The 57671-nt window shown below is 53.7% G+C and carries 42 protein-coding genes (1 of these 42 only partly in view); 16 read left to right on the forward strand and 26 right to left on the reverse strand.

What is annotated here, in order from left to right:
* Positions 1-86: 86 nt before the first annotated feature.
* The 5 genes from MHI24_RS07145 to rfbH form a co-directional block, all read right to left on the reverse strand.
* Positions 87-491, reverse strand: a complete 405-nt coding sequence (locus MHI24_RS07145) for a MerR family transcriptional regulator (protein WP_340024907.1) — start codon at positions 489-491, stop codon at positions 87-89.
* A 173-nt stretch (positions 492-664) separates the two neighbouring features.
* Positions 665-1762: a glycosyltransferase gene (locus MHI24_RS07150; protein WP_340024908.1), complete on the reverse strand. Its 1098-nt coding sequence runs from the start codon at positions 1760-1762 to the stop codon at positions 665-667.
* A complete protein-coding gene (gene rfbG, locus MHI24_RS07155; protein WP_340024910.1) occupies positions 1725-2873 on the reverse strand; it encodes a CDP-glucose 4,6-dehydratase in 1149 nt (382 codons plus the stop codon). Before rfbG ends, MHI24_RS07150 begins: the two co-directional genes overlap by 38 nt.
* Positions 2855-3631 (reverse strand): glucose-1-phosphate cytidylyltransferase, encoded by a 777-nt coding sequence (rfbF, locus tag MHI24_RS07160; protein ID WP_340024911.1) that lies wholly within the window; start codon positions 3629-3631, stop codon positions 2855-2857. Before rfbF ends, rfbG begins: the two co-directional genes overlap by 19 nt.
* Positions 3628-4956, reverse strand: a complete 1329-nt coding sequence (gene rfbH / locus MHI24_RS07165; protein WP_340024912.1) for a lipopolysaccharide biosynthesis protein RfbH — start codon at positions 4954-4956, stop codon at positions 3628-3630. Before rfbH ends, rfbF begins: the two co-directional genes overlap by 4 nt.
* Positions 4957-5156: 200 nt before the next feature.
* On the opposite strand from rfbH, the gene MHI24_RS07170 reads away from it, so the two are divergent.
* From MHI24_RS07170 to MHI24_RS07180, 3 genes are all read left to right on the forward strand, one after another.
* Positions 5157-5336, forward strand: a complete 180-nt coding sequence (locus tag MHI24_RS07170; RefSeq protein ID WP_340024913.1) for a hypothetical protein — start codon at positions 5157-5159, stop codon at positions 5334-5336.
* A 258-nt stretch (positions 5337-5594) separates the two neighbouring features.
* A complete protein-coding gene (locus MHI24_RS07175; RefSeq protein ID WP_340024914.1) occupies positions 5595-8573 on the forward strand; it encodes an ATP-binding protein in 2979 nt (992 codons plus the stop codon).
* Between the two features lie 43 nt (positions 8574-8616).
* On the forward strand, positions 8617-9756 hold the full coding sequence (locus MHI24_RS07180) for a response regulator (RefSeq protein WP_340024916.1): 1140 nt from the start codon (positions 8617-8619) through the stop codon (positions 9754-9756).
* A gap of 74 nt (positions 9757-9830) precedes the next feature.
* Here MHI24_RS07180 and MHI24_RS07185 read toward each other — a convergent pair whose 3' ends face one another.
* On the reverse strand, positions 9831-11018 hold the full coding sequence (locus MHI24_RS07185) for a hypothetical protein (RefSeq protein ID WP_340024917.1): 1188 nt from the start codon (positions 11016-11018) through the stop codon (positions 9831-9833).
* A 450-nt stretch (positions 11019-11468) separates the two neighbouring features.
* Here MHI24_RS07185 and MHI24_RS07190 point away from each other — a divergent pair, with 450 nt between their 5' ends.
* The 6 genes from MHI24_RS07190 to MHI24_RS07215 all read left to right on the forward strand — a co-directional run bounded on the left by MHI24_RS07190 (position 11469) and on the right by MHI24_RS07215 (position 18079).
* Positions 11469-12014 (forward strand): cupin domain-containing protein, encoded by a 546-nt coding sequence (locus tag MHI24_RS07190; protein ID WP_340024919.1) that lies wholly within the window; start codon positions 11469-11471, stop codon positions 12012-12014.
* A gap of 169 nt (positions 12015-12183) precedes the next feature.
* The gene (locus MHI24_RS07195; RefSeq protein WP_340024921.1) at positions 12184-12930 is read left to right on the forward strand and encodes a LytTR family DNA-binding domain-containing protein; all 747 of its coding nucleotides are present in this window, start codon (positions 12184-12186) and stop codon (positions 12928-12930) included.
* Positions 12927-14216 carry an ATP-binding protein gene (locus tag MHI24_RS07200; protein ID WP_340024922.1) on the forward strand — a complete coding sequence of 430 codons (1290 nt, stop codon included), beginning with the start codon at positions 12927-12929 and terminating at the stop codon, positions 14214-14216. Before MHI24_RS07195 ends, MHI24_RS07200 begins: the two co-directional genes overlap by 4 nt.
* Before the next feature lie 105 nt (positions 14217-14321).
* Positions 14322-16364 (forward strand): serine hydrolase domain-containing protein, encoded by a 2043-nt coding sequence (locus MHI24_RS07205; protein ID WP_340024923.1) that lies wholly within the window; start codon positions 14322-14324, stop codon positions 16362-16364.
* Positions 16365-16641: 277 nt separating this feature from the next.
* Entirely contained in the window at positions 16642-17235 is a 594-nt protein-coding gene (locus MHI24_RS07210; protein ID WP_340024925.1) for a DedA family protein, read from the forward strand.
* Positions 17236-17266: 31 nt separating this feature from the next.
* Positions 17267-18079, forward strand: coding sequence for an undecaprenyl-diphosphate phosphatase (locus tag MHI24_RS07215; RefSeq protein ID WP_340024926.1), 813 nt, complete (start codon positions 17267-17269; stop codon positions 18077-18079).
* Positions 18080-18383: 304 nt separating this feature from the next.
* Here the strand turns inward: MHI24_RS07215 and MHI24_RS07220 are convergent, their stop codons facing one another.
* Both MHI24_RS07220 and hflK read right to left on the reverse strand, forming a co-directional pair.
* Positions 18384-19253, reverse strand: coding sequence for a protease modulator HflC (locus MHI24_RS07220; protein ID WP_340024928.1), 870 nt, complete (start codon positions 19251-19253; stop codon positions 18384-18386).
* Positions 19250-20293: an FtsH protease activity modulator HflK gene (gene hflK, locus MHI24_RS07225; protein WP_340026626.1), complete on the reverse strand. Its 1044-nt coding sequence runs from the start codon at positions 20291-20293 to the stop codon at positions 19250-19252. The genes MHI24_RS07220 and hflK overlap by 4 nt, the downstream gene beginning before the upstream one ends.
* A 399-nt stretch (positions 20294-20692) precedes the next feature.
* Between hflK and MHI24_RS07230 the strand changes: the two genes are divergently transcribed.
* The gene (locus tag MHI24_RS07230; RefSeq protein ID WP_340024930.1) at positions 20693-22048 is read left to right on the forward strand and encodes a helix-turn-helix transcriptional regulator; all 1356 of its coding nucleotides are present in this window, start codon (positions 20693-20695) and stop codon (positions 22046-22048) included.
* A gap of 73 nt (positions 22049-22121) precedes the next feature.
* On the opposite strand, the gene MHI24_RS07235 is transcribed toward MHI24_RS07230, so the two are convergent.
* From MHI24_RS07235 to MHI24_RS07260, 6 genes are all read right to left on the reverse strand, one after another.
* Positions 22122-22871 carry an amino acid ABC transporter ATP-binding protein gene (locus MHI24_RS07235; protein WP_340024931.1) on the reverse strand — a complete coding sequence of 250 codons (750 nt, stop codon included), beginning with the start codon at positions 22869-22871 and terminating at the stop codon, positions 22122-22124.
* On the reverse strand, positions 22871-23626 hold the full coding sequence (locus MHI24_RS07240; RefSeq protein WP_274528400.1) for an amino acid ABC transporter permease: 756 nt from the start codon (positions 23624-23626) through the stop codon (positions 22871-22873). The genes MHI24_RS07235 and MHI24_RS07240 overlap by 1 nt, the downstream gene beginning before the upstream one ends.
* Positions 23627-23666: 40 nt before the next feature.
* Positions 23667-24998 carry a CapA family protein gene (locus MHI24_RS07245; RefSeq protein ID WP_340024932.1) on the reverse strand — a complete coding sequence of 444 codons (1332 nt, stop codon included), beginning with the start codon at positions 24996-24998 and terminating at the stop codon, positions 23667-23669.
* Positions 24999-25016: 18 nt separating this feature from the next.
* Entirely contained in the window at positions 25017-25859 is an 843-nt protein-coding gene (locus MHI24_RS07250) for a transporter substrate-binding domain-containing protein (protein ID WP_340024933.1), read from the reverse strand.
* 172 nt (positions 25860-26031) lie between these two features.
* Entirely contained in the window at positions 26032-26451 is a 420-nt protein-coding gene (locus MHI24_RS07255) for an HIT family protein (protein WP_340024935.1), read from the reverse strand.
* A 48-nt stretch (positions 26452-26499) separates the two neighbouring features.
* Positions 26500-26955: a MerR family transcriptional regulator gene (locus MHI24_RS07260; RefSeq protein ID WP_340024936.1), complete on the reverse strand. Its 456-nt coding sequence runs from the start codon at positions 26953-26955 to the stop codon at positions 26500-26502.
* Between the two features lie 177 nt (positions 26956-27132).
* On the opposite strand from MHI24_RS07260, the gene MHI24_RS07265 reads away from it, so the two are divergent.
* From MHI24_RS07265 to MHI24_RS07280, 4 genes are all read left to right on the forward strand, one after another.
* Positions 27133-28542, forward strand: coding sequence for a glycosyltransferase (locus tag MHI24_RS07265; RefSeq protein ID WP_340024938.1), 1410 nt, complete (start codon positions 27133-27135; stop codon positions 28540-28542).
* A gap of 23 nt (positions 28543-28565) precedes the next feature.
* On the forward strand, positions 28566-30035 hold the full coding sequence (locus MHI24_RS07270; protein ID WP_340024939.1) for a glycosyltransferase: 1470 nt from the start codon (positions 28566-28568) through the stop codon (positions 30033-30035).
* Positions 30036-30048: 13 nt separating this feature from the next.
* Complete coding sequence (locus MHI24_RS07275; RefSeq protein ID WP_340024940.1) at positions 30049-31422, forward strand: class I SAM-dependent methyltransferase; 1374 nt, start codon at positions 30049-30051, stop codon at positions 31420-31422.
* 173 nt (positions 31423-31595) lie between these two features.
* Positions 31596-32447, forward strand: coding sequence for an aldo/keto reductase (locus tag MHI24_RS07280; RefSeq protein ID WP_340024941.1), 852 nt, complete (start codon positions 31596-31598; stop codon positions 32445-32447).
* Positions 32448-32510: 63 nt separating this feature from the next.
* Here the strand turns inward: MHI24_RS07280 and MHI24_RS07285 are convergent, their stop codons facing one another.
* The 10 genes from MHI24_RS07285 to MHI24_RS07330 all read right to left on the reverse strand — a co-directional run bounded on the left by MHI24_RS07285 (position 32511) and on the right by MHI24_RS07330 (position 49361).
* On the reverse strand, positions 32511-35294 hold the full coding sequence (locus tag MHI24_RS07285; RefSeq protein ID WP_340024942.1) for a polysaccharide lyase family 8 super-sandwich domain-containing protein: 2784 nt from the start codon (positions 35292-35294) through the stop codon (positions 32511-32513).
* Positions 35295-35375: 81 nt separating this feature from the next.
* Positions 35376-36416 carry a leucine-rich repeat domain-containing protein gene (locus tag MHI24_RS07290; protein ID WP_340024943.1) on the reverse strand — a complete coding sequence of 347 codons (1041 nt, stop codon included), beginning with the start codon at positions 36414-36416 and terminating at the stop codon, positions 35376-35378.
* A gap of 84 nt (positions 36417-36500) precedes the next feature.
* A complete protein-coding gene (locus MHI24_RS07295) occupies positions 36501-38789 on the reverse strand; it encodes a polysaccharide lyase 8 family protein (RefSeq protein ID WP_340024945.1) in 2289 nt (762 codons plus the stop codon).
* A gap of 448 nt (positions 38790-39237) precedes the next feature.
* The gene (locus MHI24_RS07300) at positions 39238-41385 is read right to left on the reverse strand and encodes a GH92 family glycosyl hydrolase (protein ID WP_340024946.1); all 2148 of its coding nucleotides are present in this window, start codon (positions 41383-41385) and stop codon (positions 39238-39240) included.
* A gap of 39 nt (positions 41386-41424) precedes the next feature.
* Positions 41425-42528, reverse strand: a complete 1104-nt coding sequence (locus tag MHI24_RS07305; protein WP_340024947.1) for a glycoside hydrolase family 88 protein — start codon at positions 42526-42528, stop codon at positions 41425-41427.
* 85 nt (positions 42529-42613) lie between these two features.
* Positions 42614-44194, reverse strand: a complete 1581-nt coding sequence (locus MHI24_RS07310; protein ID WP_340024948.1) for an ABC transporter substrate-binding protein — start codon at positions 44192-44194, stop codon at positions 42614-42616.
* 77 nt (positions 44195-44271) lie between these two features.
* Complete coding sequence (locus tag MHI24_RS07315; RefSeq protein WP_340024949.1) at positions 44272-45183, reverse strand: carbohydrate ABC transporter permease; 912 nt, start codon at positions 45181-45183, stop codon at positions 44272-44274.
* Between the two features lie 19 nt (positions 45184-45202).
* Positions 45203-46138, reverse strand: a complete 936-nt coding sequence (locus MHI24_RS07320; RefSeq protein ID WP_340024950.1) for an ABC transporter permease subunit — start codon at positions 46136-46138, stop codon at positions 45203-45205.
* An 81-nt stretch (positions 46139-46219) separates the two neighbouring features.
* Complete coding sequence (locus tag MHI24_RS07325) at positions 46220-48010, reverse strand: sensor histidine kinase (protein ID WP_340024952.1); 1791 nt, start codon at positions 48008-48010, stop codon at positions 46220-46222.
* The gene (locus MHI24_RS07330; RefSeq protein WP_340024953.1) at positions 47994-49361 is read right to left on the reverse strand and encodes a response regulator; all 1368 of its coding nucleotides are present in this window, start codon (positions 49359-49361) and stop codon (positions 47994-47996) included. The genes MHI24_RS07325 and MHI24_RS07330 overlap by 17 nt, the downstream gene beginning before the upstream one ends.
* A gap of 315 nt (positions 49362-49676) precedes the next feature.
* On the opposite strand from MHI24_RS07330, the gene MHI24_RS07335 reads away from it, so the two are divergent.
* Positions 49677-53399: a glycoside hydrolase family 9 protein gene (locus MHI24_RS07335; protein WP_340024954.1), complete on the forward strand. Its 3723-nt coding sequence runs from the start codon at positions 49677-49679 to the stop codon at positions 53397-53399.
* Positions 53400-53572: 173 nt separating this feature from the next.
* On the forward strand, positions 53573-54484 hold the full coding sequence (locus MHI24_RS07340) for an ankyrin repeat domain-containing protein (protein ID WP_340024955.1): 912 nt from the start codon (positions 53573-53575) through the stop codon (positions 54482-54484).
* Between the two features lie 287 nt (positions 54485-54771).
* Here the strand turns inward: MHI24_RS07340 and MHI24_RS07345 are convergent, their stop codons facing one another.
* Positions 54772-56886, reverse strand: a complete 2115-nt coding sequence (locus tag MHI24_RS07345) for a serine hydrolase (protein WP_340024956.1) — start codon at positions 56884-56886, stop codon at positions 54772-54774.
* Between the two features lie 70 nt (positions 56887-56956).
* Positions 56957-57671, reverse strand: the 3' portion of a protein-coding gene (locus MHI24_RS07350) for a sigma 54-interacting transcriptional regulator (RefSeq protein ID WP_340024957.1). The gene runs 674 nt beyond the window's last position; the window shows 715 of its 1389 coding nt (coding positions 675-1389); the start codon falls outside the window, past its right edge; its stop codon occupies positions 56957-56959.

The raw sequence follows: 57671 nt of genomic DNA on the forward strand, positions 1-57671 counted from the left end.
TGGACAACACCTGAAGCTGTCAGGCGCCAAAATGGACAAGCCTTACTCAGATCCTTAACCGCCCGCACCGTTGCCGGATTGTTCCTCTATTGCACCTTCCATTGGTTCAGGTGGCCGGCAAGCCGGATCAGCTCATTGGCCAGTGCCGACAGGGAGGCCACCAATTGCTGCTGTTGATCGGTCTCGGCAGCAGCGGCAATTGGGCTGCTCTCCTTTTCAGACTCTGGGGCTGGAGCTTCCTGTTCCCCTTTGCTGTACATCGGGAAGCCTTCCTCGATCAGCAGGCGTACAATCGTACTTAGATGGTAGCGCTCCATGCGCAGCTCGCTGATCCGTTTTAACAGTTTCAGAGTTTCATAGGGATAGAGCATCTGGTCGCCCTGACGGATTCCCTGCACGAAGTAAGAGAAGTAATCGAGCCATCGCTTCACAGTAGTCGGGGGCAGCTTTGATAAATTAATCATTTCCAGTTGAGTGTAATGGCGGACCATAACATCGCTCCTCTATTAAATGGACTTATTTACTTTAATGGTATTCATGTGCCCGCAAATAAATGTGTAAAAATACCTATTTTCCTGATTCGCTCCTCCAAAACAGCAAAAAGGCCCCATTCCGGAGAACGGGACCTGCCTGAACTACTACTCTTGAGGGCGATGTTTGCCCCTTAAGAAACCTTAAATAACTCACTGAAGGACTCGCCCAGCACATCCTTATAGTATTTCCGGTTATGAAGCATACTGGGATGCGTAGGATAATAGAATAGCGCCGTTTCATTGTGATAATTCGCCTTCAAGTACTGACCCAGGCGGTCATAGCATACACATAATTGCAGATGCGGCACCCAAGTGGTTGAGGTCATATCCTGCAGACCCAGGGTAGCGCGCTTCGGCAGTGAAATCGCCTGTTCAAACCAGTAAATAGCCCGCTGGTACTCGCCGTCCTGCAGGAATTCCTCACCCAGGCGGCAGCAGAATTCAGACCGGGGGATATCATAATTAAGAGTGCGGTAAAGTGCCTTCTTCTTCTCTTCCCTATTATTCAGATGTCCGTGGCATTCCGCCATCTTCAGGCAGGCCTGATAGTTATCCTCAACCCAGCCCTGGCCGGTCTGCAGGAACTTCTCGTAATATTCCAGCGCTTCTTCATAGATGGCATGGTCTCTAAGCTCGTTCGCGAAGTAATAGAGATCGCGCGGCGAGAAGTCCTCGCCCTTGGCCTGACGTCCGCGGTAGATACGCAGGTTACGGTCCGTATGAACCTTATCCTTCTTATGGGTAATACAGACATCACTGTCAAAGGTATATCCGGCAACCGCCAGATACTCATGCACCGGACCGATCCACTGGAAGCCGCAGTCCCGGCGGACCAGCCGGTTGCGCCGCAGGCTTGTGGTCACCTTGCCTTCGCTGTCGAAAGCCAGATTGTAAGGCATGGTCACAGACTGATACTGCGGCGACAGTGTCTCCTTCAGATTCTTGAAGCGCACCTGGTCGATCTCCTCAATCGTATCGTCTGCATCCAGCCAGAGAATATATTCCTTTGTCGCCTTGCTGAAGGCTTCATTCCGGGCCGCTGCGAAATCGTCAATCCATTCAAAATCATAGATCACTGCACCGTATCCGGCAGCGATTTCTTTGGTCCGGTCCGTAGAGCCTGTATCGACAATGACAATTTCATCGACAATATCCTTCACACAATCCAGGCAACGGCCCAGGCCGTTCTCTTCATTGCGTACAATCATGCATAGACTGATCGATATCATTATTGCCCTCCTGTAGGTTCTCTGTCATATATTCACGGATCTGCAGCTCACTGATCCGCCGCATGTCCTCCCCGGCTGCCAGTGCTTTGTGCCACTCTACCGTCTTCTGCAGCGCCTGCTCTACACTCCAGCGCGAGCGCCAGTCCAGCAGACGGCGGGCCTTGGTACTGTCAAGCTGCAGTTCCCCGGCTTCGTGCAGCCCGGAGGCCGCGGCTACTTTCACACCGGCCCCCTCGCCCCAAAGCGCCGCCAGCCGGACGGCAACCTTCTCCACACTGTGGACGCTCTGCTCCCCAGGGCCGAAGTTCCAGGCGGCAGCATACTCTGCCCCTCCCTCCACCAGCTTCTCCGCCAGCAGCAGGTAACCGCCCAGCGGCTCCAGCACATGCTGCCAGGGCCGTGTCGCCCCGGGGTTGCGCAGAAGTGGCCGACTGCCTGAGCCGAATGACCTTAGGCAATCGGGTACCAGCCGGTCAAGAGAATCATCGCCGCCTCCGATGACATTCCCTGCCCTGGCGGTCGCGACAGCTACGCCATGCTCGGCATAGCGCTCCGGATGGAAATAGCTGTTACGGTAAGCCTGCGTCACCAGTTCGGAACACGCCTTGCTGGAAGAATAGGGATCATAGCCGCCCAGCGGATCGGTCTCGCGGTAGCCCCAGATCCACTCCCGGTTGTCGTAGCATTTATCCGTCGTTACATTAACGACAGCTTTGACTGGAATGCCGGAATCAACGGCACTCGCGACCGCCTCCAGCAGATTCACCGTTCCCATTACATTCACCTCGAAGGTGTCAGCCGGGAACTGATAGGAGGTGCGGACCAGCGGCTGGGCAGCCAGATGGAATACGACCTCCGGTGCCGCTTCCCGCAGCGCCGCGTCCAGACGCTGCCGGTTCCTCACATCTCCCCAGACAGTGTTAACCCCCGGCCCGTCTCCGATTAGCGGAAACAGCTTGTGCTCATCCCGGTCCCAGGCGTAACCGCTCACGCTTGCGCCCAGCATCGTCAGCCAGCGGGTGAGCCAGCTTCCCTTGAAGCCGGTATGACCGGTCACGAACACACGCCGGCCTTTCCAGAATGCCGCCGCTGTCAGTTCGCGCTCATCCATGGGAGGCCTCCCTCTTGCCAGAGCTGCTCCAGATACCGCTTGTCGCGAAGCGTATCCATTGGCTGCCAGAAGCCGTGATGCTTGTAAGCCCTCAGCTCATCCCGGATGGCCAGCTCCCGGAGCGGCTCCTGCTCCCAGACGGTGCTGTCGCCCTCGATCAGAGAGAATACTTCAGGCTGGAGGACAAAGAAACCGCCATTCACCCAGCCTTCATCTCCCTTGGGCTTTTCTACGAAGCCAGTAACCTTGGCATCGTCTACTATATCCAGCGCACCGAAGCGGCCCGTTGGCTGAACCGCCGTCACGGTTGCCAGCTTCCCGTGGGAGCGGTGGAAGTCCAGCAACTGCTGTATGTTAATATCCGCAAGACCATCCCCATAGGTCAGCATGAACGGCTCATTCCCAATATATTTGTGGACTTGCCGGATTCTTCCGCCAGTCATCGCCTCCTTGCCTGTATCAGCCAGCGTTACCTTCCAATTCCGCTGCTGGCGGTTGTGGCGGGTCATTTGATTACCATTGCCAAAATCGAAGGACAAATCCGAGTTCTGCAAGTAGAAATCGGCGAAATATTTTTTAATGACATGGCCCAGATATCCCAGACAAATGACAAAATCATCGTAGCCGTAAGCGGCATAATTCTCCATAATATGCACCAGAATGGGCTTGTCGCCGATCTCAATCATCGGCTTGGGCTTCACATCGGTCTCCTCGCTGATGCGTGTACCGTATCCCCCGGCCAGAATAACTACCTTCACGTTCTCCCCCCCTTGCCTTCAAGCAGATTAAGCAGCACTTCTGCTGTATAGTCCAGCATCTCCGGCGTGAGCCCCGGATAGATTCCTACCCAGAAGGTATCGTTCATAATCCTGTCTGTCTGGGTCAGCGGTCCGGCCACCCGGTAAGACGCGCCGGAATAAGCCGGCTGCTTCAGCAGATTCCCGGCGAACAGGAGCCGGGTGCCGATGCGGGCCTCCTCCAGCTTGCGGACAATTTCATTGCGTGATAAGGGCGACTCTTCCCTCACGGTCAGCGGGAAACCGAACCAGCTCGGCTCACTGCGCGGCGTCGCTTCCGGGAGAATGAGCCATTCTTCTGCGGGCTTAAGCCGCTCCTTCAGATACTCGAAGTTGCGTTTACGGACAGCATGGAAGCCACCCAGCTTCTCCAGTTGGGCTACGCCAATGGCCGCCTGCATATCGGTCGCCTTCAGATTGTAGCCGATATGGCTGTAGGTATATTTGTGGTCGTAACCCGGCGGCAGCTCGCCCTTCGTCCAGTCATACCGCTTACCGCACGTATTGTCGGCCCCCGGCTGGCACCAGCAGTCCCGGCCCCAGTCACGGAAGGATTCGACAATCTTCTTGAGCCGGGCGCCGGAGGTGAGTACTGCACCGCCTTCACCCATGGTCATATGATGGGCCGGGAAGAAGCTGACGGTCGCCAGGTCCCCGAAGGAACCGGCCGGCTGTCCTTCATACAGTGACCCGACCGCATCGCAGGTATCCTCGATCAGCCATAGGCTGTTCCGGTCCGCGAAGGCCTTGACCGTGGCGAGATCAAATGGATTGCCCAGCGTATGTGCCAGCATCACCGCCCGGGTGCGGGGACTGAGCGCCGCATCCAGCTGCGCTGTATCTATATTGTAGGTGGGCAGCTCCACGTCCACGAAGACCGGGATTAGCCCATGCTGAATCAGCGGATTCACCGTAGTCGGGAACCCGGCGGCCACCGTAATGACCTCATCGCCCGGCCGCAGCCGGCGTTCGCCAAGCTGCGGCGAAGTCAGTGCCGCGACGGCAAGCAGGTTGGCGCTGGAGCCGGAATTGACCAGCAGCGTATGCTTTTTTCCCATGATCTGGGAGAATCGGCGCTCGAACTCGGCGGTATACCGGCCCGCCGTTAAATGGAAATCCAGGGAAGCATCAACCAGATTAATTAACTCCTCCCCGTCGAATACTTTGCCGCTGACCGGCACATAGTCCCTGCCCGCCACGAATGAGCGGCCCGGCCAACGGCTGCCATAGAATTGGCCCGTTAACTCCAGAATTTGCTCACGCAAGGATGAAGCTTCAGTAGGCAATGGTTCTCCCCCTTCGCTAGTGGTATCTTGTTTGATTTGTGGATTTATTGGACTCGGTACATCATCTATATGCAGTGCAGCGCAAAAATACGAACAAAAAATTAATGGAATAAATTTTCCAATTTTGTTCAGTTCTTGTCTATGAACTGTTTCTATAATGGGCTTGACTTGAAACGATACGCGCAGGGAGGGATACTAAAATGGGCAGACTGAGAGCCGTTAATGAAAGAAAATGCTCGCTTGAGAACTGCAATAGAAGACATTATGCCAAGGGGCTGTGCAAGCAGCATTACTGGCCTGCGTGGAAGGAAAGCCAGAAGAACGAAGCCGGCGCAGGCCGTGAGGATAACCATGCGGAGAAGCAGTTTCCGATTGTTTGATATTTTGTTAATATTTTTTAAAGAATTTTTTTGAACATCTAGCAGGTTATGCCTAACCGTTGTCGAACTCTTTACACTATGATGAATACAAACTCCAGATATTACTTCAAACACCTGACTTTAGTCCTGATATATATGTCTATTCTCTTAGGATTACAGGGAGTATGGCAGCATATTTTCGCATTTCCGCAACAGCCTGGTGCCGTTCAGGGCAGCCTTGATCTGCGTGGATGGAACTTTAAGAATACCCACTCCCTTGTGCTTGACGGTGAGTGGGCTTTCTATCCTAAACGGCTGGTGAGTGATAGCGATATCCGTTCAGGGACCGCTGGAACGCCGGAGATGATTCAAGTCCCCGGTAACTGGAAGAATTCCCTGTCCGGCTCCTCTCTGGGCTATGGCACGTTTGCCCTCCGTATTCTGGTCGACCAGCCGCTTGATGAACCCTATACCTTCTGGGCCCAGCAGATCCAGGCCTCTTCCCGGATCGAGGTTAATGGCCGCACCCTGCGGACCATGGGTCAGCCCGCTGCAAGTAAGGAGCTGTACCAGCCCAGGGCCGTCCCCTATAGCGTTCATTACCTCTTGCCTGAAGGGACTCAAGAGATGCTCGTTCTGGTTCAGGTTGCCAATTTCGATCATCAGGAGAAGGGCGGGATCTCCTATTCCATCCGTCTCGGCGCACAATCCTCCATTATTAAGGAGCGGTGGTATTCCTCTGCTTTTCAAATGGCAACTATTGTTATTCTCCTGCTTCATGCGCTGTACGTCTTCATACTATACCTGCTGGCCCAGAAGAACCGGCCCCTGCTGCTGTTTGCCCTGATGCTGGTTATGATCGCCATCTCTGTCGGCACCGATAATGATCTTCTGCTATATATTGTGCTGCCGCTTGACTACAGTTGGGGGATCAGGCTCAAGATGCTGTCCTACTTGTGGATGGTCTATTTCATGCTGCTGCTGACCTACAGATTCTATGGCACTCCCGCATCCGGACGCGGATTCAAGATTTATAGCTTACTCCTTACTGTGTACACTCTTTTCCTGTCTGTATTTCCTATACATATCGCCTTAACCCAAGCGACCTTATTCTTTAATCTGCTGTATATGCTCCCGCCCTGCTGGATGTTCGTTATCTTTGGCAGGATGATCTACCAGCGCAAAAAAGACGTGGCCTTCCTGACCTTCACCGCCTGCTGTCTGATCTCCGGCGTGGTCTGGGGTGCTACAGTGAATAATTATCACAAGAATCTCCCGTTCTATCCGATAGATATTCTGGCGGCGATTATCGGGTTCTCCGCCTACGGGCTGAAGCAATATATCCGGCGTTCCGAGGAGAACCAGCGGCTGAATGAACAGCTGGTACGGACAGACAGGCAGAAGGACCGCTTCCTGATCAATACCTCGCATGAGCTGAGAACCCCGCTGCACGGGATGATGAGCATCGCCGAATCCCAGTACGCTAAGCGGCGGGCTGCCTCTGCGGAAGAAGATTCCAGGGACCTGGAGCTGCTGCTGCGGATCGGACGCCAGATGTCACAGCTCCTGGATGATCTGCTCGACCTGACTCTGCTGCGGGAGAACCGGATGGTGCTTCATCCCGTCCCTCTGTCTATATCCAAAACCGCGTCCGGTGTGGCAGATATGCTGCGTCATCTGACAGAAGGGCGAAACCTGACACTTATTGTAAGCGTATCCGAAGCTCTGCCGCCCGTATGGGCCGATGAGAAGCGGCTGATCCAGATTCTGTTCAACCTTATACACAATGCCCTGAAATTCACGGAGTCGGGCAATGTATCGGTATCGGCCAAGGAGAGCGGCGGGGAGCTGCTGGTTAGTGTGATTGATACCGGAACCGGGATGTCTGAGGAAGACCTCGCCCGGATTCTGCTGCCCTATGAACAGGCAGGCGGACAAGACCGGGGCGGACTGGGCCTCGGCTTAAGCATCACCCGGCAGCTCGTGGAGCTGCACGGAGGCAGCTTAAGCGTGCAGTCCCGGCCCGGTGAGGGCTCCGTCTTCAGCTTCAATCTGCCGCTGGCAGCGGAGAGAGTAGCCCTCACAGCGCTGAGCGGCATGAACATTCTGGACAGTGCGGACCATCTGGACACGGCGAAGGCGACAGAACCGCCCTATTTTGCTGCCGCAAGTACAGGCCTCCCCTTCCGCAGCGTGGACACTGCCCCGTTCCCGGCCGGGGTACCGCTGCCTCTAACCGGCAGCGGGGAGCCTGAAGGGGATGTCCTCCATATTCTCGCCGTCGATGATGACCCCGTGAATCTGCGGGTGCTGGCCAGCATTCTGCATGAAGAGCAATACCGGCTGACCCCGGTACTCAGCGGGGAAGAGGCACTTAGGCGGCTGGAGGAGGGGTCGTGGGATCTGCTCATTGCAGATGTGATGATGCCTCATATGTCCGGGTACGAGCTGACCCGCAGAGTGAGGGAGCAGTATTCGATGTCGGAAATGCCGGTGCTGCTGCTGACGGCTCGGGCGATGCGTGAGGAGATCTATTACGGCTTCGAGCAGGGCGCCAATGATTATGTGACCAAGCCGGTTGACAGCCTGGAACTGAAGTACCGGGTAACCGGACTGGCCCGGCTGAAGCAGACCCTGCACCACAGTCTGCGTCTGGAGATGGCTTACCTGCAGGCCCAGATCCGTCCGCATTTTCTGTTCAATGCTCTGAATTCCATCTCCACACTCAGTGAAATTGATATCAGCCAGATGAAGGAGCTGATTGACGCCTTCTCCTCCTATCTGCGCGCAAGCTTCGACTTGATGAATACCGGCAAACTGGTTAATATACATCAGGAGCTCTTTCTGGTCAGAGCCTACTTGTATATCGAGAAGGTACGCTTCGGAGAACGGCTGGAGATCGTGTGGCAACTCGATTTCAGCGGGGTGCTGCTCATTCCTCCGCTCATCCTTCAGCCGCTGGTTGAGAATGCGGTGCGTCACGGATTGCTCAGCCAGGTTGCCGGAGGTACGCTTACAGTGCGAATTGAAGATCAGGGGGATCAGGTGCTATTTGAGGTGAAGGACAACGGCAAGGGCATGGAGCAGATTCAGATTGACCGCTTGCTGAAGAAGAATAAAGATATGTCTGCCGGAATCGGCCTGTGGAATACGAACCGGCGCCTGACTGAACGCTACGGGCAAGGCTTGTCCATTCAGAGCCGTCCCGGATATGGAACCACCGTCTCCTTTATTGTTCCCTTCCGGCGGGGGAAGTGAGCCTTCCCTCCACCGGTTATCCCCAGTTCAAGGAGGTGATACAGTGCTTCGGGTAGTACTGATTGATGATGAAAAACTTGCTCTGATCCAGCTGGAGTCTGCGCTCAGGGCGCTGGGATCGACGATTGTAACAGCCACCTATACCAATCCTATGCAAGCGCTGGACGAGGCCTCCGGCTGGAATGCGGATATTATTTTTCTCGATATTGATATGCCGGTCCTGAGCGGATTGGAGGCTGCGGCTGCTCTGGAAGCGCGCTGCCCCGGATCAGCCATTGTGTTCGTCACTGCCTATAACAAATTCGCCCTGGAGGCCTTCGAGGCCAGTGCCCAGGATTACCTGCTGAAGCCGGTGTCCAGGGAGCGGCTGCGTAAGACGATTCAGCGAATCCGGAACCGGAAGGCTTCTACTCAGAAGGAAGGTCAACAGGATGTGCTCATGATTCATGGCTTCAATTCCATCCAGTTCGAGCGCGGCGGACTTCCGATCCGCGATTTCCGCTGGCGGACCTCCAAGTCGCAGGAGTTATTCGCATATCTGCTCTATTATCACGACCGGATTGTCGTCAAGGACAAGCTGATCGAGCTGCTCTGGCCGGATACTTCATTCAAGCGGGCCTCCACCCATCTCTATACGGCCATCTACCAGCTCAGGCAGTCGCTCAAGCGGTCGGACATCGGCCTTACCATCAGCAATGCAAGCGTGGGTGAAGGCTATATGCTGGAGAGCGGAGACGCCAGAATTGATTTCGTTCTCTGGGAAGAGGGTATTCTCTCGCTGGAGCCGGTCGATGACCATAATGCGCCGCAGCACGAGGAGCTGTTCAAGCTCTATACCGGCGATTTCCTCGGTGATTACGATTATCTGTGGGCCGAGAGCGAGCGCCAGCGGCTGCGGAATCTCTCGCTGCAGCACGCCACAGAGCTGGCCGATTATTATTCGGCCAAGGACAATATCACCAAGGCGGTCAACACCTATCAGCGGATTGTGGAGCTTCATCCTTATCACGAGCCGGGTTATCTGGCGCTGATGGACTTTTACAACCGGCTGGGTGAATTAAGCTTCGTGCAGGAGCAATACGAGAAGCTCCGCAGTCTGCTGTGGCGGGACCTGAAGCTGAAGCCCTCCGCCAAGGTCGAGCGCTGGTATGCGAACTGGAAGCGGCTTAACACGAAATCATAATTGAAACCGGTTTCCTATAACAGCGCAGTAAATACGAAGAGGTATGCCATGGCGGCACACCTCTTCTATATTTTCTACTTATTCATGAACACAACCTCATACTCTGGAAAAGCCTCCGCCCATCCGGCAATGGTCTTCGGCAGCTTCCGGGTTCCCGGAACGTTGGTGTAGAAGCGGATCTTCGGCATCGCTTCCTCCTCCCACACCTCTTCATCCGGATCGATGGCGGCCGCCCAATAGCGGCCCTGCTTATCATACATAATGATCGCTTCGTAGAAGGAGAACAGCCCCCGAACGCCGCCATGCACGACCCTTGCCCCGAACCCGTCCAGATCCTTCGGCTCATCCAGCAGCTGCATGCTGTTCAGGAACAGCTCGTAGTCATAGTCATCGCCCACGACCTTGCGGAAGGCGTTGTCCTCCGCGGCTGTCTTGAATACCCCGGTATCCTTCAGCGTGTAGACCTTCTCCACCGGTTCTCTTGAGTACTCCCCGGTGTATGTGACACCGGCTCCGGCAGAATATACCGGTGCCGGGCTGGTGACATACAGCTTGCCGTTCAACAGATAGAAGAAGACCACCGAGCCGTCCTGCTCTCTATAGATGGCGATCCGTTTGCGGACGTATGCCGTCTCGTTGTCCAGCTCCCCGGAATGTGCACCATCGACAGCATTCATTGAAAAGCCCGTCTTATCGCTTCTAACGTTGATAAACTCGGCATACGCTCCCCTGAACGGGGATGGACTTATGAGATACCATTCCCCCTGCCAATCCGCAGCCGTTGGCACCTTGGCGGTGGCTGCTGCGGAAGCCGTCAATGCCTCCACCGGCAGCTGCTTGGTGCCGTCCGGGTTACTCCATACCCCAAAGAAGCCGGTGCCGGACAGCCACCAGCCCTCGAAATAGCCGGTCTCCTTGCCCTTTGCATCGTATTCGGTCATATAAGCCTGCTTGCCGCTGACGCTTCCTGCGAGCTTGATCGTCTTCTTGTATTTGTCGTAATAATAACTGCCCGTCAGCTTCCCGTTGCTATCCGCCTTGAGCGACATATGAATCGGCAGATTGCCATTGATCGCGCCCGCCAGCGGGACCAGCCCGTTCGCGGCCGGGCTCTGGGCGGCTGTAGTAGCAGCGGCAACCGTCGTCCCGGCTGTTGCAGTCTTCGCCTGTGCAGGAGCAGCCCCTGCCCCCGGCGGCACCAGAATGGCAGGCAGCAGCAGCGCGGCCGCCAGCAGGATGCTAATTTTACGGGTAATTCGCACAATAACCCCTCCCTCTCACAACCATCTATAACAGCTACGTTACACTGTATGCCATAAATTACCCTTTTACAAGCAGGTCAAGCGCAGGAAATAGCCCCGCTATATAAATTAATTGCACTTATAAAGTGACCAATCACAGGCGGAGGACAAGCTATACCCAAATGAAGGTGCAGGTAGTATTAAGGGGCAAGCTGTATGGATAGGCTTAACTGCACTCTGTACAACAAAATCGTCTAGTATGCCGCCAAACAACCTTCTAGCTGTAATTCGTACAACTAAACTACCATCAATACCTGGATTCTCACAATTCCGGCAAAAATAGTTGTACACACTACAGTTGGAGGAGGAGAACCCTTCTTTTCACTGTTTTTAATTGTACAGAGTACATTTATTGCTGCCAGCCTTAGGGTAATTCTATGTATACCAAAATTCGCTTAGGAGATGATCGTTATGCCGATATCAAAGCCTGCTGGCCAACCACAACCCACTTCCCCCATTACGTTCACGTTCCAGCCGGACGGGCTGCTGCCGAATAACCCGGAGCTTCCGGCCCTGCTGTATAAGGGCGTTCTCAACGAACACCCGGAAGCTACAGAACAGATCTTCAACAACAACGGCTGGCTGAACAGTTGGGTAAATGGCGTCTTCCCCTATCACCACTACCACAGCAATGCGCATGAGGTGCTGGGGGTCGTCTCCGGCAGCGCCAGTCTCCAGCTTGGTGGAGACGCCGGACGCACCGTTCGGGTAAGCGCCGGGGATGTCGTGGTGCTGCCTGCCGGCACGGCGCATAAGAAGCTTACGGCTTCGCCGGACTTCCGCATTGCAGGTGCCTATCCCGGCGGCATGGATTATAACACGCGCCAGGCTATCCGGGACGACTTCGCAGCAGCGCTGCCCGAGATCCGCGAGGTTCCGCTGCCGGAGCAAGATCCCGTCTTCGGCAAGGACGGCCCGCTGCTGAATCTGTGGAAGCCGAAGCAGAAGGACGAATGAGCGGCTGAACCCCATCCATCTTCCGCCCCGGCCATACTCTGCATTTCAGGGATCAGATCATGCCTTTGACGCCCTAAGCTGCTATCCCCTGTGAATCATGCTGTATACTGAAGTGTACAACATTAACCGTTCACTATATCTCATTGCACCGAAGCCAAGGAGGTCCGGGATGTACAGAGTAGCCATATGCGATGATGAAGCCACAACAAGGGAACAAGTCAAGGGGCTTCTGCTGGCCTTGTCCATGAAGACTAATATTGAATTCGAGATCGAATTATTTACATCAGGGGAGCAGTTCTTAGCTCACTATGAGCAGGGCGAGTCCCCCTTTCATATCCTGATCCTGGATGTGGAGATGGGCGGCATGAACGGGATTCAGGCAGCCCGGCGGCTGCGGAGTCTGAAGCATCTGGATGAGCAAATTATTTTCCTGACCAGTTACCCTCAGTATATGGTGGAGAGCTTCGACGTCATTACCTTCCAGTACCTGATCAAGCCGCTGGCTCCTGGCCTGCTGGAGGAGAAGATTCTCAGGCTGTGCGACTACTTCCAGGCGCAGGATAAGAAGTTTCTGGTCATCAAGTCCGGTTACGAGGAGGTCGTGCTGAAGCATGATGACATTATCGGAATCGAGGCCGCCAAGAGTCTGACCGTCAAAAGCAAGCTGAACGTGATCACCCCCGCCGCCACCTATGAAACCAAAGGGCTGATTGCCGAATATGCTGCTGCACTGCGGGAGAACCATTTTCTGCAAATTCACCGTTCGATTATTATCAATCTGCTGCATGTGAAGAAGTTCTCCAGCGGGTCCGTGCAGATGACAGGCGGTCAGGAATTCCCCATCGGGCGCTCCAGGATCAAAGAGGTCAAGGATTTCTACACCAAATTCATGATCATGAAGGAACATTCCCTATGATGCTCTACAACCTGCCCATTGTGCTCTGCGTGCTGCTGGTGATGGCTTTTCAGACCAACTTCTACTTTGGCTCCGTATTTGACAAATCGGCCAGGAAGCCTAACCGGAGCATCTATTTCCTGATCTACGGAGGGCTGTGCTGTGTCTACCTGTTCGCCCCGCTGTCACCGCTGTTATCCTCCGGTACAGCCTTGCTAATGATCTTCAGTATGGCGCAATCCTATCGGGTGGAGATAAAGACCCAGGTGATTTTTTCGATACTGTACGCGGTGCTGATGACGGTCGTCAGCTTTATTTCGCTGTATATTTTCTCCATGATCGATTCCGTTGACTACACCAGCATGGACACGGGTATGGGGGTGGACCGGCCGGCCTTCATCAAGGGGCTGATTCTGAGCTGCATCATTATGTTCCCGGTCATTCAGATCATCCGCCTGATCTCCAAGCGCCGAAGCGTCTCTCTGCCTTACCGGTACTATGTGATGTTACTGCTTGTCCCGCTGATCAGCACGTACCAGATCAATGTCCTGGCCACAGACACCAAGAAGGATATCTATTATTTCATTGCGATTCTCGGCTTCCTGTTCCTGAATGTGATGATCGTCTATGTCTTCGATACGATAACGGACAAGTTCCAGTTCATGCACGAGAATGCGCAATTGCAGGACCAGATGAATTACCAGGACGCCAACTATGAGAAAACCGTACACAGCTTCAAATCAATCAAACGGATCATTCACGACACGCACCAGCAGTTCCTCTACATCGAAGAGTGTATCCGGCGGAATGACTCCGCTGCGGCTCTGGAGCATATCAAGCTCACTCTGAATAAAGTGGAGGACGCCTACCAGCGGGTCAACACCGGCCATCTGGCAGTGGATGCGCTGATTACCAACACGCTGAATATCGGACAGGCCAACGGTATCCGCATCGATACCCGGCTTAATCTCCAGTCCAGTGAGCTTCACATCGACCGTTATGACTTATGCGTTGTGCTGGGGAACATGCTGGATAATGCCATTGAGGCCTCCAAAAAAATAAAGCTCGCCGAAGACCGCTACATCCTGATCCAGATGCATACGAGCGATTCCGCGTTGTTCATCCGGGTGCTTAACCATACTGCTCAGGAGGCCGCCTCCCTGCATACCCGCAAGCCTCAGCCGGAATACCACGGCATTGGCCTGACCAATATCTCCAGAATCTGCGAGAAGTACGGCGGGAATATGACCACCGAGGCCCAGCATAATGCCTTTAATAACATGGTGATGCTGCCTTTTGACGTTTAGGGATCGTTATTGGACGTTTCAGGGTCATTCCGCTCTATCCTCTTCCTCCCGCCTGTATGATGGATTCAGTTAGTAAGCCATTACAGGAACAGGAGGAGACAGACAATGAACAAGTTAGCTTCAGTAGTATTAGCCGCTGTATTATTGATTCCCGCAGCGCAGGCCAAGGCCCAGGAGAAGGAGTCGGCAGCGCAGGCCAAGGCGCAGGAGCTGGGCCAGAAGATCTTATCCGATTACGGAGTGAGCGGACTCCAGTATGCCATCCGGGACCAGGGCAAGATTACCCTGTCCGGCGGCTTCGGCGTATCCGACAAGGCAGCCGGGGCACCGGTCACGCAGGATACGATGTTCGGCATCGGCTCCATCAGCAAAATGCATGTCTCCGCAGCAACCATGATGCTGGCGGAGGATAAGATCATTGACATCGACAAGCCGCTGACTACGTATCTGCCGCAGTTCAAGATGGCCGATGAGCGTTACAAGCAGATAACCCCGCGCATGTTAATGAATCATTCCTCGGGCCTGTACGGCAGCCACTACGGAAACAGCATTCTGCTGGACGATAACGATACCCGGAATCATGACGAGCTGCTGGACCGGCTGCAATCTGAACGCCTGAAGTCTGATCCGGGCGAATACTCCGTCTATTGCAACGACGGCTTCCAGCTGCTGGAGCTGATGATTGAGCAGGTCACCGGCAGCAGCTATACGGAATTCCTGGACCAGCACATGAGCGGCCCGCTTCAGTTAAGCTCCACCAAGACGCCGCAGAACACTTTTGACCGGCAAAAGCTTGCCAAGACTTACTTCCCTGGAATTACGCCAGCATTGCCTGCCGAGAACGCCAACATTCTGGGAGCAGGCGGCCTCTATTCCACGGCCGAGGATCTGACCACCTTCGCAGAGATGCTGAACGGGAAGCACCCCGACGTTCTGTCCGCAGCCTCCGCCGAAGCGATGCAGCAGCCGGAATACCGCAGAGGGCTCTGGGTTCCTGAGGAGACCAACACCTTCAATTACGGCCTGGGCTGGGATGCAGTCAGTCTCGCACCGTTCAGCGACTACGGCATCAAGGCCTTGTCCAAAGGCGGGGACACCATTATGTATCACACCGCACTGGTGACCCTGCCGGAATCGGATATCTCCATCGCGGTGCTCTCGTCAGGCGGAAGCTCGATCTATAACAGCATCTTCGCCTCGAATGTGCTGCTGGCGTACCTGAAGGACACCGGGCGGATTGACACCATCCGGCCGGAAGCAACGTTTGAGCCGCCGGTGAAGGCTGCTATGCCTGCCGAGCTCCAGTCCTATTCAGGATTATACGGAACTGTCGGCTCCACAACAGAGGTCACGCTGAAGAACGGAGAGCTGAGCCTGCCGGAGCTGGAAGGCGGGCTCGTTCCTGCACAAAAGTATATTTACACCGGCAAAGGGCAGTTCAAGAGCCCGGACGGCAGCGCCATCGTCAGCTTTGATCAACTGAAGAACGGCAAGACGTATCTGAAGCTGAACGTCCATCTGCAGCTCCCCGGCCTCGGCCAGATGCTGATGGTCACCTACGAATACCAGAAGCTGGACGCTAACCCGCTGGATGCGGCGGTGAAGCAGGCCTGGACGAAGCGGGACGGCAAGAGCTACTACGCCCTGGATGAGAAAATCAATTCGTCCTTCTACCTCTCCCCTTCCATCCTGACAAAGACCATTGCGGTGGATCAAGGGTATGCTTCCGGGACGCGGATTGTGGATCAGAACAGCGCCGTCAATGCAGCTGAGATTCCCGTAATGAACGGCAGAGACGCCTTCGATCTGACATTCTCCACGCAGAACGGTGCGGAGTTTTTAACGATTGACGGGAATGATTATATCAGCGGCGATGCGGTGAAGCCGGTCTACGGAGGCCATGCATCGGTCACCACCATCCCGGCCAGCGGCCACAGCGTAGTATGGTACAAGATTGGTAAGACAGCGGCTGGCCGCACCATGAAGGTATCCGCTCCAGCCAGCGGGGGATTTGCGGTCTACGATGATGCTGGTACACTCGTAAATTACTCGATCGTCAGTAAAGACCCATCCACCATTTTGCCGCAAGACGGGATGATTGTTTTCGGCGGGCAGGCGGGCGATGTCTTCAAGATTGAGTTGAAATAACGCTTTCAATATTTCATAGAAATTTTCTACCATTCTCTGAAACTTGCTTCCGGGTATACAGATATGTTTTAATATTAACGACTTGAATATTACTCTTATCCAGAGTTCGGCGGAGGGCATAAGCCCGATGAAGCCGCTGTGACCGGAATGCGGACAGCATATCAGGCACAGCACTAGAGGCATCCGGGATGCCTTGTACAGATGAGAGGGTGCTGACAGTTGATGAGACTGCCCCCTTTAATTAGGGGGCTTTTTGTTTGAGAAGGGAGAGAAGCGCATGACAGAGTGGATTACGGAGTTCATACTTTTCTTTAAGGATTTGTCGTATGCCGGGATTATGATCGCCTTATCGTTTGAATTTGTGCCTGCCGAGATCGTGCTTCCACTCGCCGGGTATTGGGTGTATCTCGGGGACATGAAGCTGATTCTGACGATTCTTGCCGGTACGGTTGGCGGCACCCTCGGTCCGCTGACGCTGTATGCCCTGGGCCGGTTCGGCGGCAGACCGATGGTGGACAAATACGGGAAGTACCTGTTCATCCGCTCGCATCATCTGGAAGCGTCTGACCGTTTTTTTGAGAAATACGGCAGCGGGGTGGCCTTCTACGGGCGCTTCATCCCTGGCGTTAGAACCCTGATCTCCATCCCCTGCGGGATCGCCAAAATGAATGTGTTCAAATTCAGTCTCTACACGTTCCTGGCCATGCTGCCGATTACTGCTATCTACGTCTACCTGGGCTACAAGTTAGGCTCGCAGTGGGAGCATGTGGACGAGATCGTCAAGCCTTACATTCTACCGGCAGCTACCATTTTCCTGGTAGGCTTCGGACTGTACGTCCTGTCCAAGCGGTACCGGAGACGGCAGGCTTAATTACATTGTTGTTCAACCTTAGGAGGAAATTATGGAATCTGTTTTCGATTGGCTGAAATACCTGCTGCTAGGCCTGGTACAGGGGGTGACGGAACCGATCCCCGTCTCCTCCAGCGGGCACTTGATCATTGCCCAACGGCTGCTCGGCATGAAGCAGAATGGACTCTCTTTTGAAATTTTAACGAATACGGCCTCATTGATCGCGATCTGCTTCATTTTCCGCAAAGATATCAAGGACTTGATCACAGGGTTCTTCCGCTACCTGCAGACTCGTGATGCCAAGTACCGGTCAGAGTTCATGTTCTGCATCTACATCATTATTGGCACGATCCCCGCAGCCGTTGCTGCCGTATTCTTCAAGGATACGATTGAACGTGTCTTCACCTCCGTACATACCGTTTCGATCAGCTTGCTGGTGACCGGGGTTGCCCTGTGGCTGATTCGCAATCTGCGCGGCCAAAAAAGAGACGGCAATCTCAAAGTGAAGGATGCCATCATCGTAGGACTGGCCCAGGCAGTCGCCCTGATTCCCGGCATCAGCCGTTCTGGTTCAACGGTCATTGCCTCGATTGCGGTGGGCATGAAGCAGGAGACCGCTCTGAAGTTCTCCTTCATGCTGTACATTCCCATCAGTATCGGCGGCCTGATCCTCGGCGCATCCGATATCGCCCATGATCCAAACCGTGCAGCGCTGGCGGTGCCCTACCTGATCGCCTTCCTCACCACCCTCGTCGCCACATACTTCGCCATGCGCTGGTTCATCGGCATTATGGCGAAGGGGAATTTGATTTACTTTTCGTACTATTGCTTCGTGGTGGGCACGCTGCTGTTGATTTTCTTGTAGCAGGGAATCCTTAGCCTAATTGGATAAACGTATCTTAATTCTGCGATTAATGCAGGATCAACGGAAGCAAGTGGAAAAACAACAACTAAATCAGCCCGTCCCCACCAATTTGGCTGAATGGAGTTAATTTAAGTGCTGTTTTTCCAACTGCTGTTTCCGTATCGCCCATTTGCTGGTCAGCAAATGTCGGAAATCCAACTATTTTCCCGCCCTGGCGGCCCAAGCAGAGAACTAGCACTCCCCCGAAAAAAAGAGCAGCACTTCTTCCTTAATAGGAGGAGTGCTGCCCTTTCTCATAGTCACCCTATTTTTGTCCCATCAAAATCTTCGCATACGGCGAATCAATCGGGATCATGATCACCGGCTCATTCTTCAGCGTGGTCACGTAACTCTGCAAAGTACGGTAGAAGCTGTAGAACTGCGGGGACTTCCCGTAAGCCTGGTTGTAGATGCGGGCCGCTTCCCCTTCGCCTTCGGCGATGATTTTCTTGGAGTCGGCTTCGGCTTGGGCCATCAGCTCTCTGGAGGCGCGGTCCGCCTTGGAGGTGATTTTCTTGGACTCCTCATCCCCTTCGGACAGGTAACGCGCAGCGATGGACTGGCGGTCCGAGATCATCCGGTTGTAGACACTCTGCTTGTTCTCTTCCGGCAGGTCGGTACGCTTGATGCGGACGTCAATGACCTCAATACCGTAATTGTCACGGGACAACGCATCGCTGACATCCTTAGTAATCTCATCGTTAATGTTGCCGCGTCCGGTATCCTCACTGATAATATTCTCATAGTTGATCTCCGACAGCTTGCGGCGCACCGAGTTATAGACCGCTTCATCAATCCGCTGCACCCCGCCGCTTACCGATTGCACCGTCCGCAGGAACTGCGAGGCGTTGGTAATTCTCCAGACGGTGTAATTATCCACCACAATCGGCTTCTGGTCCTTGGTCAGAATGCTGGTCGGCGAGCTCTCATAGGTCATCTGATACTTGGGAAGCTCCGAGACATTCTCGATAAAAGGCAGCTTAAACTTCAGCCCCGGCTGCTCCACCGTGCGCATCGCTTCACCGAAACGGAGGACGACCTTGTACTCCCCTTCCTTCACGATGTACGTAGATCCGGCAAGCAGAATGATCAGCACGACGGCAGCTATTAGAGTGGTGATTGATTTTCTTTTCACTGGGCATCTCCTCCTTGCGGTGCGGATGTGGCAGGCGGATTCACCGTTGCCGGAGCAGAGGTGTTATTCTTGCTACTATTCATAAGCTCATTGAGCGGCAGATAGTTCACCGTATCACTGTTCGAGTTGGTAATGAAGATGCGGGCGTTCGGCAGGATCTGCTCCAGCGTCTCCAGGATCAGCCGGCTCTCGGTAATATTCTGATTATTGGCATACTCGGCAAAAATCGCATTAAACCGCGCCACATCCCCCTGCGCATTCAGGATACGCGACTTCTTCTCACCTTCCGCCTTCTCCAGCAGCGCCTGCGCTTCCCCGCGTGCCTTTGGAATGATATCGTTCTCATACTTCTTCGCGTTGTTGATCTTCGTATTCTTCTCTTCCCGGGCGTTCGTGACCTCGCGGAAGGCTTCCTCCACCTGTCCGCTTGGCGGCTCAATATCCTGGAACTTGATATCGATGATCTGGATGCCGGTATTGTATTTCTTCTGGAGGTCGATGAGCAGCTCACGGACCTTATCCTGAATCACTGTTTTCCCGTCGGTAATAGCGTAATCGAGCTTCTCGGCACCAATGACGGCACGGATCGAAGAGCTGGCCGAGTTGCGCAGGAAATGCTCCGGATCATCAATGTTGTAGAGGTAGTCACGGATGTTGCTGATCTTCCACTGGACGACCGCATCGGCAGAGACAATATTCTCGTCACCGGTAATCATCATCGCTTCATCATCGACCGGCACAGCCCCGCCAGCCTCCTGGCGGTACCCGATATGTATCCGCTGGGTCAGCTCCGCAGGCACGGTTATGACTTCCTGGATGGGATAAGGCCATTTGAAATGAAGTCCGGCCGAGGTCTCATTCGTATACTTGCCGAAGGTCAGAATTGCTGCACGTTCCTGCTCCTGCACGGTATAGAAGGAGGTGGCCCCGATATACAGCAGCACTGCCGCCGCTGCTACCCCCACCCAAATCCTTTTGTACATCCCCGGCTTCAGCTTCGGCAGCTTGAGCCCCGGCACATTGTCGCCATTCTGATTCATGAAATTCAAGATGCATCACTCCTTTTGGCCAAATTTAGTCTTTATAAAGCTATATATACGGATTCAAAACAAAAAAGTCGCAAAAATTGCGACTTTATTGAAGGTAGCTGGTATTTGCTGCGATTCTTGTGGGTTTGGCTGGATGATGGCAACGGATTGGCTTAGAAAACGAACTCCCAATCAGAAATATTTTAACCTTTAAAGCTGAATATTTACAGGTGCTTAACTTGTCTTTACTCTACTATTGGAACTTCCTCAGGTGCTGCGTTTCTCTCGGTCAATTGCCACTATTTCACGGTTTGTACTCATTTGAAATATTGACCATTGGAATATTATAGAATAATATAACAGCTATACAATAAAAATATAGTTCTTGGAATCTAGTCAGGTGGTGTGTACATGGTCCCAATCATAGCGACCATTCGCGATGCATTAGCGGGGTATCTGGCCCAGCAGAAGATGACTATTAATCAGTTTGCCGGACAATCCGGGATCAATTCAGGAACTCTCAGCCGGTTGATTCATGGTCAGCAGCCCATTGCCATGAACCATCTGGAACGGATTACGAGGGCGATGGGTCTCCCTGAGGATCACTTTTACAGCCTCTATGTGGAAGAGTGCTTCGATCATTCCCCACCAACCTGGCGGCGGTTACGGCCGTTTATTGTGCGTTCAGCTGAGCTCGGGCGTCTGGACTGCATTGAACAGGTGGTTCAGCAATTGCTGGAGAAGCTGACTTACGCTCCCATGCTGTTCGAGGTAGCGGAAGGTCTGTTTCAGGAGGGTCTATGGCAAGCAGCAGAATTGCTGTATAAGAACGTGAGCGACAGCGAGAAATACCAGAATTCCGAACGACTAGCCTTATGCCAGTACCGGTTGTTTCGCATTGCCCTAGGAGACGATCAAGCCCGGAATCTCCAAGCCGCTCATATCTTTGAATGTTATTTGGATAAGCTGGATGAGGCGGATCAGTTGGATGGAATTAAACACTTAGTAAATGTGTATTATTCACTGCATAAATGGGAAAAAGCTGATAAATTAGCTCAGGATATGCTTCATCTGGCTACTCTTCGTTATAATCTTCAACGTCAATCAAACCGCAGGACGGGTGAAGAGAAAAAACCTGAAAAACCGCTATGTTTCTATATTTATTACTCTCATCTCATGCGTGCAAGTATATGTGAGGAACATAATGATTATAAATCAGCTCTAAAATTTGTCAGTCTCTATACAGATACAAGCTGGATACAAAAAGATGATAAAGAGGCAAAACGAACGGTAACTCAGTTTCAAGAATGGGGAAAGGCAAATACTTTGCTGTATCAGGTTATGTCTGGTAAGCAGGAAGTCCTTTTAGAGTATATTGAACATATTTCAACCCAAAGAGATGAACTATTTGTAGCTTTATCTAATATCCTAACCTCAGCTAACCGTTATGGCTGGAATGTAGATCATGTTCTGGAACGGTTTGCTGACTACATTCCATACCAGACATATGATACAGAGTTTGGCGGTTACAATCAGCAGATTATGTCAGACCAACATACCAAATTTCTTGCTGAATTAGCAGCCTATCATCTAAACAACAAGCGCAAGGAAGGCATCGACTACATCCTGCAAAGCTTAGAATCATCCGCTAGGATTAATAACGAAAGTACAGTGATTAAATGTGCTGATCTGTTTGGGAAGCATCAGGATCAAGCTGATGAGGAAGCGCAGGCACAATACAACCTCCAAATCGGAGCATACTTGTAGGACTTATAACTTCTTCCCCACACCAAAAACCCCCGAAAAGCGCAAGCGCCTTCCGGGGGTTCTCCTATGCGGGTCAGTTCCCCGTCTTATTACGGAAATAATTCTGCAGGAACTCTCTGGCCCGGTCGGACTTCGGATGGTTGAACACCTGGTCTGGTGTGCCTTCCTCCACGATTTTGCCTCTGTCCAGGAAAAGCACCTTGCTCGCCACTTCGTACACGAAGCTCATCTCATGCGACACAAGAATCATCGTCTGTCCCGTAGCTGCGGTCTTCTTGATCGTCTGCAGCACCTCGCCGACCAGCTCGGGGTCCAGCGCCGAGGTTGGCTCGTCCAGGAGCAGCAGCTTCGGATTCATCGCGAGCGCGCGGGCAATGCCCACCCGCTGCTGCTGGCCGCCAGACAGATGCTTCGGATAATAATGAGCGCGGTCAGCGAGACCTACCTGCTCCAGTTGCTCCTGGGCAATCTGGGCGGCTTCGCGGTCATTCATCTTTTTGACAATCTTCAGGCCTTCCTTGACATTATCCAGTGCCGTCCGGTGCTGGAACAGATTGAATTGCTGAAACACCATCGCCGTCTGCTTCCGCAGCTCCAGCCGCTGCTTGTTCGTAATCGTGCTGAAGTCCACCTGAAAGCCTTCGAGATCCAGCGTGCCCTGATCTGCCTGCTCCAGACAGTTGAGCGCACGCAGGAAGGTCGATTTGCCTGCACCAGATGAGCCGATGAGAGCAACGACATCCCCCTTGTTAATCTCAACGGACAGATCGTCCAGAATCAGATTCCCGTGAAAAGACTTGGATAAATGGCTTACCTTAATCATCAGATCCCTCTCCTTCCCCAAGAGAACCAGCCACGGTTCATAGCCCCGGCAGCGGAGTCTGGAATCGAGAATCTCTTCTCCAGGAAGCGGAGAAGCTGTTCAATCAGAATCGTCATGACCCAGTAGATGATCGCCAGCGCGAGATACACCTCGAAGAAGCGGAAGTTGCTGCCGGAGATGATTTTACCCTTGGCCGTCATTTCGATTACACCTGCGACGAAGGCCAGGGAGGTCCCCTTCAGCAATCCGATCAGCGCGTTACCCAGCGGCGGAATCGCCACCACCAGCGCCTGGGGAACAATCACTCTTCTCAGCACCTGCAGATACGTCATCCCCAGCGATTCGGCGGCCTCAATCTGGCCCTTGTTCACCGATTGCAGCGCCGCGCGGATCGTCTCCGAGTTGTACGCCGCTTCATTGAACGCGAAGGTGACCAGCACGAAGATCATCGGCGGAATGGTATTGATATTATAATCTGTCCCGTACTGCTGGTTGATGAATTTGAGCAATAACGGAATTCCGTTGTAGGTCAGATACAATTGCACAATGATCGGCGTTCCCCGGATGAACGAGATGAAGACAGAGACCAGCTGGCTTAGGACGGGGATGCGTCTCATGCGGATGACTGCGAACAGCAGCGCAAACACAAGGCCGACAATCATCGAAATGACTGTAATTTGCAGACTCACAGGAAGGACCTCTAACAGCCGAGGTATGGATGTGAATACCGCGTTGATATCAAAAATCTCTCCCATGCAGACTAACTTCCTTCCACCTTCAATTTACAGGCGCGGGTTAACACGGTCTCACAACGAGACGTCCGCCCTCATAGATCACTTCCGTATGATACCGTTCCTTGCTTACCGCATTCAGCCGTTCCACCAGGGAGCCCGCAGCTTCCTCCGAAGCCAGCACCGGCAGACCGCGCTTGGTCACCGTCTCATGGGTAAGCCGAAGGTCGATCGGAACCAGCTCATAGCTGAACCGCTTGTCCTCCACACTCAGATCGAACAGGACGAGGAAGTTCTCCGAGAACTTACGGTCGCTATAGAAGCCCTGCCAGTTCCCTTCGCTGTCCTTGGTCCGGTTCTTGTGCAGAGTGGACGGCGCTTCATTCTCAGGATATCCGTAGGCGGTGAACATCTCAGGCGAGATGATCGATTCCCCGGCCTCAAATTCCATGAACAGACTGCCCAGGTTATAAAAAATCGGCTGCCCCTGATACAGCTCCACCCCACGGGTGAAGTGGGCGCCATGTCCGAACACACAGCTCGCCCCGGCATCGACCGCACCCCGCGCGAAGGTCTCGATGAACTCGGCCGGATAATCGGAGTACCAGTTCTCGTTTTCCCCTTCATGCGTATGCAGGCTGACAAACACATAATCACTGCGCTCGCGGGCATCCTGAATGGTACGGTAGATCTCCTGCTGATCCTGCTCGTTCGCTGTTGTCCGGACGCGGGAGTGTTCCCCCTTCTCGAAGGTTAAATAACCTTCAAAAAACGAGCCGAATTCATAGTAATTCTCCGATCTGCTCTTGAAGGTCTCAATCCGCTTGCCTTCCTCCATGCTGGCGGCAATGCCGATCCGCTCACTAATCTCCTTCAGCGTGTTGAAGTCCTGATCGTTCACGACATAGGTCCTCGACCAGCGGAGCGGATTGACGCCCGGACGGGCCGGAACGCCATTCCCCGGATTCGAGGCTGCGAATACCTCACTTCTCGTTACATCAATAGTGATGATCGCAATCCGGCCGTCTGCCGTATCCACGAACACCGGCTTGCGGGCTTCATGCAGGCTCATGCCCACTCCGAGCGGCACCAGTCCGCGCGCCTCCGCCTCTTCCATTGTATCCACAAGCCCCTGGGTCCCGTAGTCCCCCGTATGATTATTCGCGAAGCCGACATAGCGGATATTCAGCTTCCCGAATTCATCTAACGCCTTGGGGCGCACACTGGTCTGGTAACCGCGGCCTGCCGCCGGAACTGTATTCGGCCGCGGGGTCACAAACTCTGCATTGGTAAAAGCCTCATCGGCCCTCTGAAGCAGCGCCAGCAGCTCCGGGTCCATTGTTTTATCTAAGTTACTGCTGGAGAATAATGAATCTCCCGAGATTAAGAATTTCATGTGATCACCTTTCTGCGGTTACTCCATTAGCTCTTTCTTCGGCAGATAGTCGCCGCCAAGCTGTTCCTGGCTGATCTTCAGCAGGGTGCCGTCTGCATACATTTCCTTAATCCGTTTGTTGACCAGATCCAGCAGGCTGCTGTCCGCCGACTTGGATAACAGGATGTACGAACCGGGGTCACTGTTTGCTGTGGAGAACGGAACGACCTTCAGGTTAGTGAAGCCATGCTCCTTGATCGCCTTCTCGGCAGACACGCGGGAGATAATGCGCACATCGTAACGTCCGGCTTCAATGCCCTCGAACTGCTTCACGAAGTTCTCATCCGTGTACATAATCTCCGCCTTGGCATCCGGATTCGCTTCATTATAATTCTCCAGCAGCGTGGCACCGGAGTTGCCTACTTCCGTTACCGCCTTGTAGCCCTTCAGATCCTCTATCGCCTTAAGCGTGTTGTCATCCTTGCGGACCACGAACACATTGGCATTCTCAATAATCGGCAGTGAGAAATTATATTTGCTGCGCCGCTCTTCATTGGAGCTGAAATTGTTCGCCCCAAGCTGGAAGCGTCCGTTATCCAGACCGGTCAGAATTCCCTCGAATTCAATGGCCTGAACCTCTAATTTATATTCCGGAAGGTCTTTGAAAATCGCCTTCATCACTTCCACATCATATCCTGTCAGCTGGCCGTCCTTCTCATAGCTGAACGGATTGCTGACTCCGCTGGTCGCGGCTGTAATCGTCTTCTGATCCGCGCTGCCGCTGTTCTGTTCACCGCTTGCGGCCTCATTCTTGTTCCCGCAGCCCGCAATCAGGGCACCCAGCATTAAGACAATAACCCCCGACACCCACTTCTTCTTCATTATAATCTATTCCCCCTCGTCTGATCACGGAACATGCATTATGTCCAATAAATCATAGTCATTTAGTCTGGAATTATTATGTCATGGGGTATACAGTGTGTCAAGGTAAACGGGTAAAGGAATTGACGAATGGTGACGAAAGAAGTCGATTGAAAGCAGGGTCTGCTTCAGCCTAATTCAGCAAAAACCTTAGTCTTCCGGCCAGCTCTGCTGCCTCTTCCTCAGTACAGGAGTTCTGCTGCGCAATAAAAGCAATCCCCTTCGCGCTGTCGCTCCGCCGCGGCAGGAAATGAGCGTGGAAATGGGGAACCCCATCCACCATGATCACCGTATAGACTCGTTCTGCACCTGTGGCCTGTTTGAGCGCTGACACTATTTTTTGGACCAGAACCCCGTATGAGCCCGCTTCCTCCTCCGTCATCTCAGCGAAATCAAGCAGATGCCGCTGCGACTCCAGCACCAGTTGCCCCGGCACGGATTGATCCGCAGGAAAATGACACAATTTCCAGTGTTCATCTTCATATATGTATCCCCCAGGCGGCTGGGGAGTATTCCCCCGGTGCTTGTCACAAATGAAACAAGTAGTGGTCATGCGTATCGCCTCTTTCTATTAGGATGGTTAATTGTATGCCTGTGACTGCTAAGAGGACCGCACCACTCGCTTTCGGCGCGCCGGAACCTTGACGCCCTGCTCCAGCAGCTTACTCCAGTTGCCGGGGTTGGTCAGGTCAGGGATGCGTTGCTCCAGAATGGCCTTATACTGAAGAGCCTTCTCTTCCAGATGAGCGACACGCTGCTTGGCTTCCTCCAGTTGTTGTAGTGCTGCTTCCCTGAACTCCATCATCATAGCGAAGCGCTGGGGAACCGTCGAATCCCCTTCGAGGCAGAGATCGACATAGGTTTTGATGCTTTCAATGGGAAGGCCGGTCTGCTTGAGGCATCTGATGCCATACAGCCAATTGATCGATTCGTCGTCGAACAGCCGGATGTTGTTCTTGTCGCGCTGAAGACTCGGCACCAGTCCTTTATCTGTATAAAAGCGCACCGCATGCTCAGTTAGTCCCGTCATGGAAGCTGCTTCTTTGACTGTATACATGTTAATCCTCCTTAAAAAGTTTATTAAGCCTGCTACTTTGAAGAACCCACAATGTCCAGCAAATCCGCTATTTTTCAGTACACTCATCATACTTTACGAACCTGCCCCATATGCATTAGAAGACAGCGTAACGGGTACGAAGCCATATCTGTAGGATGGATGGAAGGAGAATCTGCCTTGAACTTAAAAATACCACTTGAATTCGCTGCACGATTTGCTCAGTTAGGAAGCAACACCTACATCGGGCAAGGGGGCTTAATTGAGTTTCCAGAGCTAATATCTATTGGAAACAATGTTTCTGTTGAAGCTCCTCACTCTATCAAGACAGCCATTGGAGACCCGCAAATTCCTCATACGGGCCCTGCTATCTTTGTAGGAGACGGATGTCAGATTAGCAGAGGAGCACAAATTACAGCTCACCCCAAGGTTATCTTAGAGCGGAGTGTTCTGATCGGCCCCAACGTTCAAATGGAAGGGGATATTTCCATTGGAGAAGGCTCCTGGATCGGAGCAAACTGCCGCCTATCCGGGAATATACGTATCGGCGCAGGGAGCGTCGTTAAGGCAAACAGCATAGTCTTGGACAATGTTCCTGACTACTGCATGGTTTCAGGTAATCCCGCATCGATTATACAAATCTATGAGACCTCCTCCATGAACTGGGTGGATGTGTCTGATCATGACCACGCCCAGGCTATTCTTACTGCCCGAAGCCAACTCCCGCTGTTATCTATCTGCATCCCAACTTACAACCGCGCACCTTATCTGGACATTTGCCTTCACTCTATTTTCTCACAAATCGGAAATAACGAACTAATCGAAGTCGTGGTGTCCGATAACGCCTCCACAGATGCCACGCCAGCGGTCATAGACAAATATATGGCTCAGTACTCCAATATGAAGTCAGTACGCAATGACACGAACATTGGTGGGGATGCTAATATTCTTTATGTATTACAGTTGGGGAGAGGGAAATTTGTAAAAATGCAAGGCGATGATGATTATTTCCTGGACGGCAAAATTATGCCTCTGCTTCATGAATTGCACAGTCATCCGGAATGCGGAGTCTTTCACATTAGTGTCATCAACGGAAATAGGCCTACCCTTCTGGACTCCGGCATGAGTAATTTCCTGGCAGCCACCACCCTTTATGCGGCTTTTATCAGTTCTGTTGTTCTAAGACGTGAGGATTTGGAGAACATTGAGAACCCAGCGTTATTCATACCCAGCAAATTCAATCAGTTATATCTTCAATACTCTATATTGAAGGACAACCCGAACTTCTGCATTATGTACGGTAATATCTTCAGCTATGGGGGAGCTTATAATCCCAAATACAGTTTTGCGGAAGTTTTTTTTAATGGTTATCCATCTATTCTTAGCCATTTTGTAGGTGCCGGCTTGAGTGCTGAAGACATCGCCCGAGTAAAAAGGGAGACATTGTATCACTACACTATACCATGGCTTCGCGATAATAAAGCAACTGTGACCAATGAAGAATTCGAAGAAATTTACAAAAAATACTATCAAGATGAGCCCTACTATGAGGATGGCCTTGCCATCATGGAAGCAATACGCCAATCCTAATTTAGGAAGGAAGTTAATAGGTTATGTCACACTCTTTAGAGCCCAACCCAGTTCCCCGTTTCTTTTACTGTGGCAAAAACACAGATATCTCTCCCATCGGACAACTTCATTATCCCGAGTTCCTTCTCATTGGCGACAGGGTAACAATCAGGGAGGATTACTGTATACAGTCTGCAGCACAAGATTCTTTGCCTGTTCCCAAAATTATTATAGGAGATGATTGCAGATGTGAACAAGGCCTCACCCTTCATGCCCTAAACCGGATTGAAATCAAGCACCATGTCACCATAGGAAGTAATGTTAGTATATCAGATGCCAGGCATGAGTATCGTCAGATAGGATTACCAGTATTGGCACAAGGATGGATGGATAACGCCGGAGAAGTTATCATCGGGGAAGGAACACAAATAGCCGATGGAACGGTTATTTCAGGTAATATCAGAATAGGTAAATACTGTGTAATTCAGCCTGGAAGCTTGGTTGAGCAAGATCTTCCGGATTATTGTGTGGCAGGCGGATCTCCGGCACAAATTCTACAGCAGGAGATGCCTATTCCCCAACGGGAGACAGCAGGTTTGAATCAAGAATCCAGCATACAGGAATCTACTCCACTTCTGTCCATTTGTATTCCGACTTATAACCGTGCAATCTATCTCGATCTCTGTCTTTCCTGCATTTTCAGTCAATTGCAGGACGACAGCCGGGTAGAAGTCATTGTCTGTGACAATGCCTCCACAGATGCTACCCCTCAAGTGATTGCACGGTATGCCAGCCGTTATCCTGCTCTCAAATCCTACAGAAACAGCACGAACATAGGGGGCGACCGCAATATATATCTTGTAGCTCAACTGGCAAAAGGCAAATTTATAAAATGGCAGGGTGATGATGATTATTTTGTGGAGGGCTCAATCCCCTCTCTGCTTGATGTCATCCATGATCATATGCAGTGCGGAATTATATATTTGAATGTGCATAACCATGATGGCCAGGTTTATACTGCAGAAGGTGCACCCGCCTATCTTCGGACCTCAGGTATTATGTGTACCTTTATTTCCGGCATCATTCTACGAAGGGAAGATTTTAAACAAATTGAAGAACCTTTCCGCTATATTGATTTATCGCTGAATCAAGCCTACATGCAGTACGAAATATTAAACAAAAACCCGAGCTTTTGCGTGGTGAACCGGAGAATGTTTAATTTTTCCGGAAATCCTCCTTCAGGGTATAATCTCGGGGAAGTCGTCTTCCGTAGTTATCAGACTATTTTGCGTCATTTCATTGGTAAAGGATTAAGTGAAGAAGATGTGCGGCAAGAAAAGCTGGTTTCCCTCTACAGTTATATTCTACCTTGGTACACGGGAATCATGCGTGATCATGCCCCTGTTTTTACTGATAACTTTGAGGATCTCTTTAGAGAATTTTATGGAGAAGAGCCGTATTTCGAAGATTTCCTGCTGCGAATTGCAAGTATAAAAGCTCAGGCAGAATGCTGAGGAGGGATTTAGTATGCATAAACAGGATACACAAGAATCTCAACCATCTAATTTATTGAATTACGCTAACTTTCTATATAGTCAGGCGAATTATGAGAACGCTGCTGTATTTTATGATAAGTTTCTTTTGGAAGCGTCGGCGATGAATGAAGAAATCCTAGAAGCCTGCGGGAAACTCTCAGACTGTTATGTTGCATCTGGAGATTTCAATAAAGCCTTGTTAGCCGCTTTTCAATCCTTTGCTTATGGCATTCCGCATCCCGTGATCTGTTATAAAATTGGAGCTTCATTTATGGAGCAAGGCCAAATAAAGACGGCTATTTTCTGGTTTAAAATGGCTACCCAAGAAACGATTGCACATGAACACGTAAACTATGATGCCGCTTTTGCCAACTGGCTCCCTCATTTGCAGTTATGTATGTGTTATGAATCGTTGGGCGAACACGAGAAAGCCTTTCACCATCATAAAATAGCCCAAAAATATAATCCCGATCATCCAAGTTTAGTATACAATCAAAAGTATTTTGAATCTTTGTTCCACGGAATCGAAAATTCCTCTTCAAAGGCTCACCTAGAGGCTGAAGTATTGGAGGGAAACGACTCAAGTTCAATAGATATCAACTCAGAAATACTGAATACAGAACAAAACGATGTAATTTTTACAGGAGAACGGGTTGTTATTAACGATGCCGTCAAAAAGAATCATGGAGATGTGCTGGAGGAGCATTTGAACAGATACAGATTAGCCCAAAAGTTCGTCAAAGACAAACGGGTGCTAGATGCGGCTTGCGGGGCAGGGTATGGCAGTAAGATGCTGCAGGTGGCTGGTGCAAGTCACGTCCTTGGCGTAGATATTGATGAAGCCAGCTTATACAATGCGCGCAAAACATATGGTCATGAGCAGATTGATTATGCTTACGGAAATGTCAACAAGCTTGAACTTGAAGACAACAGCTTTGATGTTGTTGTTTCCTTTGAGACTATTGAGCACATTGATGACGGCAGTGTATGGATACAAGAATCCGCCAGACTTCTCAAGGATGATGGAATCTTTATTGTCTCTACACCTAACCGCAGCATAGCAAATCCTGCAGCCTACTTTGTGGAACAGCCAAGAAATCATTATCACAAATATGAATATACGATTACTGAGCTTGTGGGGGAGTTACTGAAAGAATATGATATCCTGGGACTGTACGGGCAAACCTTCGTCTCCGATTATTCAGCCTTCCAAGCCCAGGTTGTCAGAAATGCGAGAGCGATGCCCCCTACAACTACCCCATATGACAATCCCGTCATTAACGGATACGAGCTAATGGATCTGGGAAGAGTTAAAGATATGAATCCCTTGTATGTTGTGGCTGTGTGCAGAAAAAAACGCGCTTAGCTGTAGACAAGAGGGAATAAAAGCAGGACCGGCCGCCAGGGCTGGTCCTGCTATTTGTTTGTTGATGTCATTGCCTCTTTAAAAAAATAATGTCCTCCCGCTTGACTTCGTGTAACACGAAGGCGTTAGGCTCATCTATATCAATAAATCATCATCCCAAGGAGGACAAGACCATGCAGACTGTAACCTTAAATAACGGAGTGAAAATGCCGCTGCTCGGCTTCGGGGTCTATCAGATTCCTGATGCCGAAGAATGTGAGAATGCGGTGTATGAGGCACTGACGGCAGGCTATCGCCTGATTGATACCGCCTCCGGTTATCTGAATGAAGAGGCGGTGGGCCGCGCAATCAAGCGCAGTGGTGTACCCCGCGAAGAGCTGTTCATCACCACCAAGCTGTGGATTCAGGATGCCGGATATGAGAGTGCCAAGCTCTCCTTCGCCAAATCCATGAAGAAGCTGGGGCTGGACTACCTGGATCTGTACCTTATCCACCAGCCGTTCGGGGACTATTACGGAGCCTGGCGGGCGATGGAAGAGCTGTATCATGAAGGCAAAATCCGGGCGATCGGGGTCAGCAACTTCCTCCCGGACCGCCTGATGGACCTGATCGTCCATAACAAGGTCGTGCCTGCGGTCAATCAGGTGGAGACCCATCCGTTCCTTCAGCAGACGGATAACGCTGCTTTCATGAAGAAACAGGGTGTGCAGATTGAATCCTGGGGACCGTTCGCCGAAGGGCGCAACAACCTGTTCAGCAACGAGGTGCTGACCGGGATTGCCGCTAAGCATAACAAATCCGTCGCCCAGGTTGTGCTTCGCTGGCTGATCCAGCGCGATATCGTAGCGATTCCGAAGTCGGTGCGCAAAGAGCGGATTGTCGAGAACTTTGATATTTTCAACTTTGAGCTGAGTGCTGAAGATATGGCTCAGATTGCCGCGCTGGATACCGGCGAGAGCCTGTTCCTGTCGTATCACGACCCGGAGGTTGCCAAACGGCTGGGGAATTGGCGGATTGAGCTGTAAGAAGCTCCGCTATGTCTCAACAGCACAAGGCCCATGCACAATCGCATGGGCCTCTTTGTCTATTTAAGGATTTCGCACCCACCTCACCGCATCGGCAGTAACATACCCAGTCGTTCCATTATTACGGATAGTAACACTGCCCGAAGTGCCTGCCGTGAAGGAATAGATACCAATTAGATTCCAGACTCCTCCGTTCGCAGTCTGGTCTACATTCAGCGTCGCCGTTCCTCCGGCATGAACGACTTCGATTGGAATCGCTGTCGACCGGTTGAAATGCTGGGGCCACATCATATAGACGCTGTAGGTGGCCGTGGCGGGCAAGTCGGGGGTGAACGTTACACTTTTGCTGCCCTTGCCGCTGTTGTCATCATGCAGATAATTGATTCCGTACCGGTCGGTCTGCACCGCCGCGGTCTTCCAGCTTCCAATCTTCAGCACCCCGGTGGTGTCGTTATTGTCCACGATCACCTCTTCTCCAGGCAGAACCGGCGGCGTACCGCTGCCCAGCTCAAAAGAAGCCTTGAACGTCTTGCCCTTGGCTGCGCTGACATTCACCGATAAACGGATCGTCGGGCTTAACTGAGTGACAGTAATTCCTGAATCAGCCGTATATCCGCTTGCTGAACGGTCCAGCTCCACTTCGATTACGCCGGTTCCCGCCTGTGTCGGATCACTGAGAGACAACTCCAACGTATCCTCTGTTTCTTGGGTCATGACCGATGCTTTCTTGTTGACGGTAATCAGATCAGCAGAGCTTGTGCCGTCCTCCCAGAAGTTCGCGCCAATGATGCCCAGCTCCTTCTCGCGCACCGCTTGTACGCCAGAGGTGTTCGCCAGCACTTCAATATCTGGAGCAGCAGCGTAGGCAGCCACTTGCGGAGCTGACTTACCCGGAAGCAGCACATACTGATATTCCCCGCCCGCCGGATTAACCCCATGATCCAGCCATAAAGTCATATAATTGCGGGTGACCGGTGTAGACGGCGTAACCGGGCGGGGGTTAATCTGCTTCCAGTTGCCGGTTCTAGCCTCTCGCTTCATGGCAAGCGGGACCGTCTGCGGAAAATAATATCCCGTATCCGCACCCGCCGTGCTGCCGGACAGATGAGCCCATTCTACCTGGTCCATCGTCCCTGACCCGCCCAAGACGGAAGGCTGCACTGCACCGTTCACAGTGAGCGTATTGCTGCCCGCCGCATTCAGCTTCCGGTTCTCGACGATCGTCTCTACCACCTTATTGTCTGTGCTGTTAATCCCTGAGCCAAGAGCCACAACTTCATCGTCGAACATGAACCATGATTTCCTCGCGCTAAGATCATAATCCCCGTACTTCAGCTCCATGCCGGAGACGCCATACAGATTCTGCATATCGGTGCCGCCGGTCCACTGTTTGGTGCTCGTGTGGCTGCCGGAAGAGGTCTGGGACAGCACCGTTGTTCCGGGCAGCCTGTAATTATCCACGGTCGGCCAGTAATCATCGCTGTATTGACCAAGATCACTGTTATATAGGCTGGTCATCCCGGCAGAGGTATACCAGGCTTTGGCGTTCTCGCTGTTAATCGCTTCATAGCTGGCGATCCGGCTGGAATACATCGCCAGTCCGAGGCTGTAGCCCGGCCGGTGCTGGACCGCCCGGTCCATCGCCGCGAACTGCTTGTAGCCGGTAAGCTCTGCCGCAGGTTCGATGGCCGGGTCGCTGCTGATGCTTTTGGCCAGAGCAAGGCTTGGAACGGGTGCATCTTCATAAAAAGACTTGAAGGTGTCTGAAAATATCCAGCCCTTCAGCATCCGCTTAAAATCCCCCCCTTGCGCGGGCGGCGCAATCCGGGATAAGCTCAAAATGCCCTGCATCACCCGATGACCCGCATCGTGATCCTGGCTGTAATTCCTGGAGATCTCCCGGCCTCGTACCATGTCCATGATAGCGCCCTTGTACATCACCGGCTGATAAGCGTTGTACACCCATTCCCATACATTAGACTGCTTGGGATCGGTCACCTGCCAGGAAGAACCGTGAAGCATCCCCATCAGATCGCTGACGGCTAGCAGCAGGTCAATGCCATAACCTCCAGTGTAGGGGATATTGTTATGCTGAATAAATGAGCCATCCCGGTAAAAGCCGTCTCCGCTGAGCGTATAGTTGAAAACGGAGGACAGCCCGTCGCGGGCGGCGGCGAGCTTGGTCCCGTCTTTGACCAGCATGCCCCGCTCACCCACCACCATTGCCTTCCAGGTGCGGTTAGCCCCTGTCAGGGTTACAGCGGGCGAGAAGCGTTCCACGGCTGTCATATAATTCGTAACCTGCGCCGGGGTTAAGGAGTCATACATCAGCACCGTTATGTCGTTAAGCTGCAAAGGAATACCGATTTGCCAATCCCACCAGTTGCTTGTTCCGCTGGCTACCGGCGTTATCCCCTCATGGTATCTGGTAGCGTACATATAATCGAGGGCAGCCACAATATCATTGCCAAGCTGGCTGTCCTCATAGAGAGCGGTACCGGAAGTAGCGTAGGCGAGCGCCATCGTCTTCAGCCGTTCATAGGTCACCCGGATATGAATGGAATTCCCGGTCCCGGGATTATCGCTCCACAGATAGGTGCGGCCCGCTGCGGTGTTCATCGTCTGCCAATAACCATTCGCTTCATTCGTTAGCCTGGTTAAGGCTGCGGCAATGTCCGGATCTGCAGTATCCAGAGAGCTGCCCCCTGTAAGCATCACTTTCCGGTTCTCCCGCATCCCATCGAATTCATCGGCAGCACGAACGTGTTCTGCTACCCCGCCAATTCCGGTGAACGACAACAGCAATGCCAGCATGACGAGACAGCTTTTGATCAGGATTCTCCTCATTCCTTATCCCTCCTCTTAATTAAGCGCTTTCAATCGTGCTGATAAACAAGCCGCACGCTCTGTGGCCTGCGGCATCTCTGCCTAATACACTTCATAGATCAACTCAGGCTCAAGCTCTCCCTCAGAGTCAAACGCTGCATAGATACAGAGCCGGCCTGCCGGCGTGTCCCCGGCATCATAGCCGATGCGGAAGGAACCGTCAGCAGCGAAGATCAACTCGGCCAATTCCAGCTCATTCACATCCTCATCCGGATGGACCCCTGCAATCTGTTGCAAAACGCGGTCAAGCAGCTTGTCCAAGTCAGCCCATACCTTTTGAATCCGGGAGGTTAGATGCTCCGCTTCCATCTTGGTCTTAACCTCCGCTGTCACGGGAAGCTCATGGCCCGAATAGGAAAAAGCTGCGCTATAGCATGTGAAGGTATTGTCATACCGCAAGGTTCCGACACCCTCCACCTCATGATCCGGCTGGATGATGAGATTATTGGCATAATCCAGCTCCGTAAGCTGCGGATTATGGCTCGTATCCAATTCCGTCAATTTGTTCTCTGAACAATAGAGCTTGGTCAACTGCTTATTGTGGCTGAGGTCCAGAGTGGTAAGATGATTGTTGAAGCAACGCAGACTTGTAAGTCCGGGATGCTTGGTGGTATCCAGGCGGGTCAGATGATTATGATTGCAGCGGATTTCCCAAAGCTCCGTACACTCTGCGATATTTAGAGTAATGATATAATTGCTGCTGCAATCGAGCTGCTGCAGTGCTGTATTGTGCTCAAGGTTCAGTTCATGCAGCGAGTTATAGCAACACTTGAGTACCGTGAGTCCGGGATTATTGCTTAAGTCCAATCTCGATATCATATTCTCCTGACACTCCAGCTTCTCCAGCATGGTGTTCCGGCTGAGGTCGAGCTTACGGAGGCTGTTCCTGCTGCAATCCAGCTCCTCAAGCGCTGTGAAGTGTCCGATTCCTTGAAGACTTGAGAATTCACGGCCTGCAAGCTCCAGCGTGGTCACGGTGTCAATGTCACCCTTGAGGATCGTTTCACGGCCACTGCAAAAGCTGTCCCTTACGAACTGCCTGAACCGTTCATCTGTGAAATCATCGGTAATCTCCATCTGCATGGTTATCCCCCTCTAAAATCGATGGGATTATTCTACCATATCCGGCATAGCTCTTCACTTCATAGAGATATAAACCGAGATTGTTCAGCAACTTAACTCCACCTGGAACGAGGCTCCCCCGGCACCTTCAGGGTCGAACCGCAGTCTCACCTTGCCCGCTTCAACCTGTTGTATCGTGATCCGCTCTGACATGCTGACGACCCGGGAAAGGGGATGATCCCGGCCTCCATCTGTTCCAGCTCCAAGACGATTGCCCATCTCGATCTCAATCTCCACCGGACGGCGCTGCTTCTGAGTCGGATCGGCCACTGCCAGGCTCCAGCCAGCCGGATGACTGCGCATAATGACAGTGGCCTGACTGCTACAGGCAATCCCCCCGCTTCGATACCAGCCCGGCTGCCAGAAATGCACTGCTGTAATCCCCCGCTCAGAGTCTTCAACCGCATGAGCCTGAGCGCTGCATTCCACAATCCGCAGGCCTAAGGACTGAGCGAAGCTTGCCGTTGCCGCTTCACTGTACCCGGGCAGCAGCACATAGGCATACTGCGCGCCTTGCGGCGCTGCTCCATGATCGAACCAGATCGTCTGATAGGACCGTTCCAAGCGCTGAGCTGAACCCGCTGCATTAATTGCCTTCCAGCTCCCTTGCCGGTGCTCGCGCAATGCATATACCGTGCTTTTTAGAGGAAAAAAGATCCCTATATCCGCTCCTTCGTTACTTCCAGTCATATGCATCCACTTAGGCTGAAGCGTCTCCGTATGCCCGGCGGTCCGGCAAATCTCCGTTCCGTCTGCTGTAAGCACATCGTCCCCGCCCGGGCTGCACATCCGGTTGTCTATAATCGTCTCTACCGCAGCCGGACTGCGGCTCTGAATATCCGAGCCTAAGCATACGATACTGTCTCCCAGCAGGAACCAGCTTAACAGCGCAATCAGTCCGTAGGATTCATGAACTACATCCTCCAGCTCCATGGCAATTGCCCCGTACTCGTTATGAAGCACCGCACCGCCCGCGAAATCCCGGCTGCTTGGACGGCCTGATCCGGCTCCATCCTTCAGCAAGGCCTTCGTCACGGTAGTTCCCGGGAGCCGGTACGAATCTACCGTCGGCCAGTACCCGCCGGCATATTGCCCAAGGTCGCTATTATATAGAAGAGACATGCCATACGAAGTGTACCAGCCCTTCAGATTCTCATGATTGATAGATTCATAGCTGTACATCCGGCTGGAGAACATGCTGATCGTATAGACGAACCCGGGACCCCGCAGCACCGCCCGGTCCATCCGGGCAAACAGCTTGCAGCAGGTTTCTTCCGGGGCGGGCGGTATATGTTCATCTGCCAGCAGAGCGATAGCTTGAGCTGCCGTATCCGGCGGCGCTGCTGCGATATATGGCTTATACGTATCTGCTATGATCCAGCCTTTGGCTCTGGAGAGCAGCCGGAGCTGCTCCGGCTCATCCAATATCCGCGAGAAGCGCAGGCAGGCGGTGATGACAGAATGTCCGCTCTCATGGTTCTGCGTCCCCTCCCGCGAGATTTCCCGGCCGCTCACCATATCCGGCAACACTCCCCTGAACATCAGCGGCACAAAAGAATGCTCGATCCACCGGGCCGTCATCTCCTGCGCCGATGCGGGCAATGCCCAGGGGGTATCGTGAAGCCATACCATCAGACGGACGAGGTCCTGCAGCAGTGACACGCCATACCCGCCAGTGTAGGCATAGTGGTCATGCTGGATGAAGGAGCCGTCCTCATAGAAGCCGTCCCCTGCGGCTGCATAAGTGAACAGGGGAAGCAGCGCATTCCGGGCGGCGGACAGCCCCGCTCCGTCTTGGCTGATCACCGCTGCAAGAGCGGACGCTGTAACCTTCCAGACCAGATTCGCTCCGGTACACGGCTGGGTCTCCGCCGCGAACCACCGGGCATGAACCGCCGGATCTCCTACATATTTGTCTACGGGCAGAAGCAGACGCTCAACCCATTCGGCATCCATCACTTCCTCCATAAGCAGCAGCGTCTCCAGCAGGGCAATGGGGACGCCAATCTCCCAAAACCACCAGTTGCCGTAAGGCGGGCAGGACTCGTTGTACCTGTGCGTATACAGCCATTCCAGGCCATAGGTGATCTGATCCCGTAATCTGGTTTCCTTGTAACAGGGACATCCGGGAGAATTTAGCGCGATAGCCATTTCTCTCAAGCGGCTGGTGATCATCAGTGTATCCGCCGCATTCCCAGCGTAGGGAATATCGGCCCAGAGCAGTTCCTGTTGATAGAGCATCGCCTCCTGTGCATCACGGACCCTCTTCAGCGACTCAGGCGACAGCGTTGACCCGGCGACTGATTGCAACCATTTGCCGCCTAAGCTCTGCACGGTAACACCTCCTTGCACTGGTTAGTAGAGAGCATCAGATTTAAAATAGTGACATCGGCATGATAAGCTATAGAGTCCAAACAGATGAGAAAAACCGAACACATTGTGCCCGTGAGCGGGTATGTGGTCCCAATGTATGCGGAAAACCGAACACATTGCGCACGCGAGCCGGTGTGTGGTTCAATGTATGCGAAAAACCGAACACATTACGCACGCGAGCCGGTACGTGGTCCCAATGTATGCGAAAAACCGAACACATTGCGCACGCGAGCTGGTGTGTGGTCCAATGTATGCGAAAAACCGAACACATTACCCTCGCGAGCTGGTGTGTGGTCCAATGTATGCGAAAAACCGAACACATTACCCTCGCGAGCTGGTGTGTGGTTCAATGTATGCGAAAAACCGAACACATTGCGCACGCGAGCCGGTGTGTAATCCATTGTTCGTCTTACTGACCCCACTCCGCCAGCGGTGAAGGCGGAACCCTTCTGCCCCACTTTCCGGCATCCGGTCCAAGCTCCAGCACAAGAGTCCCGCCGCCCGCAATCTCTTCATGTCGGACCCAGGCCCGGTCCAGCGTCTGCCCGTTCAGAACAGCAGACTGAATATACAAGCTGCCGGACCCGCCATCTTCGCCCTGAACCTCAATCGTCAGCGGCACTTCCTTCCCCTTCGCTCCCAGCAGCAGGGTCGTCCGCTGGAACAATGGAGGCACAAGGAAGTAGAGGTCCTGGCCCATCAAGGGATACAGCCCCATCGCCGAGCAGATGAAGAAGGCGCTCTGGCAGCCCATATCCTCGTTATCCCCTAATCCGTCACGCTCTGCCCGGAAGTATTGCTCCAGGCATTCCCTCACCCGGTCTGCCGCACGGTCCGGCCTGCCTGCATAAATATATAGGTAAGGAATATGCAGCATCGTTTCCTTGGAGTTATAGAAGCCCCCGTCAAAGAAATAATCCAAATGCCGGACAAAAGCCTCCGCTCCCCCATGCCGCTCTACCAGTCCATGGAAGTCATGATGGGTGCTGAACGACCATTGCAGTCCTGTGCCCTCATAGAAATAGGGATCATTCCAGGAATCCGGCAGGCAGGATTCGGGGTCAAAGGAACTCACCCATTCCCCGTCCGGCCGCCGGGGCGCAAAACACTTAAGCTCCTCCCGCCACAGATTCCACAGCTTCTGCGAGCTGTCATAGTACTCCGCTGCTGTCTCCTCCTGCCCAAGCTCCTCGGACAACCGGCCGATGCACCAATCCTGATAGGCATATTCCATATGGCGGGAGACACAATTCTTCTTCACATCCGTAGACAGGTAGCCTAAGGCGTGGTAATCGTGCAGATGACGGCCATAGAGCCAGGTGTCCGGGGACTGCACCTCATTATTTTTGCGCATCTGCTTCAGGGCCTGCGCATAGTCGATCCCCTCCAGCTTCTTCAGCGCAGCTTCACAGAACAGAATATCGGCGGAGCTTCCGCCTTGAATCATCGCGCTATGCCCCATGATCCAGGCGTCCGGCAGCCAGCCGGTGTGCTCTGCGATGTCCAGCAGACAGCCCAGAATATCCGCTTCCAGCTGCGGGTCAAGCAGAGTGATCAGCGAATTGGCATTCCTGACACTGTCCCAGAGCGCGTAGAGATCGGTAAAATGCCGGACCCCCGATTTCCAGACGAAGTTCTCATCGTCCACGCCCAGATCACTGGGCATACAGAACAGGCGGGTCATCAGGGTATAGAGCAGCCGGGTATGCTCCAGGCTTCCCCCTTCCACCGTAACTCTGCTCAGCTTATCCTCCCAGATGCTGCCGGCCGCCTCGCGAATGTCATCGAATCCGGCAAATGCCTCCCGGTCCACACTTGCTCTGGCTTTGCCGACGCTCACATAAGAGATGCCTGTCTTCGCCACCAGCGTTCCGCAGGGTCCGAAGCTCAGTGACGCCTGACAATGGGGACCGTCCACAGAGTGGCCTAAGCGTACCCCGCCTGCATCCGTCAGCAGCACATTCTCCATGGGCTGATCGAAACGGATATAGAAATAGACGGAGTAAGGGAATTCATGCCCCCAGCCCCCGCGCAGGTCGGAGCGGCCGGCAAGCTCATAGGCAGACAACACCTCAATATAACCGCCGGTCGAGAGTCCGGTCGTCTTCCCGGGCTCATCCCCGCCCACCTGGATAACCGCTCCGGCGTCAATCAGCAGGCCCGCTGGTTCATCAGCCGGATAAGTATAGCGGTGGATTCCGGTCCGCATGGTGCTGGTAAGCTCAGCCCGGATTGCCGCCGGAAGCAGCCTCACGCTGTAATAGCCTGCTTCGGCATGCTCCTCCCCCTTCACATAAGGGTCGATCTGGAACCGGGGCAATCCCGTATAAGGGGTGAAGCCGACATTGCCGTACCGCCCGCCGCCCCCGGTTCCGCTGACATGCGTGTGACTGAACCGGATAATCGGCCGCGAGCTGTCATAGCCGTGCGATAGCTGGGGCGGCAGGGTATCCGGGCCCAGCCGGACGATGCTGTTCGGCAGATAAGGTCCGCACAGGCAGTTATTCTCCCCGTCCACGCCGATAAAAGGATCTACGTACTCCACTCTTCTTGTCACCCTAAGATGTCCCTCCTTTCAGACCTGAAGCCCTTCGCGTTACCAAAAGATTTCCCGCTCTCCCTTCAGCTTCAGCAGCGCCTCCAGGAAGAAGTAGTCCCCGTAGATGATCGGAATCTCCACCTCCGCATTCGCCGGGAAGCTGCCTGTTCCCTTAGTGATCAAGGCTTCTTCTTCCGGGTTGGCCGGTGCGTAACGGCGGAACAGCGATTCCGTGATGGCTGCTCCGAGCTGCCGGTAGTGTACGGACGCTTCGTCCTCCAGCAGACCGGCGATTTCCAGCATGCCGCTGGCCGCACAGGCCGCCGCCGTTGAGTCCTTGGCCCAGAGCTGATCCGCCGGGGCGCGGAAATCCCAAGGCGGCACCAGATCCTCCGGCAAATGGGCGGCGAAATAATCCGCTGCCGCTCTGGCCGCATTCAAAAAACGAAGGTCGCCCGTATACCGGAACCCGATCGCAAATCCGTAGATCGCCCAGGCCGATCCGCGCGACCAGGCGGAATCCGGGCTGTAGCCTTGTCCGCCCAGCGCCTCGATCCGCTCACCCGACTCGGGGTCGAAGCGGATGATATGATGCACCGAGCCATCCTCACGGATGAATTCCCGCAGCGCCATCTCCGAATGGGCGACAGCAATATGGCGATACCTTGGGTCCCTCAGCTCTTCGCTGGCCCAGTAGAGCAGCCCCAGATTCATCATGCAATCGATAATTGCCAGCCCTTCACTGCCTTCATGCAGCCAGGCACGGATGAAATTCCCCTTGAGATTGAACCGGCTGGCTAAATGGCTGGCCGCAATCAGCCCTCTTCTCCGGGACAGCCTACCCCCGGTCAGCTTGTAATCGGCCACGGCCGACGGGCTCCAGAGGAAGCCGTTATCATGGTGGAGCTGTTCATACTCCTGCAGCGGCACATCCAGCTGCTCCTCGCAGCGCTCGGCAATGCTCCGGTACTCCTCATCGCCCGTGGCCCGGTAAGCCAGCCAGAGGATTCCCGGCCAGAATCCGTTGGTCCAGCAGTCCAGGTCACGCGCATCATATTTCCCGTCGTAGGAGGCATTGGGGAAGGTAGCACCGATTCTGCCCCGGGTACGGCTCAATTTGCTCTGGGCATAATCCCATGCTTCGTCAATCCAGGTTTCCATTGTTTATTCGCTCCATTTCTCTTATACAGTGAGGAAGGCAGAAAGCCCTCATAAGAACAGACCTCCTGCCTCTTCTCCCCGTCAACTATTGCGCTGCCTTCCAGGCGTCAATCTGTGTCTGCAATTCAGTCTTGACCTTCTCAATCCCGGCCTTCTTCAATTTCTCGTTACGTTCCTCCAGCATCTTGGCAGGGTCAGGAATTGCCCCCGTGCTGGCCGCCCGGTATTCGCCAATGACCGAGGTAAGCTGGGTGATCTCGTTCTTGACCGGCGATTCGTCGAACACGAAGCCTAACAGCGGAGAGCGCTTCGCTTCATCATTGAATGTCTTCCAGCTTGTATACAGGTCATCCGGCTGGCCCGGCTTGAGATAATTGAGCAGCTGGTTGCCGATGACCCAGAAGAGTGCTGTACTGCCGTACCCCGAATCGGCAATCGGCTCGATCCGGTTCTCGCCGACCTTCTTGTAATGAGTGCCCTCAATGCCGTTAACGAACAGGTTCACAGCATAAGGATCGGTATGCAGTGCATTCAGGACCATCATGGCCCGCTCCGGGTCCTTGGAGGTGCGGGAGATGGAGAACATGGACCCGGCCGCCAGGTCCGTGGTCACAATAGGCTCTTCAATCACCTTGGACACGAAGTCATATTTATTGTCCGAGGCGATTTTCAGCTCAATATCTGCGCCCGGCTTCCAGACTGCCTGCTGCATCCAGATCTTGCCCTGCTTACGCAGGTCGCCGATCTCTGTCGTTGTCGTCGCCGCATCGCTGTTGATATAGCCCTTCTCGTAATAGCTGCGGTTCAGCTCATACTCCGCTTTGGCAATCGCGGAAATCTCGGGATCAACCACTGACTTAATCTGGATGTTATCCGTATTCGTATAGTCATATAAGAACAATGGAATCTTGTTCGGTGTCGGCCCGATAGCGCGGAAGTTCGAACGGGTCTCATACATCATGCCTTCACCCGACTCCTTGATGAAGTCCAGAATCAGCGCCGGCTCCTTCTCCTTCAGCAGCTTGAACCAGGGTTCGAAGTCCGACATCGTCTTGATGTCCTCAATCGGGATATTATATTTGTCGATGATATCCTTGCGGTACGTGTAGGCCTTACCCTGGGTAATCTCTTTATTGGTCGGAATGCCGTACAGCTTGCCTTTGTAGCGCGGAGCCTCCAGATAGATCGGATTCAGATTCTCCGAGATCCCCTGCCCGTACTTGGCCAGCAGATCATCCAGCTCCAGGAACGCGCCCTTGGCGACATTGCCGAAGAAATTCAGCCATGACGCGGTAAACACCAGATCCATCGGCTCCCCGGCATTGAGCATCAGCTCGGTCTTCTGCTTGTATTCGCTGGAGGCGATAGGCTGAAGATCGACGGTAGCATTGAACTTCTCTTTGAAATACTCGCTGAGCTTAGCTTCTACCATCGCATCATCCCGCTGCGGCGCACCGAAGTAGATAATGGACACCTCATAAGGCTTCAGAGAATCTGAAGTACTCGCAGGCGCTGAAGCAGCCGCACCACCCGTGCCGCCCTCCCCTGATGTAGCCGCCGGCCCGGACGCCCCGCCGTTATTGCCGCCGGAGCACGCCTGCAGGGATAACGCAAGCACCAGTAGCATCGCCGTGAATAGCGGTTTGCGTTTTTTTACCTTTGTCATATTAATCCTCCCCTTGATGTTCATGCTTATATATAGAACGGCAGCCAGATGATGCTGATTGCCGGTTCCACCACACCTTAGCCCTTCACTGCCCCTACCGTCAGCCCTTTGACAAAATACTTCTGAAAGAACGGATACGCCACCAGAATCGGCCCCATCCCGATCACCGCCATCGCCATCTGCAGCGATTCATTCGGAAGATTCTTCATCATGCCGGGATTCTGGGCGGCCAGCTCCACATTGCTGCGCAGGTACTGCACATCGTTCAGAACACGCATCATCAGATATTGCAGCGGATATTTGTCCTCGCTGGTGATGTACAGAAGCGCATTGAACCAGTCATTCCAGTAGCCGATCGTACTGAACAAGGCCATGGTCGCCAGCACCGGCAGCGAGAGCGGCAGCACAATCCGCAGGAAAATTCTCAGCTCACCCGCACCGTCAATCCGCGCCGATTCAATCACCGCCGGATGAATGGTGGTCTGGAAGAAGGTCCGCATAATGATGACGTTGAACGGCACGATCAGCATCGGCAGGATCAAGGCCATATAGGTATCCTTAATATGCAGCACCTGGGTATAGATCAGATACCGGCTGACCATCCCGCCGTTGAACAGCATGGTGAAGAACAGAAAGAACGTAAATACGTTACGAAACGGATAATCTGCCCGGGAAATGGGATAGGCATACATGGCCATGAGCAGCACACTGACCGCTGTGCCGAGCACCGTTATGGTGAAGCTCACGCGGTAGCCTGACACAATCGTGACCCAATCCTTGAAGATCATCTCATAGGCAATGAACGACCACTTTTCCGGCAGGAAGCTGTACCCTTGCGTCAGAATCGACTGCCCGTCTGTGAAGGAGACGATAATCACCAGCAGAACCGGCAGGAAGCACAGCAGGGAGAGAATAACGAAGGCCAGATTCAGCAGTACGTTGGAAGCGGCTGAGTTGCCGCCGAGGGAATAACTGGAGTTGCTGTTCATGAGGATTCTCCCTTCTTCATTAGAATAGCGCCTGTTCACGGTCGATTCTCCGGACGATACTGTTCGTCGCAATAACCATGATGAATCCGACAACAGACTGCACAAGCGCCGTGGCCGAGGACATGCCGATGTCGTTCAATTGCATCAAGGCGCGGTAGACATACGTATCCACGGTATCCGTTACCGGGTACAGCGCCCCTGAATTCATAGGCACCTGGAAGAACAGCCCGAAGTCGGAGCTGAAGATACTGCCCATCGACAGAATCGTCATAATAATAATGACCGGCCGGATAAAAGGGAGCGTGATATGCGTAATCTGCTTCCACTTGGATGCCCCGTCAATCAGCGCCGCCTCATAGTACTCCGGATCAATGCCGGCAATCGCCGCGATATAGATAACCGCCCCGAAGCCCGCGTGCTTCCAGGCGTTGACGAAGACGAGGATATACGGCCAATACTCTTTCTCCGAATACCAGAAGACCGGGTCGTGCCCAAAGGCCTTGAGGATCGTAGCGTTAATGAAGCCGTGATCCGGCTGCAGGAAAGCGTATACAAGGTAGCTCACCACCACCATCGACAGGAAGTGCGGCAGGATGATAAAGCTCTGGTACACCTTGGCCAGCAGCCGCCGCCGGATCTCGTTGATGGCCACCGCAATCGTCACCGACAGCACCAGATTCAGAATCATGAAGGTAAGGCTGTACAGCAGCGTGTTGCGCACAATCCGCCACATATCCCCCGAAGAGAACAGGAAGCTGAAATTATCCAGTCCCACCCAGGGGCTGCCCCAGATCCCGTCCATATAATTCACATTTTTAAAAGCAATAAAGATGCCGAACATCGGCAGATAGCTGTGCGCCAGCAGGACAAGCACCGCCGGCAGCAGCATCAGCGTCAGCGCCTTGTACTTCCACAGGGCATGGATGAATCTTGAGAATCCAGAGGCTCTAATCATGTCCATTACTCCTTTCATGGACTTATTATAGAGCCATCCCTCCTCCGCTTCGATGATGCATTCCCGCATAACTGTGATCTTTTATAAGTCCGTTCCGGCTGCCTCAGCCCCCGCCCGCTTCAGCGGCAAGGTTATCACCGCCCGGGTCCACCCGTCCCCGCTCCGCTCATAAGCCAGACCGTAGGCCTCCCCGTAATGGAGCCGGATGCGCTGATGCACGTTCCTGATCCCGTATCCCTTCGCACTCTGCTCTGCTTCCAGAATGGCCGCAAGCTCCGCCAGGTCTACCGGCAGATGCCCGTTATCTTCGACAATGAAGCGCAGCGCGCCTTCTGACTGCACCGCAGATACCCGGATCTCCCCTTCTCCGTCCATGCCGCGCACACCGTGAAGAATGGCATTCTCAATCAGCGGCTGAATAATCACCTTGGGTGTCTCATACTCTCTCAATTCATCGTCAATCTGCCACCGGACCTCAAAGGTATCCGGGTAACGCTTCGTCTGGAGCCGGGTATACGCCTGAGCGTGCTCCAGTTCCTCCCCGACCGTAATCATCTTCCGCCCCCGGCTCAGGCCGATCCGCAGTAGCATCGACAGGTCGCGGACCATTTCGCCGACCTCGGTATTGCCGCTGTCCAGCGCATACCAATAGATCGAGTCGAGGGTGTTGTACAGATAATGCGGGGTAATCTGGGACTGGAGCATGAGCAGCTCGTATTCCTTCTGCTTCAGCTGCATCCCGTAATTCTCTTCAATTGAATGGTCCAGCCTGCGGGTCATTCGGACGAAGGAGCCTTGGAGAATGCCGAATTCATCCTGGCGCAGCGGTTCCTCGGATAGCAGCAGCTTTTTGCCGGGCTCATAGATCTTCATCACCGCGACCAGCTCGACCACAGGCCTCACCACAAGTCTTACCATATAGAGGACAAAGGTCAGCACGAACGCCAAGAAAATGAACGAAATCACCACCAGCAGCCGCTGAAACCAGATGAGCTTGCCGGTGATGGATTCTAACGGGATTTTGTACAATAATCTGGTGTGGAATCTGGAGCTGTCCGAGTAGGCATAGAGCCATTCCTCCCCGCCTTCTTGCGCAAAGGTATAGCCATAGGGGACATCCGGTTCGAGGTGCTTGCCCAGCTCGCCGGGGATAATGCTGCCTGCGCCGGTGGACATCAATAGCTCCCCGCTGGTGTTGAACAGGAAGGCCCCGGCAGCGGCGGGCAGCTCCACCGAGACCAGGTCACGGGTCAGCATGACCTCTATTTTGTTGACAGCCAGCAGGCCGATCACTTCATTATAATTACGGGGATTCAGAATGTTGCGCATGAAGGAGATGGTGGTCTCGCCGCTCCCGGACGGCATGACGCGCAGCGCTCCTGCGCCGCTGACATCCATCAGGCTGACGTTAAGATCGGGCAAGCCGCCGCTGAACCCGTCCAGGTATTTGAAGCCTTTGGTTTTGTAGGACAGATCGAACGGCGTCGCCCTGCGCTCAATATTTTTCATATATATGGCATATTCCGTCCCTCCGGTAGACCAGCTGTCCAGAATATTGTCGGCCTGCCGGATCTCATTCAGGGTGTCAATGCCGGTCCAGAAGCTGTACCCCTCCGGGTTGCTGAAGAACTGGCTGTCGAGCAGCGTGATCGTCCGGTCGTTCACCGCAGACAGGGTCTTATCAATCGTGACATGATTCTGCTTGACCAGCTGCAGGGTCGTACTGCCGACCTCCTCCTTGATGGTGTTCAGCGCCACATAAGCAGAGACCCAGCCCACCACGATAAAAGGCAGCACGATGCACAGCAGGAACGCCAGAATGACCTTATGCTTCAGTCTGAATCTCAGCCTTTGTCTAAGCTTCTGCTTCACCCCGTGCCCCTCCTCTGGCCTGCTTGCGGTATTCAGCCGGTGTCAATCCCAGCACCCGCTTGAACATCCGGCTGAAATGCTCGGGTGATTCATACCCGACCGCATAGGCCACCTCGTAGCGCTTCTTGTCTGTGGCAGCCAAGAGACGTTTGGCCTCCTCCATCCGCAGGGCTGTCACATAATCCCAGAGATTCATCCGCATCTCGCGCTTGAAAATATACCCCAGATGCGCCGCGCTGAAGTGGACCTCCTCGGAGATATCCTGGATTTTGAGCGCCGGGTTGCGGTAGTTGCTCTGGATGTAGCCGGTAATGCGTGAGATGACGCCAGATGCTCCTGTCCCGGACTCCTGCGGCGCAAGCCCCGCATCCGGCTCCTGCTGCCCCCGGCTCATTTGCTCCTGCATAGCGAAATCGCCATAATAGAACACTTGATGCCCGGGATGAACGTGATTCCAGCCGGCCGCCTTATCCGCTTGCTCCAGCAGTCCCGGAAGCGCGGCAATTCCTTCGCCAAGCGTACTGAGGCCGATAACCGCTTCGGCATTCAAATGCCGCTTCAGATTCATCGCGATCATCTGCCCGATCATCTGGATCTGGGAGTGTACGCTGACCCGGGGATCGTCCCTGTCTTCAGCGGATAACTGGATAAGGCTGATCATGGAATGGCCGAAGCCGTTAAAAGTAACACCATTCCACTCGGCAAGCGTCTCATCCATAATATTAAGCGCAGCATATTTCAATAATTTGCGGTCCTGCAGCGATACCTGCCGGCGGCTGAACCCTGCCTGGCTGTAATCGATACGGACGGAGATCACTCCGTAAAAGGGACCGTGCAGCAGTCCTCCGAGCTCCCCGGTGATCGCTTCAATATCCCGCTGCGTCAGATTCCGTTCGGTCACCAGCTCCATCAGCCATTCATCCCGCCGCGACTGCCCGCGGAGCGGACCATGCTCTGGCTGCGGGCTGGTATCCGGGAGCTCCTTCCGGGTTAGTGCCTTGCGGACGACACGCAGCAGCTCGGTCCGTTCCACCGGCTTGACCAGATAATCCTTGGCCCCGAGCCGGAGCGATTTTTTGGCAAAATCAAATTTCTCATGGGCGGAAATCACAATCACCGGAACATTCCACTGCTCCATATAGATGTTCTCCATGAGTTCGATCCCGCTCATCCGGCCCATCTGGATGTCGGTCAGCACCAGATCAAAGTGATCCATCCGCAAGTAATCAATCGCTTCGAACCCGTTCACGGCTGTCTCCACCGCGACAATGTCCATATCCGAAGATAACAGAAAATTTCTGATCCCCGCGCTCACTCTCGGCTCATCATCCACCACCAGAATTTTATACATGCTGTTCCCCCTTCGCTGCTTCAACGGCGCACTATACATGGCACCGCCTGGTTTCACCTTACACTCGCTATAAATTACCGTAGATGATCAATTTCATGAAGTGTGTGATCTATATCAGGGATTCCTGCATCCAGAAATTAGGCAACCTGTCTATACACAGGAAAAAAGCCTTTACAGCCCTAGTATAGATCACATATTTCCGGCAATTCATCATCGATTAGTGATGGTAACTCTTTTATGCTACTTTTGCAAGCGTTTTCAATAAAATGAAAGGAGAGCCGGATTCAAGATATTCTAATATGAGGAGGTTCTACGATGTTCACAGGAAGCCCATTCTCCGCGAGCCTTAAAAAGGTATTGTCTGTAAGCCTCAGCCTGCTGTTAATTCTATGCTCGGCAGCTCTCTCCCCCCGTCCTGCCGCTGCTGCGGTTGCCCCCTTGCCCGGACCGGCACACCCGCTGCTGTACGATAACTTCGCCGGCGGCGGATTGTTCACGCAGAACTGGACGAACTGGTTCAATCAGAGCGGCGGCAGCGGAACCTTCGCCAAAACAACGGACGGCATCCGCACGATCGGTAAATTCACACAGACCCCGGCCTCTGCCTCCTCCTGGGCCAAGTTTCAGCCGATGAACGAGACCTTCGACCTCTCCGGCTACCGTTATATGAACCTGTCGCTGAACAATGGCGGATATGCGCAGTCCCTTGTCCGGGTAGTCATCAGCGATGGCATCACCAATTATAATCTGACCGGAGGGTATGTGCCTGCCTCCGCGGCTTGGACCGATCTGCAGTTTGACCTGGATGCCCTGTCGCCTAAGATTCAGAAGAAAAAGGTCAAGCTGGAGCTCTGGCTCCGTCAGGCGGGCGGCACGTACGGGGAAATGTGGGTAGACGACATCACGTTCACCACAGCATCCAGCGGGAGCGCTCCCCAGTTAAGCCCGGCAGGGATGACCGCCAATACCGACGGCAGCTACAACCAGAATACGGATTTTACCTTTGAAGCTGTCTATACCGATGCGGACAACGAAGCGCCCTTCGCCGTCCAGGTCATTATTGACGATACAGCCTATGCGATGCGGGAATCCGACCCGGCGGATGTAACCTATACAGACGGCAAAAAATACAGCTTCCTGACAAAGCTCCCGGCAGGCGCTCATACCTACTATTTCCGCACCACCGACACGACCTCCGATGAAGTGGCCACCAGTGTCCAGACGCTGAGTGTTGTCCAGGCTTCATCAGTGATTGATATTGTTGTGAGCCAGGCCGGGTACAGCGCAGATGACATCAAGAATGCCAAATTCATCTCGGACACCACGGTCACAGATGCCACTTATGAAATACTGGACGGAACTAACGTAGTCTACTCTGGCACGATGACCTACGAGGGTCTGCACTGGAACAAGCATGTCTACTCGATCGGCTTCACCCCGCTCACGGATTCCGGTAGCAGTTATAGAGTGCGGAGTAATCAGGTGTATTCTTATCCTTTTGAGATCGCTCCGAACCTGTGGGATCAGTACAAGGATGAGATGACCGCCTTCTACCGGCTGCTGCGTGCCTCGGTCGCGACCAGCGATGCTTATCCTGCGGGGTACAGCAGTGTAGCGCCTTCGGCCAAGCTCTACCACGGGGCCGGCCATCTGGATGATGCGCAGTCTGCGGACGGCCTGACCCATTATGATCTGACCGGCAGCTGGTATGACGCCGGAGATTACGGCAAATACGGCGGCAACCAGTGGGTCGGCGCGGAGATTGCCCTGGCCTATATCCGTTATGCTGACCATGACAGCGTGAAGTACGATAATGACAGCAACGGAATTCCTGACCTGGTGGACGAAGCCGTCTTCGGCAGTGAGTACCTCATTAAGTTTGCCAACCAGCTCGGCGGGGAGATGTACAATCTCCGCAACAACGCTTCATTCGTCCATCCTGAGAAATCCACGGACAATGTCTCCGGCACCTCAGATGACCGCAAGCTGACAGACCTGAGTGTCGGCGGCTCGGCCAAGTCAGCCGGTACGCTGGCTGCTACCGCGCGTGCGATCCGCACAGCAATTGACGAAGGGGATATCGCGTCCGCGCAGATCGCGGAGCTTACGGAATTCGCTGAAGCATGTGAGAGTGCGGCGGTCATCTTTTATGAATATGTGGTTGCCCATCCTGACGGTCCCATTGGCTCCTACTCCACAAGAGGCGGAATTCCCAATTCCAAGCTGCTGGCGGATGTTGAGCTCTACCTGCTGACCGGCGAAGCCAAATACAAGAATGCTGCCACCGCTACAATTAACGCGCTGACCCTGGGCGACATCTCCTCCACCAACTACTGGGATATGAGTCCGCTGTCCATGGCTGAACTCTATCCGGTTGCCGATGCTGCTACACAGTCTCATATTCATAGCCTGCTCAAGGGGCAAGCGGATTACTTCCTCTCCATGGCCGATGATACCCCGTACGGGGTGCTGAACCAGTTCAAAAACTTCGGGGTGAACGAGCCCCATGCCTCTTACCTGGGCGATCTGCTGCGGTACTATGAATTGTTCGGTGATCCGGCTGCGCTGCAAGGGGTGTTGAAGGGGATGTACTGGCTGTTCGGAGAGAATCCGTGGAATATCAGTTGGGTCTCCGGTATCGGCACCCATCATGTGATGTTCCCGCATACCCGCTACAATGAGGAATCCAATACGCCGGGAGATACCGGCATCATTCTTCCGGGAGCGATGGTCAGCGGACCCAATATGAAGGACCCCAAGAACAAGAGCAGCGTAAGTCCGTGGTATCAGGACCGTTCGCTCTATCTGGATGATACGAACCAGTGGCGGTATAACGAGTTCAGCATCAGCATTCAGGCCGGATTGCTCTATACCGTTATGGGCTTGAGCGCCACTCCGGGGACAGGTGCGGATGTTGCCTCTGTGCCGCCGGCCCTGCCGGTCCTCTCGCCATTGATTGGGGAATGGGTACGCGGCAATGTAACGATATTTGCGCGTGCTGGGGAGGAGCTGAGCCAGGCCCAATATGCGGCAAACGGTTTGCCTTATCAGCCGATGACGGTCTCCGGTAACGTATATTCCACAGTGAGCGGCGCGGTCTACACTGCGGTCATAGATGAGAGCCAATCCTTGCCTTACACGAATAAAAGAGTCGATGTCCGCGCCAAAGATCCTTCCGGCGGGTACACCTACAGCTCCACGCATTACACCGTGGCTCCGGCTCTACCGGACCCTTCCACTCCGCTGCTCTATGATGATTTCGGCGGCGGCGGCTTCTGGGGAGGTTCAGCGGCCAATACCACCTGGGTCAACTGGTATAACCAGAATAGCGGGACAGGCACGTTCAGCAAGGTAACTGTCGACGGACGTACGGCCGGCCAGTTCAGCCAGACCCCGGCCAATGTGAACTCAGCAGCGAAGTTTCAGCCCTGGAACGATGTTGTGGATCTCAGCGGCTATCAATATCTGAATATCAGCCTGAAGAATCCGGCCTCGCCTGACCTGCGGACACGGATTGAGATCAATGACGGCAAACGAACGTATAATCTGACCGGAGGCTGGGTCCAGGTTCCGTCCGACTGGACCGACCTGCAATTCAATCTTAATACCCTAATGCCTGCCATCGATAAACGGACGCTCAAGATGTCCATCTGGCTGAAGCAGAACACCGTCACGCCAGGCCAAATGCTGGTTGACGAGATTAAAGCGACCAATACGGTCAGCGGAAGTGCACCTACCCTGACCGCAGGCGGTGTAAATCACACTGCCGGCACCACACAGACGGATTATACCTTCACTGTCACATATACGGATGCCGATAATCAGGCCCCGTTCGCTATGGAGCTGATTCTGGACGGCGTCGTCCGCACCATGCAGCCTGCCAATCCAAGTGACAATAATTATTCGGATGGACGAATCTATCAATATACCACCAAGCTGCCCCCGGGCCAGCACTCCTATTACTTCCACACCACCGACACCTTCACCGATGCGGTGAGTACCGGTGTGCAGAGTGGGCCGGAGGTAAGTGAAATTTGAAGTAAAAATAAAGAAAAGATATACTATAGCCATGTACAGCGGTGCAGTCTGATAGCACACTTGTTGCCAGGATGCATCGCTGTAACATCGGAGCTGTCACAGCTAATTCCCGCAGACTGTTGGCAGGATGCCTGGGACTGGGGTGATAGCGGATGAACGGAGGGAGTTCTACGATGAGCGATGAAGACATCATGTGGCTGGCAATTTACGATCCGCTGGCGAAATCGGTGGTACAGGCGATTCGTACCGGGGATGTTCCGGAATTAACCCGGCTGCTGGCTGGAAATCCGGGGCTGGCTACAGCCCGGATTGTTGGGGCTGAAGAGGGACGGACAAGTAACGAAGGCACGGGCGGCGGGGAGACTGGCGATGCTGGAACCGGCAGCTTGAACCCTGACAATGCTAATAGTGGAGCCGCTGGGGCAAGTAACGGGAATACTGGCGGCAGCACTGTTCGCGCGATGTCGCGTACGCTGCTGCATATTGCCACCGATTGGCCGGGGCATTATCCCAATAATGCAGCGGTGGTTACTGCGCTGATTGAGGCAGGCGCGGAGGTGAATGCGCAGTTCAGCGGGCCGCACCGCGAGACGCCGCTGCACTGGGCAGCAAGCAGTGATGACGTGGAGGTGCTGGACCTGCTGCTCGATGCCGGTGCCGACATTGAGGCTCCCGGCGCCGTCATAGCCGGCGGAACCCCGCTGGACGATGCCGTGGCATTCGCGCAGTGGCGGGCAGCGCAGCGGCTGGTAGAGCGCGGCGCGCAGCCTGCGCTATGGCACGCGGCGGCGCTCGGTTTGCTTGAAGCGATGGAGGCACATTTCGCCGGAAATCCGCTCCCGCGCCGCTACCCTTGGGGAGCAAGCTCCGCTTCAGCTGCACCAGACGAGGTAAACGTCGCGTACTGGTGCGCCTGCCACGGCGGACAACGCGCTGCCGCCGAATACCTGCTCGGCCGGGGCGCCGAGCTGAACTGGCCCTCCCCATGGGACGGCCTCACTCCTCTGGATGCCGCTCTGCGCAGCCATGCCACCGAACTGGCCGCATGGCTGAAGGGCCAGGGCGCTAAGTCCGCACATCTGTAAGTAAGTTGCACTGGGGGAATCAGGTGCACTTATGCTCCTCATTTGCTCACCTGTGTTTGAGCACAATGTATGCTGTTTTCCACATACATTCGGGCCATCTGCCTGGTGCTCAATCCGCCAACTATTTTTGAAATCAAGTGTACTTATACACCTCATCCCCGCCAACAGCCCGCTTCCCGTAACATCAGGAGCGCCACAACGACACAGGACCGGCCCAAGGCCGGTCCTGTGTCCTTTATAATAGAAGCTATCCACCGGGACAGCCTCCCCTCTAACTACCTTTAGCCTTACTTCCCACCATCCGCCTGCGCCGACAGCTGGGTCACGCTCTGGTTGATCGGGTTCGTGAACAGCGCATACAGGATAGCGGCGTTCTCTTTCTTGCTCAGTGCGGCTCTGGACTTGTAGTCCACAGCGCCCTTGGCATCCGGCTTGAAGTCTGGACCGTACAGGCCCAGGGCCACAGCCATTTTCACGGCCGGAACGGCCCATTTGTCCGTGGTGCCGGACAGCTTCACCTTCTCGAACAGCTTATCCGGGTACTGCTGGTTGTAGACTCTCCATATCATGACCGCAGCCTCCTGGCGGGTAATCACCCGGTCGGGCTGGAACTCTCCGCTTGCCGTTCCTTCGATCATGCCCAGCTCAACAGCCTGCTGGATGTAAGCGGCATCGGAATGACCCTGCAGATCGGGGAAGGCCAGCTTTCCGGAATCGCTGCCCCGTAATCCGCTGCTCTCCATCATCAGCCGCACATACTGGGCGCGCGTAATGCCCGAGTCAGGCTGGAAGCTCAGCGATGCATCATTCTGCAGATACCCCAGCGACTGGAGCATCTTCACCGGAGTTGCATAAGGATGGCTGGCAGGTACGTCAGCATAACCCACGCCGTCCGGCCCTCTCTGGGCATAGCCGAATGGATTAAGGTACGGCTCCTTCATATAGGCGCTTTGACCGTCCGCTTTCAGGTCGAAGGCGGTTAGTTTGCCGGTCAGCTCATCTGTAAACAGATTATCATCTACCTGAATCAGCTTGCGGGAACCCAGCAAAGCATCATTAATCATTAGCGCACCATTCTGCACGGAGACGGTAGACACCAGACTCTTCATACGGAGATCCGCATAGTAGCCGGTGAAGGCCTTCAGCGCTTCAGCGCTCATCGGCTTGTAGGCATCCAGCTTCACCGGTGCCGCATATTGCGGGAAGAAATTCTGAATGAATGCCGGATAGAACTGCTCACGCAATGCACTCTGCTGATTATAGGCAATGAACACCCCAGTGTTCTGCTCAGGAATAAGGACCATATAAGTGCTGAAGCCGATCAAATCACCAGCCTTGGTGATAATCTTGGGACTGCTGCCCGCGCCGGGAAGCTGGAAAGCTGCTTCAAAGCCATAAGTGGTATTCGGCAGCAGCGGATGAATGGAAGAACGGTATTCCTCCATCGATTGTACCGTATCCGCCTTCAAAATGCGGTTCGTACCCGCTGCTCCCCCGTCCAGAAAAGCCGTCATGAACTTGGCGATATCATCGCCGGTAGACAGCATACCGCCTTGAGGCATAACAGTTGGCGTCAAAGTGTATAGATCCAGCGCCTTGCCGGTAGCGTCATAGGCTGTTGCCAGATTGTCCTTCAGCTTACCTTCCAGGAGGAAGCCGCTTGAATCCATATTCAGCGGGCCGAAGACATGCTTCTCCATATACTCTTCATAAGGCATCCCGCTGGCCTTCTCCACCACCAGACCAAGCAGCATTGAAGCGAAGTTGTCATACATGTAAGAGGTGCCCGGCTTGCGCACCACCGGCGGCATATGCTTCACCACATAATCCTCAATCGATACCTTGGTGGTGAAATCCTGGTTGATATCCTCCGGCAGCGGGTCCTGGATGCGGAAGCCGGTCGTGTGAGTCAGCAGATCCGCAACCGTTACGGGAACACCGAAGGGATTATCGAAGTCCAGCTTACCGGTATAGGTTTGAAAATCCGCCTTCAGATCAACTTTGCCCTGCTCCACGAGCTGCATAGCGGCAACGGCATTGAAGGTTTTGGAGACGGAGGCCATGCGGAACACGGTTTGGTCAGGGTCCACCTTGGTTTTGGCAGCCTTGTCGGCGTATCCGAAGCCCTCCTTCACCACCGTCTTGCCGTCCTTAACGACTACAACAACAGCGCCGGCAAGCTGTGCCTGCACCTCCTTCGAGCTGAAGAACGGTTTAAGAAAAGCATCGACATTCCCGGCGGTCAGCGGCTTGCCTGTTGCAGCGGCGGCCGGAGCATCCGAAGCAGCCGGGGGAACGGCAGCAGCCTGAACAGCCGGAGCCGTCAGTGTCAGAACCAGTGCAGCGGATAACACGGTCTTCGTCCACAAGGCAGAGCGGTTACGTAACCATGACAAATTCATTCACTTCACTCCATTTCCATAGAATTATAGGCATAGTAGTTAATACGCCTGATTCTGGAAATAGGTTCACTTAATTCCCCAGCACCTCTTCCATCTTCTTCAGCTTCCGGTAGATCACGGACCGGTCTACGTTCAGGCGCTTGGCCGCCTCCGTCCCGTTCCCGGCACAATCCTGCAGTACTTTTTGAATATAATGGCCCTCCGCTACGGCAGTGAAATCCTTAAGGGTGGAGAGCTGGTGCTTATTCTTCTCGATAAAATGGTCAAGGGAGAACCAGTCGCCGATCTGCTCCTCTTCCTGCGGGCTCTGGCTCACATGCTCGGTCACCACCAGCCGCTCGATGTAATTCCGCAGCTCTCTGACATTCCCGTTCCAGGGCTGGTTCAGCATATGGTTGAACTCATCGGCGCTAAGCACGTATTTCTTGCCGTACATCTGATTGAAGCTGGCGATGAAGCTGGAGATCAGCCCCACCAGGTCGAGCTTCCGGTTGCGCAGCGGTGGAATATGAATCGGAATAACGTTGATCCGGTAATACAGATCCTCGCGGAACAGCCCTTTTTTGACCAGGCTCCACAAATCACGGTTCGTCGCAGAGATCACCCGGCAATTGACCGGGATATTCGTCAGGCCGCCCACCCGCCGCACTTCATTATTTTCCAGCACCCGCAGCAGCTTGGCCTGCATCTCCATCGGCAAATCGGCAATCTCATCGAGGAAAAGCACCCCTCCGTTCGCGATCTCAATCATGCCCGCCTTGACCTCGGTCTGCCCTTCTAGAACG

Source organism: Paenibacillus sp. FSL K6-1096 (assembly GCF_037977055.1).
Classification (GTDB): domain Bacteria; phylum Bacillota; class Bacilli; order Paenibacillales; family Paenibacillaceae; genus Paenibacillus_AQ.

Coding starts and splice junctions, on each gene's coding strand:
- MHI24_RS07205 (WP_340024923.1), top strand. CDS start 14,322: ATGAACAAGTTAGCTTCAGTAGTATTAGCCGCTGTATTATTGATTCCC.
- MHI24_RS07240 (WP_274528400.1), bottom strand. CDS start 23,626: ATGGGAGAGATTTTTGATATCAACGCGGTATTCACATCCATACCTCGG.
- rfbG (WP_340024910.1), bottom strand. CDS start 2,873: ATGGATGAGCGCGAACTGACAGCGGCGGCATTCTGGAAAGGCCGGCGT.
- MHI24_RS07320 (WP_340024950.1), bottom strand. CDS start 46,138: ATGATTAGAGCCTCTGGATTCTCAAGATTCATCCATGCCCTGTGGAAG.
- MHI24_RS07280 (WP_340024941.1), top strand. CDS start 31,596: ATGCAGACTGTAACCTTAAATAACGGAGTGAAAATGCCGCTGCTCGGC.
- MHI24_RS07195 (WP_340024921.1), top strand. CDS start 12,184: ATGTACAGAGTAGCCATATGCGATGATGAAGCCACAACAAGGGAACAA.
- hflK (WP_340026626.1), bottom strand. CDS start 20,293: ATGAATCAGAATGGCGACAATGTGCCGGGGCTCAAGCTGCCGAAGCTG.
- MHI24_RS07250 (WP_340024933.1), bottom strand. CDS start 25,859: ATGAAGAAGAAGTGGGTGTCGGGGGTTATTGTCTTAATGCTGGGTGCC.
- MHI24_RS07285 (WP_340024942.1), bottom strand. CDS start 35,294: ATGAGGAGAATCCTGATCAAAAGCTGTCTCGTCATGCTGGCATTGCTG.
- MHI24_RS07345 (WP_340024956.1), bottom strand. CDS start 56,886: ATGAATTTGTCATGGTTACGTAACCGCTCTGCCTTGTGGACGAAGACC.
- MHI24_RS07210 (WP_340024925.1), top strand. CDS start 16,642: ATGACAGAGTGGATTACGGAGTTCATACTTTTCTTTAAGGATTTGTCG.
- MHI24_RS07275 (WP_340024940.1), top strand. CDS start 30,049: ATGCATAAACAGGATACACAAGAATCTCAACCATCTAATTTATTGAAT.
- MHI24_RS07170 (WP_340024913.1), top strand. CDS start 5,157: ATGGGCAGACTGAGAGCCGTTAATGAAAGAAAATGCTCGCTTGAGAAC.
- MHI24_RS07200 (WP_340024922.1), top strand. CDS start 12,927: ATGATGCTCTACAACCTGCCCATTGTGCTCTGCGTGCTGCTGGTGATG.
- MHI24_RS07215 (WP_340024926.1), top strand. CDS start 17,267: ATGGAATCTGTTTTCGATTGGCTGAAATACCTGCTGCTAGGCCTGGTA.
- MHI24_RS07335 (WP_340024954.1), top strand. CDS start 49,677: ATGTTCACAGGAAGCCCATTCTCCGCGAGCCTTAAAAAGGTATTGTCT.
- MHI24_RS07340 (WP_340024955.1), top strand. CDS start 53,573: ATGAGCGATGAAGACATCATGTGGCTGGCAATTTACGATCCGCTGGCG.
- MHI24_RS07305 (WP_340024947.1), bottom strand. CDS start 42,528: ATGGAAACCTGGATTGACGAAGCATGGGATTATGCCCAGAGCAAATTG.
- MHI24_RS07290 (WP_340024943.1), bottom strand. CDS start 36,416: ATGCAGATGGAGATTACCGATGATTTCACAGATGAACGGTTCAGGCAG.
- MHI24_RS07145 (WP_340024907.1), bottom strand. CDS start 491: ATGGTCCGCCATTACACTCAACTGGAAATGATTAATTTATCAAAGCTG.
- MHI24_RS07255 (WP_340024935.1), bottom strand. CDS start 26,451: ATGACCACTACTTGTTTCATTTGTGACAAGCACCGGGGGAATACTCCC.
- MHI24_RS07230 (WP_340024930.1), top strand. CDS start 20,693: ATGGTCCCAATCATAGCGACCATTCGCGATGCATTAGCGGGGTATCTG.
- MHI24_RS07150 (WP_340024908.1), bottom strand. CDS start 1,762: ATGATATCGATCAGTCTATGCATGATTGTACGCAATGAAGAGAACGGC.
- MHI24_RS07260 (WP_340024936.1), bottom strand. CDS start 26,955: ATGTATACAGTCAAAGAAGCAGCTTCCATGACGGGACTAACTGAGCAT.
- MHI24_RS07315 (WP_340024949.1), bottom strand. CDS start 45,183: ATGAACAGCAACTCCAGTTATTCCCTCGGCGGCAACTCAGCCGCTTCC.
- MHI24_RS07310 (WP_340024948.1), bottom strand. CDS start 44,194: ATGACAAAGGTAAAAAAACGCAAACCGCTATTCACGGCGATGCTACTG.
- MHI24_RS07270 (WP_340024939.1), top strand. CDS start 28,566: ATGTCACACTCTTTAGAGCCCAACCCAGTTCCCCGTTTCTTTTACTGT.
- MHI24_RS07330 (WP_340024953.1), bottom strand. CDS start 49,361: ATGTATAAAATTCTGGTGGTGGATGATGAGCCGAGAGTGAGCGCGGGG.
- MHI24_RS07190 (WP_340024919.1), top strand. CDS start 11,469: ATGCCGATATCAAAGCCTGCTGGCCAACCACAACCCACTTCCCCCATT.
- MHI24_RS07245 (WP_340024932.1), bottom strand. CDS start 24,998: ATGAAATTCTTAATCTCGGGAGATTCATTATTCTCCAGCAGTAACTTA.
- MHI24_RS07235 (WP_340024931.1), bottom strand. CDS start 22,871: ATGATTAAGGTAAGCCATTTATCCAAGTCTTTTCACGGGAATCTGATT.